The organism is Staphylococcus sp. GDY8P119P (assembly GCF_017892075.1).
GTDB classification, from domain to species: domain Bacteria; phylum Bacillota; class Bacilli; order Staphylococcales; family Staphylococcaceae; genus Staphylococcus; species Staphylococcus ureilyticus.
Genome location: NZ_JAESKJ010000001.1, coordinates 230,685 through 288,355, shown reverse-complemented (window position 1 = coordinate 288,355; position 57,671 = coordinate 230,685). Strand labels below are relative to the sequence as shown.

Sequence of the window (57,671 nt, the reverse complement as noted above, 5' to 3'; positions counted from 1 at the left end):
ATGACATTTCCCAGTTGCTAAATCATGGTGCTGACAAGGTATCTCTAAACTCTAGCGCATTAAAGCACCCTGCTTTTATCCAAGAAGCCAGTGAAAAATTTGGAAGCCAATGTATTTGTATCGCTATAGATAGTAACTTTGATACAGAGTTAAATGATTATTTTTGCTATACACATGGCGGAAAGAAACGTACAGATAAACGTGTCTATGACTGGGTTCAAGAAGTGGAGGCGCTTGGCGCTGGCGAATTATTAATAACAAGCATGACACACGATGGGATGAAACAAGGCTTTGATGTTAACCATTTACATGAGATTGAACAACTTGTGCACATCCCTATTATTGCTTCTGGTGGTGGCGGCAATCCAGAGCATTTTGTAGATTTATTCAAACAAACAAATGTCTCGGCAGGATTAGCTGCTAGCATACTGCATGACAAAGAAACCACAGTAAATGAAATTAAACAATCAATGGCTCAAGGAGGTATTCCAATAAGATGACACAACAACCTGATTTTAGTAAAGGGCTTATTCCTGCCATACTACAAGATGTTCAGACAAAACAAGTGCTTATGCTTGGTTATATGAATGAAGATGCATACAACAAAACGTTAGCTGAGGGGAAGGTTTGTTTTTATTCACGTTCTAAAGACCGCTTATGGACCAAAGGAGAAACTTCTGGTCACACCCAAGTCGTTCAAAATGTACACCTAGACTGTGATCAAGACACCTTATTGATAGATGTAATTCCCAATGGACCAACTTGTCATACTGGGAGCCAGAGTTGTTTCAATACAACGGTTCCTTTCTATGTACAACAGCTCGAAGACACTGTATCTTCAAGCGCTAACTCTAATAAAGAAAATTCATACACACAATATTTATTGAATGAAGGTTTAGAAAAAATCACGAAGAAGTTTGGTGAAGAAGCTTTTGAAGTCGTAATCGGTGCTATGAAATCTAATCAAGAAGAAGTAACAAATGAAACTGCTGATTTAATGTATCATCTTTTTGTACTTTTACATGCATTGAACATCAAATTTGAAGATATTGAGAAAACTTTGTCAAAACGTCATCAAGTTTCCAATAACTTTAAAGGAGAAAGATCAGATATAAAAAATTGGTAAATTCGATTTACTGATTGCTTCATGATTTTTCATAATCAGTTAATTTCACTAATATATACTCATATATCAAACTATAGGCTAAAACAGATCATAACTGTTTTAGCCTATAGTTTTGAATTTATTAATTTTTTATACAAATAACACCATCAAATCTTCATCATAATACCGTTTGCCATCATAAAGTGCCTTTGGTTCAATGCCATATTTCTGAAATCCTAATTTTTCATATAATTTAATAGCACTTTGGTTTTCCGTAAGAACCGATAAACCTATAGTTTTAACCACACCTTGTTCAGTGACAATATCTATCATTTTTTGAATTAGTTGTTGAGTAAATCCTTGTTTTCTATATTGTGGATCACAATATACACCGACTAAATTACCTCTGTGCATCACTTTTTCTAATATTTCTCGATAAAAAGTTGCATAACCGATTAATTTTCCATCGTCAAATACACCCATTGTAAAATGTCTTTCGTTCGACCCTATCCTCTCTTCAAAACGTTCAATTGGTAAATGAAGCTCACGTTGATAAGTTGAAGCAAAACCTGTAGGATCAGTTTGTAGAGACTGTAAGCGCAATGAGCGATATGCTTCTACATCGCTTTTCTTAAGACATCTAAACTCCATGCCCTACCTACTTTCACATTATATTATCACTTTACTATTAACTGACTCAACGTCGTAACATTAAAAATATATATTAGACTGGTCTGACAGTAATTTCATTTACATTTACATGTGAAGGTTGTTGTAATGCATAAACTACCGCTTCAGCAATATCTTTGGGTTCTAGCTTTTTACGTTCTCCCCAATCTGTCTGGCCACTTAAAGGCGTATCTACCATACCTGGCGATATGCTTGTCACTCGAACGCCAGTTTTAGCCAGCTCTTTTTCCAATCCTTGCGTAATCGTGTGCACTGCAGCTTTCGTTGCACTATATATTGTACTCATTTTCGTCACTTCAAAACCTGAGATAGAAGCAATGTTAATAATATGGCCACTAGATTGAGCTAAAAATGTTGGTATAACTGCATTAATGCCATATAGTGTCCCTTTCACATTTGTATCAATCATTGATTCCCAAGCCTTTACATTACCGTCCGTTACAGCAGAAGACATCATTTGACCCGCACTATTTACAAGTATATCCAAGCGACCGAATTGTTCTTTTGCATATGCTATTAAACGTTCAACTTCTTGTTGCTGTGTCACATCCACTATTAAATATTCAACCTGTGCATGATGTTCGTTTGAACGAATACGATTCACAACATCTTTCAGCTTTGTTTCATTACGACCAGTTAATAGTAATTGTATACCGTGACTTGATAGCACCTCTGCTATGCTAGCACCAATGCCACTACTAGCACCAGTGATGATTGCAACCTTGTTCTCTAATTTAACCATCGAATCTTCCTTTCATCAAACGTATTTTATATTTTATACCCTGTCCTCAAAGATTGTACCATGTGCCCTCCCCCTTGAAACAATGAGTTAGCTCATAAGCATGTGTACTTGTCATATACACTAAATCATTATAAAGTGGGTATATCATACATAACTCACTTATCTTTAAATAAATTAGGAGGATGATCCATGAACTTCACTGAAAGAATAAAAGAACTAAGAAATAATATTGATAGTACAAGTTTCGACTTTCGTTTTGAACAATTGTTTAATGAAGAAGAGTGGCTTGGACTATCGCTTAACCAGCGCCAGCAATATGAACGTGAATTCAGAAAATATGTCACCCAAAGTAATGTATTGCGTATTTCATATGCTTCACAAGATCACATTCGCATGCGTATGTATAATTCTATTTATAACTATAATGAAATCAAACATAACTTTAAATCTTATGTTTAATCATGATGAGAAAAGCCTACGTTACTGGATGAACAGTAACATAGGCTTTTCCACTTTGTAAGGGCTCTAAATAAATCATGAAAGGTGATACTAGGGAGAATAATATTCATGAAGTTTTACACACAAGATACGATGAAGTATATGTGTATAAACTTCAATGCTACTAGATGAATACAGTGTATTAATTACTTACTAGTAGCTTTTTTTCTAATCCATAGTTGTATAATTTTTCTGCATCAATATAAGCTATATAATCAATACTTCTGTATCCATCTTTAATGTCATTAATAATGCCTTGATTCACACCAGTATGTGTGTATATATCATAACTGCTTTCATTTGAAAAAATGACTTCTTCAATTACTTTTCTCATTTAATAATCACTCCGTATTTTTTCTTTCGTTAGGCATTGTTATCTTCTACACCCTTATCATAATCGATAACGTTAAGAATTTAAAGTGTTTTGTGATTAATTTCACAAAATAATCACTTTTAGTCCTTTTTAATATATTTCACACATTTTTAAATTGACAAATTGTTTAATTTTAAAAATGATTGATTTTAAAAATACGCATCATAGGTTAACGATAAAATTCCATTTATAGTACCTATTTCGTTAATATTGCGCTTAATCACGAAGCGTTAGTTATACCATTAGATAAATTGCTGTCATATTTTAGCTAATCATTTAGCTCAAACGCACTGAATTTAATTTTTCTACAAATGCATGTGTTTGATGAATAATCATATCTAAGTGGTTTTTTTGTGTCCCTTTAGTTAATGCATTACCAATACCGATAGCATAGGCACCACTTTTGTACCACTGCTCCATATTTTCTAATGACATGCCGCCATAAGGTATCATATGTATATTGGGGAAGATTTCACGAATATTTTTCAAAAAAGGTACACCTAATATATTTGCAGGATACAACTTAATCACTGGTACTTCATACTGTATCGCTTTAGTTACTTCATCTTTCGAACCACATCTTGGCATGTAAGGTATTTGGTATACATTACAAATATGCGCTATTTGAACGTCTAAATGCGACGTTGCTATATAGCGAGCACCATTTATAATCGCTACACGTGCGGTTACAACATTTTGAACTGAACCTGCACCAATGATAATTGATTTACCAAATTTTTGGGTTAACGCTTTTATGGCCAATTCTGCATAGGGCGTGTTAGATGTTATTTCAATATTTTTCATACCACCCTCAATCATTTTTTCACTTTTCAATATAGCATCATCACAAGTAGATCCCTTAACTACTCCTACCAAGTAGTTTCGGTGTAATTGTTCCAAAGTCAGCAATTTATCCATTAGCGTCTGTCCTTTCCAATCCATTTTATTTCATTGTAATTTTTATCTACTTTTCGTCAATCGATGACTACGTAACCCTTTCATAGTAAGATTCATTATATTTTGTTAACAATTTGAGCAATCATTAGTATCTATGTAGCATATTGATGTTTTATTTACAAAATGGATGCCATAGATGAGATAGATCAAAAATAAAATGTACGCACCTTTGATCACGTACTTCTCTCAAATAGCCAATATTTTTATTAATAAAATAACTATTTTAGTAATAAAATGACATAAAACATCTACTTTGTGATTATACTCACAAAGTTACACGAAATGCGCTAGTTTTTTTCTATTATGAATGCTAACTTTAATATTATAAAGAAAGCGCTTTATTATATCCTTGAGTTTTGCTTCCAATAGTATTTTAAAAGTAAGGCAATGGTATATGATAAAGCACATATTTTAACTTGAGAGGAACAGATTAAATGATTGATTCTTTATCACATTACAAACCTAGGTTTAAAAAATTAATTTGTGTTGATTCTGACGGATGTGCCATCGATTCTATGACTATCAAGCATGAGCGGGCATTTGGACCAGCTATTGTTGAAGAATGGGATTTAGAAAATATAGAGTCCAAACTATTAAAGCGCTGGAATGATATAAATTTATATGAAATCACTAGAGGTATTAATCGCTTTAAAGGATTAGAACGCATGTTAAGTGAACTTGTTGAACAAGGGATTCATATTGAGGGATACGAGCATATTAAGCAGTGGGTGCAAACAACAGATGCTTTCTCTAATCCAGCACTCGAAAAAGCTATATCAAACAATCCGCAACAAAATGGATTACAAAAAGCATTATCATGGTCCCACCGTGTTAATGCAATTATCAAAACCTTACCAAGTATTGGACCATTTAAAAACGTACAAACGTCTCTACAAAATGCTTCAACTTTTGCCGATATCGCAATTGTGTCATCAGCAAATTTAGCGGCAGTAGAATATGAGTGGGAAACATACAAATTAACAGACTATTTAAGTGGCATGTTTGCACAAGAAGCAGGTACAAAAGAGCACTGTTTAGCGCACTTAAAACAATATTACAACTTAGAAGACATCATCATGTTAGGAGATGCCAAAGGAGACTTAGAAGCAGCAGAATCTCATGGTATGTACTTTTATCCAATACTAGCAGGTCATGAAGATCAATCGTGGCTAGACTTTAACAATAAATATTTAAAATTGTTTAAAGATGGTCATTTCAACCAATACACACATGACACTTTAAAACAAATATTTTTTAATAATTTTGAAGGAGAGAACTAACACTATGGTTAAAGTAGATTTGACAGCATCACCCTATCATTTAAATGACAATCAAATAGCATGGGTAGAAGAAACACTTGGTACATTAACAGACGAAGAAAAAATTGGTCAATTATTTTTTAACTTATTTTCTTTAGAAGGTGGCAAAAAATTTTTTGACGCAGACTTAACTAATAAAGATATACTTGAACGTTATCACATTGGTGGCGCTCGATATGAAGGTGGAAACAAAGAAGAAGTTCAAAACTTACTCAATGATTTACAAAGGCATACGAAAGTTCCAGTACTTGTAGCAGCAAACTGTGATTCAGGAGGAAATGGTGCATGTAAAGATGGTACATATATCGCAAGTGCTGCTCAATGTGAAGCTGCCCAAGATACAAAAGTTTCATATAATGCTGGTCTCGTTTCAGCACGTGAATCCTCAGCACTTGGTGTACACATTAATTTCGATCCCTGTGTAGACATACTTAAGAATTGGCGCAATACAATCGTTAATACACGTGCATATGGCACAGATGCTGAAACAGTTATTAAATATTCAAGTGCATTTATTGACGGCTTTAATGCTGAACGCGATATGATTACATGTATCAAACACTTCCCTGGAGACGGTACGGAAGAGCGTGACCAGCACTTGGTGCTTGGAGTAAATGAACTATCTACCGATGAATGGGACGACAGCTTCCGAAAAGTTTATCAACATCACATTGATCGCGGTGTACAGATGATAATGGCAGGACATATTGCACAACCTGCTTATTCAAAAAAATTAAATCCAAGTCTCGAAGATAAAGACATTTTACCTGCAACTCTTTCTTCTGAACTAATTACTGATTTACTAAAAGATGATATGAAATTTAATGGTTTAGTCGTTACTGATGCTAGCCATATGTTAGGTATGACTGCTTCTATGCGTCGCGAAGATTATGTTCCATTAGCCATTGCAGCTGGTTGTGATATGTTCTTGTTCTTCAATGATTTGGAAGAAGATTACCAATTTATGCTCAATGGTTATAAAAACGGGGTCATCACAGAAGAGAGATTAAATGATGCCGTAAGACGTATCTTAGGTTTAAAAGCACAACTCAATCTTCACATGAAACAAGAAGACGGTTCAATCATTCAACCTCAAGAAGCATTAGATATTATCGGTTGTACAGAACATTTAGAAATGCGCGCAGAAGCAGCTGATTTAGGCATAACACTTGTAAAAAACACTTTAAATCAATTACCTATCCGACCTGAAACACATAAAAATATTATGCTTTATGTGATCGAAGGCGAAAAAGATGGCATCTATAAATCAGCGAATAACGTCACAGATGATATTATAAAAGAACTCGAATCTCGTGGATTTAATGTGACATTAAATGATGGTTCAACACGTATTAAAGGTAAAACATTAGAATATCGTGAAAAAGTAGACGCTGCGTTAGTATTTGCAAATATTATCGGCTATGCTGCTGAAAATAACTATCGCATTAAATGGGGTACAGCCATGAGCAATGAAATACCGTGGTATGTACATGAAGTACCAACCGTGTTTATTTCTACCAATTTCACGACTCACCTGCATGATGCAACAATGGTTAAAGCTTATATAAACGCTTATCATTCCAACAGAGAAAATATTAAACAAACCATTGATAAGATCATGGGAGAAAGTGAATTTAAAGGTCAATATAATGACTTAGTATGGACAGAAAAATGGCAAGCAAAATTATAAAAAAGCGAGTTATAATATCATGCTTAGGATATAATACCTATGCTTAAATTAAGGACTAATCTCTCACATTAAAATGAGATTAGTCCTTTTTATATCGAAATACTTTCGTATGGGTATAGCTAGAGTATGTTTGTTCGAACTGTACACATTCACGTATTTCATTATCTACAGCGTCAACACAGTACTCTTTTGTCTCCTTTTATAACGATCATAAAGCTAAACAAACTAATTTATACTAGAACTTACTAAACATACAAAATACATTTTATTATATATAATGCCGCTAAATCATATTATTCAATTTGATACCCCTTTTTCTATAAAACCAAAATAACCCTAAAGCTTGTTATAGGCTTCAGGGTGAATATACTTATAATTGTATTTAGTTGTTTATGATTTATAGCCAAAGTTAGGTATGTTTTCCCAACGTTTCTTGAAATAATGTGCAACTGCTTTAGGGCGACGTTCACGCGTGAATATTCCTTTTTTGTTTCCTTGGACACGGATAATATCTGCAGATGTTTCAAAATCTGCAAAATTCCATGTATGTTCACCAATAAATTGTGGATATTGATCAATGACTTCATGATTTGCTTCATAATAACGAATTTGGTACTCTTCCGTAAATAATTCATCATTTAGTGAATGTAATCCTGCTACTGTGTCCGCACCATATTCTGTAAACATAATTGGCTTATGCGGTTGTTTTTCACTCCAACCATCTAACTCAGTTCTTAAAGCTTCTTTAGCAGCTTCCAAATCGCCTGTTTGTGTATACCATCCGTAATATCTGTTCAGACATAATACATCTACTAAATCTTGAACTTGGCAATTATCCGGCTGTGACATTAAAATGGTTACGATTGTTACAGGTCTGTTTTGTGGATCGCAAGAACGTGCTAAGTTGACCAAGGGCTCAAAATATTCTTTTGCGCCTTCTTCAGTTGAAGCTGGTTCATTAGCTATTGACCACATTACTACACATGCATGGTTTTTATCTCTATCAATCAAATCTTTGATAACAGATTCGTGTGCTTTTTTCGTTCCAATTTCTTTAAATGTATCTCTTGTAGACACACCATATAATACAGTGCTAAAGTTTAAATGCACGCCGACAGCAGTTGTTTCATCTATGACAACAATACCTTGTTCATCTGCCAATCGCATCATTTCTTCAGAATAAGGATAGTGTGACGTTCTAAATGAGTTACCGCCAATCCATTTAATCAGATTGAAATCCATAACGTTTGTTACTTCATTTAATCCTCGGCCATTATAATAGGTATCTTCATGCTTACCAAATCCTTTAAAATAAAACGGTTGATCATTGATTAAAAATTGCCCCTGTTTTACTTCCACAGATCGTATACCAAAACGCTCAGTATAACTATCTACAGCTTGGTTATTATCTACTAACGTTACTTCTAAATGATATAAGTAAGCATTCAAAGGTTGCCATAAATGCGGCTGTTCAACCTTGATAGAACCCTGTGCACCAGTCGTTTCTGCTACAACCTTTCCCGCTTCATCTATCAATTTAATTAAGATATCATCCACTGGTTCATTGATGGAAACATTATAATTTATATCTGCCACATTATTTTTAACTTCTGGAACAATTTCAATATCTTTTATAAATGTTTGTGGTGTTGTATAAATTTTAACGGGTCTATGCAAACCAGCATAATTGAAAAAGTCAAAATTAGGTTTATTTCTTTTAATCAAATTACCATCTTTGTCTGTGGTTTCGCTATAATTACCAACAGGTAAAGTCGTTTCGTCTAATATATTATTTACACAAACCGTTAAACGATGTTTTCCTGTAGAGAATTTTTGATTTAATTCCACTTCAAATGGTAGAAATCCTCCTTGATGTGATGTGACTTCTTGACCATCGATATAAACAGTTGCTTTATGTGTAGCTGAACCAAATCTCAACACAATACGTTCATCTGATAGTACGTTAGGTATCGTAAACATTCTTTCATACCAAACGTTTCCTACATGATTACGTATGTTTGCAGTCACGCCTTGATCATTATATGAACCAGGTACTGCCATAACTAAATCAGTGTCCAAAGGTTTCGTTACATCTATTTGATCATAGTTCTCTTCTAATTTAAACTGCCAAACACCATTTAAGTCTATGATACTTCTCTGTTCATTTGTTACTGGATATAGCATATAAATGCTCCTCTCATAAAATTAAATACAAAATAGTTATAATTCCTCTCTAAGTGCTAGTTCTTTAACAATTTGTTTATGTTTCTGATCTGTTAATGGGTATGCAATGAAGAAAAGTATCACTGCAACTAAACAAATGACCGCGGGTACCACAAAGAATAATATTTTTAAACCGAATATTGTATCAGGCGTTTGTGCCGTATTAGGTACATAACCAATAATTGTTAATGCCATACCTGGTATAAAACCTGCTAAGCCTTGTGAAATTTTTCTAGTAAAACTATAACTTGCATAAATAATACCTTCAGATCTAAGTCCTGATTGCCATTGTCCGTATTCTACAACATCAGCTATAAACGCCCATGTCACCGTATTTGGAATAACTAAGAATAATTGTGCAATCGTGTTAAATATTAAGAAAAGTACAATTTGCTCTGAAAATAACGAAAAGTTCACAATTTGGAAAATAATAAAACCACTTACGCCTATGACTGCTGTCATTTTTTTACCTACTTTTTTACTTAAGAAAGTAGTTAGGAATAATGCTGGTATTAAAACAATAAAATTCAATGTACTTACAATTCCTATTAAATTATCAAAACCAAGTACATTTTTGTAATAATATAGTTGCGCACCTTGTTGTAAAAATAAAGCAGTAATCGTTAACAATGTATAAATTGCTAGAATTATAAATGGTCTATTTTTCAGTAAATTAAAAAACGCTTTACGCCCTAAACCTTTTACTTGCGGACGTTCAATTGTATGACGCTCTTTAACCCCCTTATAACACAACATATGTAGTGTGACACCTGCAATTGCAAGTATTCCTACTGCAATCGGATAACCAATCGCATGATTCGGAAATAGACTTACTAACGGAATAATAACAATGCCTGAAATAAACATGGCACCTTGTGACCCTAAATTACGAAACACTGATAATTGTGTTCGATCATCCGCATTAATCGTCATTGAGGCAGACAATGAACCATAAGGTATATTCACGACAGAATAAGCAGCATTGAATAGTAAATATGTTCCAAATGCCCATATAATTTTACCTGTTTCACTGATATCAGGAGAAATAAAAGTTAAAACAGTCAATATTGCTAATGGAACGCTCCCATATAAAATAAATGGTCTAAATTTTCCTCGCTTTGAAAAATTCTTCTGATTATCGACAAGAGTTCCTACACCCGTGTCTACAAATGCATCGAAAAATTTAGCAACTAAAAATACGAGACCACCAACGGCAGACGGAATTCCCAAAATATCTGTATAAAAAAGCAGTAAATAAATTTGCCCCATATCAAACATTAATCCGTTACCTAAATCCCCAAATCCATAAGCTAGTTTTTCTTTGAATTTTAATTTCGGTGATTCAATTTCGTTAAATTTTTTCAATTTCTTATTTGCCGGTTTTAATCTGGCTGTAACCATAAGGATTACCTCTTTCCACTATCGAAACAACATTTGTGCACCTCATCTTTGCAGTTTCATAGTCTGTTTTATTGAATGTGGCCATCAATCATAACTTTCCCCATAGAATTGAAAGCGTTTTCTTACGTACATAAAAAATTTTTAACCCTCTAGAATAGATACGCTTATTATTTTCACGTGCATACACCCTTAACACTTTTTGATAGAGCTCTTACTTTTATTATATTTTTATAATGACAACAGTCAATAAAAAATAACAACGTTGTTAAAATTGTGTCTTACTTATCCATCTATGCTATTTTTTTTCAACTATTGCTAAAGTCTGTAATAACGCCAATCCAAATTGATACTATACTTTATTACATACAATTGCGCGGAAAATATTAAATTAGCTCTAAGTTTAATGTGAATTGGTGCTATTTTAATTATTTTCAGAGATAATTATGATTTTTTTGATATTTTCCTAATTTTTTTTACAATTTTTTTATTGAATATTTAATTTTCTGATTTTTCATTATATCTACTAATAAAATTCTTTATGTTCCGTCCGATATTTCAATGGTGTCTTGCCATATTGCTTTTTAAAACATTGTGCGAAATAACTTTGTTCCTTAAAACCAACATATTTTGCCACTTCGGCAACAGTCATTTTTGTCCGCGCTATTAAGTCACGCCCTTTTTTTATTCTTAGTGCTGTAATAAATTGTGATAAAGATTGATGACATTCCTGATTAAAAATTCTTGATAGATAACTAGGTGCCAAATTTACATAATTCGCTAATTCTTCTAAAGTTAAATTACTATCTAAGTTTCTTTCAATATATTGAATCACTTTACTTACTTTAGGGCTAAAGGCATTCGCTTTAATTTTCATAGCCCTTTCTGCATATTCCTTTACAATTGCATACGTTAATTCTTCCAATACTTCTACATCCAATGTCCGATCAATCATTGCAGCATATCGAGCGGATATTTCATCGATATGTATAAGACTTACACCCGCTTTTTCACCAGCTTTACGGCATAAAGTATTGATCAAATATGCTTTATATTGTTCATTTGATAGATCATCCTTCACTCGTCGTAAACCAGTCACAGACAAACTCATCTTTTTTAAAATCGTTAATGCTTCTTCGACATTTCCGTTTTCTACTGCAGTCAACAATTGATTTTCTAAATTATATCTATATTCTATTTCTTGTAATGTGTAATCACTTTGAAGCTTAGAATCAGCTAAAAATGTTTCATTTGCATGAAAACTGAAGTCAATTTCTACCGTTTCATAGACAATATTTCTTTTCTTCAAAAAACGAATTGCTAAACGACACATTTTTTGTGCTTTAACATGATGACATATTGGTATTTTAAGTAGATATTGTTTCAGTGTAGGAAGCTTAGAAATTTTAATATTTAAATTAAGTAACATTTCATTACATTGGCGCTCATTGGGTCGTTTATCCATATAAGGTCCAATAATATATATTTTTCTATATTTTTTAAATTTAAAAATCAAAAAGCTAACATTAAAACTATTTTTATAGTGATAAATTTTATTACTTTGCATATGCACAATAAAATGTTTCAACTCATTTCTATATTGTTTTTTGGTAGTATTCATAAAAGGTGTCTTAATATGGTTACTAATTGCATTTATGTTGTCCATATCATAACCTTCTAACTGAATACCCAACAATTGTATAGCATGCATTTGCAATATTTCTAGCGTTTCATTTTTCATAAAAAAACACCCCATTCCTTATATTTTTATTATATCTAAATATTAAGGAATAGAGTATCAAATGAATAAAAAATATTTAATTTATTTTTAGTATTTTATATATTTAGTCATGTAAGGCTATTGATCACTCTGTGTCTATTGTTTCTTACCAAATTTTAATTTAAACGGCGCATAGAATAAGACAAAGATAAGCACCAAACCTAAATAACCGATTAATGGATAGAAGATTGCTACTAGATCCGTAAATCCGACAAAACTTAAGCAAAGTCCTACAAGGATTGTAATAGTATAAAATATCTTAAAACGTATAGAATCTACAACAGTGAAACGTGTTGCAAATGCATAAAACATACCTAGTCCTGTATTGAAAATCATACCAAATATCACGATTGCCATAATGATACCTAGAATTGGTGATATATGGTTCACAATACCTAACATAGGCATTTCCATATTACCGACAATATTGATTTGTGTAAAAATTGCTAAATGACTTAAGACAATCATAGCACCCAATATCAAGCCACCTACTAAGCCTCCAATTGCTGCTACTTTTGAATTTTTTTCTGCTCCACCCATTACAATAGCCATTGAAGCACCTACTGCTGTATTAAATGAAGCATAATTAATACCTGCAACAAACCAATTAGGTAATGTCGAAGGTTTCGCATCTGAAATTGTATTTAATTCAGAAAATGGTACATTTGTAGTTAAGAAACTATAAATCGAAATAATTAATATAAAAATAATTAAAAACGGCGTAATATTGCCAATAACTTTAACTACACCTTCTACCTTTAACATTCCTGCAAGAATGATTAATACAGTCATTAATAATGTACCAACGAGCGATGGTACCCCAAATTGTTGATTTAAGTTTGACCCAGCACCTGCAATCATCACTACACCGACACCAAACAAAGTAAAGATAATGACTAAATCAATAATCCATCCCAATAATTTTCCAAATAATGATTTTCCAGTAATATTATGTATAACGACTTTATGTGAATCTGTATCAAACTTACTCCCTAACCAAACAAGCATCATCCCAACATAAGCAAACAACGCTGTGGTAATGATAGCACCCAAAGTGCCCAAAATACCAAAACTAGTAAAATATTGCAGCACTTCTTGTCCAGAAGCAAATCCAGCACCAACGATGACACCGATAAAAGCACTAGCAATCAGTAATATTCTTTTCATCATGTTACCCCCTTATTGAGTCTACTATATACAACTTAAATAAAATTTCAATTATAATAACTATGATTATTGTATATTTGGCATCTAAACTACTTAAAATTTCTACGATTACTCAATTTTATCATTTTATCCATAATTTATGTTGAAATACTTAAAAGACTAAGCAATTCATGCAATATAGCATTTGGAACATAAACCCTAGAAAAATAACATGAAGATGATTTAATTCAGTCCATCTGTGTGATTCATTGTTACTCATCAATACTACGACTTATTTATGTCTAAATTCACATTAAAATATTTTTAAAAATAAGGACCTATATTAACCCAAGTAGTAAATCAATGACCTAACTATAATTAAAATAATATTGAAAAAGGCAATTTCTATATGATTTCAATAGAAATTGCCTTTTTTCACTTGTTCAAGAACTTTATGTTCCAGACTCTATTTCGTAACACACACCCATTTATATGTGTTTTTATGTGATTTTATTATACAAAGATACTTAATATAAAAATAAAAACTAGTCCTGAAACAGAAATAACCGTTTCAAGTAATGACCAAGTTAGAAACGTTTCTTTAACAGTTAAACCAAAATATTCTTTAAACATCCAAAAGCCTGCGTCATTCACATGAGATAAGATAACACTACCTGCGCCAATTGCTAATACTACTAATGCAACATTCACGTCCGATGATTGTAGTAATGGCAATACAATGCCTGTTGATGAAATTGCGGCTACTGTAGATGAGCCTAAAGCAATTCTTAAAACGGCTGCAACTACCCATGCTAGTAATATAGGAGACATTTCAGTACCTTCAAACATTTTAGCTATTGTGTCACCAACACCACCATCTATCAGTACCTGTTTGAAAGTACCACCGCCGCCTATAATTAAAATCATCATTCCAATAGGATAGATTGCGTTTGATACAGAATCCATGATTTCAGCATTTTTTCTACCTTGTCTGACACCCATTGTTATAATTGCAAACAAAACGGCAATTAACATCGCTGTACCAGCAGTACCTATAAAGTAAATGAAGGATTCAAAGCCATTTGTCGCTTCTTCATTACCCGTCACTAACTGAACAATTGTAGAAAGTAACATAAGAATAACTGGTGAAATTGCTGTTAGTAAACTGATACCAAATCCAGGCATTTCAGACTCTGAAAATTCTTTTTGCGCACCTAAAGCTGAGATATCACCTTCGCGTTGATAAGCAGTTGGCGTAATTTTTTGTGCCACTTTATTAAATAATGGCCCTGCAATAATGGTAACAGGTATTGCTATAATTATACCGTAAAGTAACACATGACCTAAATTAGCTTGTAGTTCTTTAGCAATTACAACTGGTCCCGGATGTGGTGGTAAGAATCCATGTGTCACAGATAGTGCTACAACCATAGGAAGTCCAAGTTTTAATTGTGATACATTCGCGCGTTTTGCAATTGTAAATACTAATGGTATTAATAGTACTAATCCTACTTCAAAGAATAGCGCTATACCTACAATAAAGGCTGCAATCAACATTGCCCATTGTACGTGTTTGTGTCCAAACTTTTTAATCAATGTATCGGCAATACGTGTAGCACCACCACCATCAGCCAATAGTTTACCTAAAATCGCACCTAAACCAAAAATTAGAGCAATATGACCTAAAGTACTTCCCATACCATTTTCAATGGTTTCTATAATTTTATCTAACGGCATTCCGAGTAAAATAGCAGTGATAATAGATGTAATAATTAATGATATAAATGTATTTAACTTCAAGAAAATGATTAATGATAATAATACAACGATACCTATAACCACTGTAATTAATGGCCAAATTGTTTCAAACATAATTGTTCTCCCCTTTAACACTTAACATAATCGTTCATAATATCAAAAGGGCTTGCCCTCTCAATGATAACGCTTACTTAAATGTTTAAAATTTTAAATTTTTTAAACTGAATGAAATGATAGCCTTAAATGGAATTTACATATTTTTATTTATAGCTTATCATTCACTCAGTTTGTACCAATAAATCGTATCTACGATTTATCTTCAACCACATGTTCACGCTGAAACGTAGCGATTTCAGCATAGCGTTCTTCTAATGAGCGACTTAAATTGATGAAAATTGAAATAAGTTTTTGATAAACATTCACATTATCTTGATTTGGACGATGATGATTTGTTGTACCCACCATTTCTTCAATAATAGAAAAATCTTCAATTTCACCAAGTGCCTTCATGCCAAGTACACAAGCGCCTAAACATGAGCTTTCATAACTCTCTGGGACGATTAAATTCGTATCAAAGATATCTGCCATCATTTGACGCCACACTTCACTTTTAGCAAACCCTCCCGTTGCTTTTATCGTGGACGGTGTTTCATTCATTACTTCGACTAATGCTAAATAAACTGTATAAAGGTTATAAAGAACGCCTTCTAACGCTGCTCGAATCATATGTTCTTTCTTGTGAGCTAGCGTTAAGCCAAAGAATGAACCTCGTGCATCTGCATTCCACAATGGTGCACGTTCACCTGCTAAATATGGATGGAATATCAACCCATCTGCGCCCGGTTTAACACGATTAGCAATTTTAGTCAGTACATCATATGGGTCAACGCCTAAACGTTTTGCTGTTTCCACTTCACTCGCCAATAATTCGTCACGTAGCCATCGTAATACCACGCCTCCATTATTCACTGGTCCTCCAATGACATAATGATCTTCCGTCAAAACATAACAGAAAATTCTACCTTTATAATCTGTTCGTGGTTTATCTATTACTGTTCTTATGGCGCCAGAAGTTCCAATGGTTACAGCAACTTCACCTTTTTTAAACGCATTTACGCCTAAATTTGACAATACGCCATCACTAGCACCTACAACAATTGGCGTATTTTCGTCAATACCCATTAATGTTGCGTAACGACGTTTCATTCCTTTTAATATATGTGTTGTCGGTACTATTTCAGGCAATTGAGATTTACGAATGCCTAACAACGCTAATGCTTCTTGATCCCAATCTAAATTCTCTAAGTTAAACATGCCAGTAGATGAAGCCATCGATTGATCAATCACATAGGTTTCAAATAACTGATAAAAAATATATGTCTTAATGTCTGCAAACATCGCTGTTTGATTATATATTTCTTGTTGTTCGTGTTTCATCCAAAATATTTTAGATAGAGGTGACATTGGATGGATAGGCGTACCTGTTCTACTGTATATCGCGTCACCGTCATATTTGTCTTTAATCATTTCTGCATATTTTGTCGCACGATTATCTGCCCAAGTCAAATTCTCAGTTAATCGTTGATGACTTGCATTCATTGCAATCAAACTATGCATTTGAGCACTAAATGAAATTAATTTCAAATCATTTTTATGAACATTGGCTTCCCTCATAACATATTTAATCGTCATCAATACTGCATCAAATAACTCATCAGGATTTTCTTCTGACACCTCCACATTTGGTGTATGCAAAGGATAGCCAATATTATGTTTCATAATAAACTGCCCTTTTTCATCATAAAGCACTGCTTTTGTACTTGTCGTACCTATATCAACACCTATCATGTATTTCATAGTTTTTCCTCCTATTGTACCTCTTGTTTCACAATTACTCTTTCATCCAAAAACTATCTATATCTTCGCCAACATCATCAAAATTCAAATGAAATGCTTCTCTTAGTTTTGTTGCACTTTGCTTTGCAACCGCATCGATAAACACTTCATGATTATGATGAATTCGTTCAAAATCAACCGGATTTTCAGTCATACGTTTGCGCATGGATAACAAGATAAGCGCTTCCATCACTGGCTTCAAATTGTTCCAAAATGTTTTTAGATACTGATGTTTAGAAGCTAATATCGTCACTTCATGAAATTTCATATCGTGTTCTGTAAATGCCTCTGCGTCTTCAAATTTCACAGCAACTCTCATCATTTCTAGTTGTTTCCGCATTTCTTTAACAATTTGCTCATGATTATCTTTTTTTATCTTATTAAAAGCAAATGATTCTAGCATAATTCTTAAATCATACAGTTCTTTTTTTTCATTATCATTAAAAGGTAAAACGTAGGCACCCATTCGTTCTAAATGAATTAACTGATCTTGCTTTAATAATTTAAATGCATCTCTTACTGGAGAACGACTCACATTAAATTCATTGGCAATTTGGTTTTCAGTTAACAATGTGTCTGGTGTAATCATGCCATCAACAATTCTTAAACGTATTTCCGAAGCAATCATTTCACCTTTAGAAACACCTTCAAGCCATTGTTCTGGATAAATATATTCCAAGCGACTTCACCTCTCCACTCAATCGATATACTTGTATACAAGTATAGTAATATACATTCCGTATAATTGCAAGCGCTTGCAATTATACGGAGCATCTCCAAATTCCATAAAAAATCGGCATATCAAGTTTTCACTCGACATACCGATTTTTTCATTTTAATGACTTCCTGTTTTTAACGTTGTTACACAATGATGTGTTTGGTAACAATGCGGGCATTGTAATTTTCTAGTTTTAGGTGTATGTGCAGCAAACATCCACGTCGACAATTTAGGTTTAAATATTTGTTGACAATTCGGACATAAATAACTCACACGTTGATATATCGCTTTTGTCATAATGCCAGCATAAATTACTAGAATAGGTAATGTTGATAAAAAAGGCATCCATTTTTTTAATAATACGCTAGCGATGATAGATGTATATTGTATTATGATCGCGGGACTCAGCTTATATAGCAGTGGCATGTATAACGTCATGCCACGCTGATTTTGAATGACATATTTATGTGTGTTAATCAATTTTTCAATAGGTGCTTGCGCATCTTCACTGATACTGCTTTCCAGTTGTTTCATTTGATAAGCAGTAAGTTTCAATTTTTCAATTTCTTCATTAATTTCAGTTTTCTTTTGATGTAACATAACTTTTACTGCTTGTAACTTTTTGTCGTCTGTTAGTAATATTTTTATGTCTTTCAATGAAAAACCTATCGATTTCAATATTAAGATAATTTCTAAATTTACTTTGCTTTGTTCGTCAAATAATCGTCTACCATTACTTGATGATGGCATCGATTGTAAGAGTCCTTTTTTATCATAATACTGAATCGTTCTTACTGTTACATTGCATTGCTTTGCTAGTTCTCCTGTTTGATATAGTGTCATAAAATAACCTCCTTGACGTTAATCATACATGGTGACCTAACGTAACGAGCAAGTGTAACATTCGTTTTTAGTGCATAATATTTGTTTAAGACTCTAATTCTCAAAAATTTCGGAATGAATATTTTGCATTTTACTTTCAACAGTTGTAATTTCATTGGCACATTGTTTTAAAATTTCTCTATAATCCTCTGTATTTTTATTATTTTTGTAACGTATTTTATGTTCTAAACTCGCCCACATATCCATACCTATTGTTCTAATTTGAATTTCTACTGGTACTTTTTCTACAGAATTCGCTAAAAACACCGGTATTGACACTACAATATGCAAACTTCTATAACCGTTATCTTTTGGATTCATAATATAATCTTTTCGTTTTAATAACTGAACATCCGCCTGTTTTAACAATAATTCTTCAATAACATAAATATCATCTATATAATTACAAACAACTCTTATACCTGCAATATCATAAATATATGCTTTCGCTGACGCTGTGTTGATTTGATATCCTTTTCGATCTAATTTTTTAATCAGACTTCTCATTTCCTTAACACGACGTTCCATGTGATGGATCGGATTATGTTTATACAATTGTTGAAAATGATCGTCTAAAATATCAAGTTTAGTGCTAATTTCTTTTAGTGCGGATGAATATAATTGCTCTAAAGCAACAAAATCAATGACCATTTCAAATGCTTCTTCATAATTATTTATATATGATAAACTCTCTTTAAATTCTTCTTTCAAATCATCCATATTCAACGTTGGTTTACGTTCAATGTACATAAATCGTACCTCCAATAATTCATCTCTTTCCAAACATTATAGCTAAATTTAAAGACTACTTGAAACAATACAGTGAATATTTATCAATGAATGGTTCGAGTCAGAGATTACTTGATATGTGAAAGGGCATTTTTCAGTTTCGGCTGTTTGAGCTCATAAAAATCCATAGCTGCCTATTGTTTGTTCTAAAGCCAACTACTTCAATTGACATGTTTTGTTTTTTTCACTTATACATACAAAAGTCTCTATTCTACTAAATCAAATACATTTTCAGCTTCGCCTTCACGTTTTTTCACACTATTCGTTCATTTTATGTTCAATAATCTGAGTCCTTCTATTATCTGCAATGTTACGTGCTCGCTTCATAGCATCTGCCTTTTTATCGAAGCTATCCGTAGCTTGTTTCGCACCATCAGACTTTATTTTCCACTCACTATTCTCATAATAGACATGAACATCTTTATGATTTAATTGTGGATTTACAGATTGATCACGTTCATGCACAGTGATTTTTTTATTTTTCAACGCTTTCAATTCATCTTCAGTCGCATTTTTGTACCAATCTTCAGCTTGTTTCGTAGCGATTGGAATCGCATTGTCCTCTTGATATCCATCTTTAAGCATTGCATTTCCAATGTCTATTGCTTTTTTTCTTTCCAAGTTTTCCATATTTTTCCAACTTTGTGGATAATCTTCCATCGTCCAAGGCATGTGATAAAACCTCCATATTCAAACTTATATTAATTCTCTTTTACCTCTTTTTTCCTTTAACAAACTAAATAAATGCATTAAAAGTGATATAAATATTTAAGACAACTATGATTTGTTCATTAATTGAAAGGGAATGATGAGTAAGAATCAGTGTTAAATAAAAGGAGGTTTAACTAACATGAATCTATCCATTGGCTTAATCCCTTCTCCTGACATGCCTCATAAATTAATCAACAAAATTTATTCAGAGCTCCCAAAAGATTTCACAAAACATGTAGATAATGGCGTGGAATGGCAATTTGAAATACACGTTGCATCTATGATTGGGACTGCGGAACATATGGATAAAGTTTTGGATATTGCATCCAATATGAAACAACAAAAAAATTGGGATTATACAATTTGTATTACGGATTTACCTAATTTTTCTAAAAATAAAAGTGCATTATGTGATATTGATTTCGATACTAAAACAGCACTTTTATCATTACCAGCGTTGGGAAACTTTAAGTTAAAAGAGAAATTAAGACAGTGCTTAATATTTATTATTGAATATTTACATTCTTCTGGTAGAAACAAAAACACTTTAAACTTTAAGCATTTTAAATTGACTCAATTTAAAGAAGTCATACCTAAGGATAATAATGAAAATTATAGATCCCGTATCATTGCCAAATCTACATTTTTAGGTTGGCTTCATTTGATTTGTGGCATGACTTTTGCCAATGAACCTTGGTCTGCCATTTTTGATTTTAAAAAAATCATATCTGTTTCATTTGCCACAGGAACTTATATAGCAATATTTTCTACACCTTGGGATATCAGTCTTGATTATAGTTATTGGCGGTATATTTTACTGATGTTACTATCTGTATTAGGCATGGTTGGTTGGCTAATTTATTCTTATAAATTATGGGAAAGACCTAGCGCTAATACACAAAAACTTTATCGCTTTATTTATAACATCACGACCTTCACAACCTTATTGACCATCACCTTTTTAAATTTTATAGTACTATATATCTTGTTATCTCTAAGTACAGTATTATTTGTACCTCCCGAGTTGTTTTCAAATTGGACATCATTAAACAGTGAGCATCCAACTATTTTAAATTATATTAACTTAATTTGGTTTATTACGTCATTAGGTATACTCGCTGGCGCTATGGGATCCACTGTTGAAAATGCTGAAAAAATTAAACGTGTGACGTATTCTTTTAGACAATACTATAGATCTAAATCACTGGAACAAGAAGATGAAGATAGCTCTAGCGCATATGCAAAAGCTGATTACTACAAGGGCGAAAAACAATCACATCATGAGGAGGGATTAAATGAACACAACAACGGCTAAAATAGGTATTATTGCTGCACCGGGCGTCACTGAAAAAGTAGCGCGTAATCTTGAAATTGATTTGCCCCACATCCTTAGTGAGCAATATGAGCATTCAGTTAAATGGGAAATCGATACAATTATTGATCCTTTGACTGGTTCAGCAGAAAGCGTCCAACAAATTTTCAGTAAAATTGCTGATTATCAAGAGCATAATCAATGGCATTTTACAATTGGACTCACTGACCTACCGATGATTGAACAACAAAAAGTAGTTGCCATTGATATCAATAGACAAAATGGTGCTAGTTTAATTTCTATCCCTGCTTATGGATGGCGTCCAATCAAAAAAAGAATTCAAAACTCTATATTGGCTATTCTAAAGGCAATAAATGAATTTAAGCATTCTGAAAAAATTAACAATAATCATGACGCTATGTCATTGATGAATGCGCAGTTTCCTTTATCAAATTTACAATCACGAACTGTTTACTTTGAAAATACTACCTCACAACATACGCAATATTACGTATCGTCCAAGTCTAAAGGTATTTTTCGTCTTGTTAGTGGTATGACATTTGCAAACAACCCATTTAACATGTTAAAAAGCTTAAGTAATGTTGTGGCAATCGCCTTCACTACAGGTGCCTTTGGAATCATTTTTACGACAATGTGGAATTTAAGCTTTGTATATTCTGAGTGGCGCTTGTTATTAATGATGCTTGTAGCAATTTTCGGTATGATGATTTGGATGATCATTGCACATAATTTATGGGAATCAAAAAAAGAGAGCACGAATAAGCAAATCACTACCTTATACAACTTAACTACAACGATGACTTTAACTGTTTCAGTTATTATTTATTACTTTATTTTGTTCTCACTCTTTTTGATTGCAAGTTTAATTGTGCTCCCCTCAGATTATTTAGGTCAAGCATTACAATTAAAAACATCTGCAGGTTTAACAACTTACATAAACTTAGCTTGGTTTGCTGCATCAATTTCGACTGTAGCTGGTGCAATAGGTGTTGGTCTAAATAATGAAGCACTCATACTTGAAAGTACTTACGGATATAGACAAAAACAGCGATACAAGCAATTGCATAAAGAACAACAACAACAAGAACAACAACAAAGAAAAGCACAAGAAGATATAAAGGAAAAAAGACAAGAAGAAGAAGAAAAAGCTAGAAAACAACAAGATTCCAACTAGATATCGGAAAGTAGCAATGCTTATTAGAGCATTGTTATTTTTCCATATTTGTAAAGACTTCACAAAACACTTCATTAAATTTTAAATATAAAACAAGCCAATGTCATCGGATATTAACTACCGTAACATTGGCTTGTTTTGCATTATTCATGAGGTGATTTATTTGCTTGTCTTGCATTTTGACAATTATGTTGAATACTCATTAAAGAAGTTCTAATGTGCATGTATTGTGGTAAAGTTGCCATTTCTTGAACATTGATATTAGAACCGATTTCAAAATGTTTAGCAATGTTTTCAAATACTAACAAATACTCTCCCATGGTTTCATCATTAATATGGTAACGTTTTTCATTACTTAATGCCCTCGTCAGCATAAAACTGATTTCTTCTAGTGCATATATACTAGGATAATAGTATTGTATAACCCTTTTATTACTAAATACTTCACCATTCGCACTATTATATATTTGTTTCATATTGTTTAGTTGAACACTTAAATGCAACATTTCTTTTTTATCTCGCTCTCTCGATGAGTATTTGTTGCTTGAAAATAAATAATGGAATAACACTGCTTCATTACGAGCTACTGTAGCAAGCGTGCCTGGTAACATTGAAGAAGCAGTCTTTCTACCTATGATCAGTAAAGAAACAACAGCAATAATAATACCAACAATCACATCAATAATTCGTGGAAGTGCTATTAAAATCGAGAGATGGTTCGATGCTAAACCATTTAATAATATAACTTGGATTGTGATAAATATAACTGCAAATGAATAATTTGCTCCAACGAATATTTCTGTTATGCCTGCTGCAACCGCAAGGAGTAATATAGCGATAGGTACAGGTGGTGTAGACAATAGTATTAATGACAGTACAAGTACACCTATAATCGTACCGATACCTCTTGATCCAGCACGTTCAAAACTGTGTAATGTAGTTGAACCTAATAATACTGTATGCGTACTAAGTGGAATCCAATATGCTTTGTCAAAATCAAACATCAATGCGATAAAAATCGCAATTGCCATAATAACGATATAGCGTATAGTATTTCTAAAGACAAATGAATCTATTGTCAAATTCGTAACTAATCGATGACCATAAATAGGTACACGTATATCCACTTCGTGTTCCAGTTGTGCATCATTTGCATTCATTATGGCATCAACTTTGAATATATTATCTACAAGTTTTTGATAAGCTTCATCAATATCAACTTGGCGTGTCCATGTTTTATTTGTCTTACCTTGCGTATATACTAAATTGATTACGTAGTCTACCATCAATTTAATATCTTGAGGTAAAGGCCGTACATTTTTTTCATTTAATTCCAGTAATTCTGAATGTATACCTTGTGCAATATTATGTAGCAATATTAAACGTTGGAATTGTGGTGACTTTTGAGATTTGGCAGAACTTGCAGTGATGAGTTGGTTATCAGTATTTCTAAAAGCAGTCACTGCAAATCGGGATGCTTTTGAAAATGCTTTTGGATCATCAAAATTATAAACTAATTGTTTTATAATATTATAATCATTTTTAATTGATTTAACTTCAGCTGATTCTTTTGACAGTAAAATCACCACGATTACTACAAATGTTGCTAATAAACCTCCGATAAATACTGAAACACCTCTTATTAATGCTTCATCTGGAGCAACTGGTAAATTAATTGGCAAACTGAATGCCACAATAAAAAAAGTTGATGATGGTCCAGGAATGTTTAATGAACTAAATACATAATACGGTATTACTGCTACAATCAATAATAAAATACCAAATATGATGGGTTGATTGACGGTCAACGTGCCTAACATCATTGATAATGCAAATACTATTGAAGTAAAAAATACTGTACGAAGTTTAGACTTTGCCGTACCGCCAAACACATAAATGTGTGCTAACGTACCTGTTGAAATTAATAGACCGATTGAAAAATAATCGACTAAATAACCAATCATTAATGGTAAAAACATTAGTATCGCTTGTCTAATACCTTTAGCAACATCGATTTTCATAGCATTAAATTTTGTGAGTGACTTTAAATATTTAATCAATGGCGATTCACCTCTCCTTTTTATTTTATTTTAACAATGATATTTCATCTGATTTGATGGAAAACATAAAAAAGACGGGTTAGAAATCTAAAATTTATATTTCGATCTCATAGTCCCGTCCCCGTTAAGGTCATTTTGTTTTGTGAAAAACTTGTTATACATAGCTTTAAATATAAATACTTTGCTTTTATACAATATTAAAGATATTTAATTTATCCTTCAGCTCACTTTATCAAATACATAAATCTACAACTGGGGAAGTACATTGTAAAATAGTTCATTTCACAAATTTTGGTTGAGAAATCAGATACATTTTAATTAACGATTACTAAACTATTTTAACACTTTTATTGGTTTCTGCTAGGGCATTTCCTACAAATCGTTATAATGAATATGTTTAATCATTACTATATTCTACTTTAACGAGTAATTTTATTCTGATTGTTTGATGTCTTCGTGCACTGTTGAATAATCAATATCAGATTCTAAAAATGTCGCGTTATTTACTGGGAAATGTTGTTCAAGTGTTTCAATATTACTTATTTCTACATCGCCATGATTCATTTCAAAATCCAATACATGTCCACCTATTGTTTTATCTCTATCTACAAAATGTAAATGGAAACCTCCGGCAGCTATGCCATGAAAAAGTGTTGGTGCATAAAAACCAACGATCGTACCTTCAATTTGATCATAATGAAACTCTGGTTGTTGTTTAGCCGATTCAATTAGTTTAGTATACGGTTTTTCTTGTTTTGGCATCATTCTAACATGTACATTTTCAAATTTCCCAGATATTTTAACCGCAAAAAATAAGTTTTCACTGGCAGCGTAGCTTTTAGTTTGATTTAATACATATTCAGAATCAGTAATATGTCTCACTTCAAAACTAACATCCGGTTGAAATGGTGTGACCGTAGAAAAAGGTGTCATTTCACTACCCTCTAGCTGTTTGAAATTACCATGTGCATCAGCATGATAAGCGATGCCGTCTAATATAATAACTTCACCGTCTGATCCTGTTAACGTACCGATACCTAAATCACCATGTTTTAAAATTTCATTCATTTCCATAGTGCCATCTAATAATCCAGCCATCAATGTACCGAGCGTGCCATGTTGATATAGCATGATATTTTCTCTCCTTATATCAGTATCTTTTTTAAAGAATTTCACTATTCACAATAATTCACAACATATTATTATACAATATAATTGTGTTTTCCAATAACTTTGTGCTCACAAAACATTAATGAAACATGAATATTTCTCGATATCAACCTTATATGCTTTACTTTAAAACTATGATAAAACACACTTTGATTTCATTTATAAATATCGATTCAAGCTATAAATATCGATTCAAGCTATAAATATCGATTCAAGCTATAAATATCGATTCAAGCTATAAATAAACGTCAACTTCGTTTTACCAAGATGGCATCCATCATAGGAAAATGTTCAGTTAATACGCTTCAATATTTCAAAAAAATGAAAGCGCCCGTTTCTATTCAATTGAATTTGAAACGGGCGCTTATGCGATAATCATAGATGTTTATCTTCTATACGCTTATGTTATTAATTATTTAATTGTAGCAACTTCTATTTTAGGCGCTTCAAGTAAATAAGTTTCTATTTCTTTAAAAAATGTTTGAAAATGTTCAGATTGATTATGTGCTTCTAATGCAGCTTGATCTTTATATTTTTCTATAAAAGCAAAAGTTTGAGGTTCATTTGTATTTTCAAAGTGCGCATAATATAATGCACCTGCTTCTTGATTTGCTGCAATGACTAAGCGTTCAACCTCTGCTAAATAATTTTCTCTATGTTCTGATTTAATCTTCATTACTGCAGTTACTAAAATCATATATAACCTCCTGAGATAATCGCTCTTGCAAAGTTTGTTTAAAAGAGTATTAAAGTTCTTCTTTTTCAATGATTAACGGTTGATCCGGTTTAACAAAAAACCACATAATTATTGCAAACACGACTGGGATAATAACTAATTCTAATGTCACTGTCCAACCAACAATATCAACCATCATACCTGCTAATAAAGGACTCAGCAATGCACCGATATTGCCCCATAAATTCATCCAGCCAGATACTGAACCAGAAAAATTACGTCCTAAATCTGTAGCTGCCGCCCAACTCATTCCTGTAGCAATTCCTATTCCGCCTAAACATAATGACAACCACAGCACATTTGCTACTAAATTGTTTGTTTGAATTGACATGAATAATGAGATACAAAATACCACAAAACCGATGATTGCAATGGACGCTCTCGCAACAAATCTTGATTTTCCATTTTGTAATAGCTTATCAGAGATTGCACCGCCACATAATATTAATAAGAACATAGCAATCCATGGTGCACCTGCTGCCCAAGCCATATCAGGGTCGGTTAATTTGACATTATATTGTTCCGTTAGATATGTAGGTAACCATATTAAGAATAGTGACACAACAAATTGTACAACAAAATATTGTGCAGCCAATGCATAAAAGCTAAATCTTCTTAAGAAGATATTCCACGGCGCGTTACTTTTTTCAGTTTTTATGATATCACGGTTTTCCATAATATATTTTTTTTCTGCTTCATTTACCATTTTATGTTGTTCCGGTAAATCTTTTGAAATAATAATCCATAATAATGCAATGACAATACCAATAGCACCAAAAATATAAAATACAGCTTGCCATCCAAACATATTAACGATAGCAATCGTAACTACAGGTGCAATCACTGGTCCAAAATATGAACCCGCTAACAATGCACTCGAAGCACGTCCTTTTTCACCTTTAGCAAACCAAAATGAGTTAAACACTGCATTCGAAGGATACATAGGTGCCTCACCTATACCAAATAAAAAACGTACAGCATATAATAAACCATGATTTTTAACAACACCAGTTAAAATCGTGAAAGCACTCCACCATACGAGCGCAATTGTTAACATTTTTTTAGAGCCAAATTTTTCTGCCAAAAAACCTGAAGGTACTTGCATCAACGCATACCCTAACGAGAAAAATGATGCTAATAAACCAAACTGTGTTTTCGTCAAATGTAAATCTTCCATCATAGGTCCTGCAATAATGGAAATATTTGATCTATCCATATAAGCAATTACACCTATAATGAAAAACGCAATAGCAAAATACCATCTTATATTTGTTCTTTTTTGTTCCATTTTTTTACCCACACTCTCTCCCTATTTCACTAGTCATCATATGACCTATTGTGTGCCTAGATATTACCACAATATGAAATCGCTTACAACTACTTTTTTCATTTTATGATAATACCTTATTCATTCTTATGAACAGCGTACACAGTTTATGTGACAGGTATTAACACCAGTTCTTTAAAAACCTAAATCTTCACTATAATATTAGTTGAAATAAGTTTTTCTTAAATCCCTCAGTGCATTGAAATTTCAAGGCAACAAATTTATTAATTATCTTTATATCACCTTAAATATGCATTACACATTAATTTAGATTATAATACAGAAGTAATTAAAAAATACCATCATGTTTGATTAAGAAAAGGAGCGACACTTATCGCCATGGAACAAATACTGACAAACTTTATAAATTCATGGGGTTATACTGCTATTGCAATATTAATCCTATTAGAAAATATATTACCTTTTATTCCATCTGAAATTATTTTGACATTTGCAGGACTGATGACAGTTAAATCTGATTTATCCATACCTTTACTTTTTATCATATCTACCATTTCATCGTTAATCGGTTTAATCATACTTTATTACATCAGTAGTATCGTCTCTGAAGCACGTTTATATCGTTTTGTTGATAAATATGGAAAATGGATCAAACTCAAAGGAAAAGATATTGCTCGCGCTAATGAATGGTTTAAAAAATACGGTGCTATTGCAGTCTTTCTTTGTCGCTTTATTCCTGTTTTACGCGTATTAATCACCATACCAGCAGGCATTAATAGAATGAATATTGTATTATTTACTATTCTTTCGTTAATAGGTACTACAATTTGGAACATTGCACTCATCTTCTTAGGTAGCATGTTGAGCAACAGTTTTGATACGTTAATGAATGGCTTACACACTTATTCATATATTATGTATGTCATCATCGCTATAGCTGTCGTATATCTCTTTATTCGTATCTACAAAAAGAATCGCACACATCAATAAGTGCACGCTTTGCTTTAGTTTAAAACTTGTTACGTCATTTGCTCGTATAACTGATATCTATCTTAGCAATCAGACAAAATCCGTAGGGTTTTTGTCTGATTTTTTTATAAAAAAAGACTAACTTCCCCCTTTGAAGTTAGTCTTTCACGATTTTTAATTTCTCCCTAAAATTTTGAGCAGAAAATTTTCTATTACTTATGTGCGCTTTTAATATTTATATAATCAAAATACTACCCCTTTATCAAACTACTATGATAATGATTACTTATTACCTTTTACTATTTGACGAACTTCTTCTAAATCGCCTTCTACATCAATTTGAGGTTTCTTCGTCATTTTACTAACTAAAATGGTAACAATTAAACTTGTTAAAAATCCTGGAACAATCTCATACAAATTAAAGAAATCATTAATTTCACCTAATGGTTTAACAAAAGCAATCCAAACAATTACAACAATTGCACCTGAAATCATTCCGCTGACTGCACCAGTACGACTTAAACCTTTCCAATATAAACTCATTAATACAAGTGGTCCAAATGCAGCACCAAAACCTGCCCAAGCGTTACCTACAAGATTTAAAATTGTATCATTAGGTGACCATGCAATGATAATTGAAACAATTGCAACTAAAACAACTGACATACGTCCCACAAAAACAAATTCCTTTTCATGTTTTTTTGCTGCTTCCTCACCACGGAACAATTTATAAAAATCTTCAGTTAATGAACTTGATGTCACCAATAGTTGTGACGAAATCGTACTCATAATCGCTGCTAAAATAGCTGCAAGTAAGAAACCGCCCACAAGTGGATGGAACAATATTTGACCCATTAATATAAACAGTGTTTCTGGATCCTCAAGTGTTACACCACCACGATTGACAAATGTAATACCTACAAGACCTACACCAACTGCCCCCAGTAAGCTAATTGCCATCCAACCTATACCAAAACGTCTTGCTGTCGGTAATTGTTTCACTGATTTAATAGACATAAAACGCACAATAATATGTGGTTGTCCAAAATAACCTAAGCCCCAAGCAAAGAATGATATGATACCAATAACCGTTGTACCTTTAAATAAATCAAGGTTTGTCGGTTTCAAATCTGCCGCTTGCGATAAAGTATCCAATCCACTTAATTGCATCATCGCTACTATTGGTACCATGACCATAGCAATTAACATGATTACCCCTTGGAAAAAGTCCGTTAACGACACGGCTAAATATCCGCCGAAGAAAGTATACGCAATTACAATAATAGCAACTAATAATAATCCAAAATGGTAGTTTAAACCAAAAGCACTATCAAATAATTTACCACCTGCAACCATTCCAGAATGAGTATACAGTGTAAAGAACACGACAATAATACCACCTGATATAATTTTAATCACATTTGATTGATCATCTAAACGATTTCTAAAGAAATCAGGTAATGTTATTGCATCTCCAGCTTTTTCTGTATACACACGTAATCGTGGGGCTACAACGAGATAATTTATGTATGCACCAATAGTCAGACCGATTGCCAACCATGCAGCTGATAACCCTGTCGTATAAACTTCACCGGGCAATCCCATAATCATCCAACCACTCATATCTGATGCTCCAGCAGATAATGCTGTAACATAAGGTCCTATGTTTCTACCACCTAACATATACTCACTGATATTACCTGTCGCTTGCTTATAGCCGTAATATCCAATGACTAATAGCACAACAAAATACGCACCAAGCATAATATATGTCTGCCAGTTTGGATTTACTTGACTCGATAACGATGCTCCCAAAGTAAACATAAAATAAACTCCCTTTGTATAATTTTGTTACATGCACTTATTATACAAAAGTTTAAAAATTTTTAAACCGCTATTTAAAAAATATTTTTTGCAAATACATTCCAAATCACCTTCAATACGCTCAAAACAATTGTTATAAAGCTATTTTTATCGTTTTAAATAATATGTGTATATTTACAATTATAGGGTTAAATACTTATTTTTCTAATTCAAAAAAATGTATGTTTCCTACAATATTTACATTTATATGAGAATTTGCTTATTTGAGTAACATCGTTATTTTTAACAATTTTACCGCTTTTTTGACAAAAAAATGAAGCCATTCCCATTAATTAAAAGATAGTATAAATAATGTAATCAATACTAGACACTCACCCCAAAAATAATGCTACAATATTACACATACAATGGAAACGTTTTATTAAATAGAATGAGTAACAAAACTACCTAATTGGAGTGACATAAATAATGCATGATGCAACAGAAAAAAGTGTAAAAGAAAAATATTTAGATTTATTATCTCAACAATTTAATAACAGAGAGGAATTAGCAACTGAAATTATAAATCTTGAGTCTATTTTAGAACTTCCAAAAGGTACGGAACATTTCGTCAGTGACCTACATGGAGAATTCCATGCATTTCAACATGTATTAAGAAACGGTTCAGGAAATGTTCGTTCTAAAATCAGTGATATATTTCAAGATACTTTGACACGCCAAGAAATAAATGAATTTTCGGCACTTGTATATTATCCAGAAGAAAAATTAAAATTAATTAAAAATAGTTTCACCTCAAAAGAGCGCTTAGATGAATGGTATATCACAACGATTAATCGTCTTATCAAATTAGTCACTTATGCTTCTTCTAAATATACACGAACAAAATTACGCAAAACTTTACCTAAAAATTATATTTTTATAATAGAAGAGCTGTTATATAAAAGTAATAAATATAATAATAAACATTCATATTATCAGACACTAATGAATCAAATTATTGAACTCGAACAATCAGATGATCTGATTATCGGTCTGTCCTTTACAATTCAACATCTCGTGGTGAACCATTTACACGTTGTAGGTGATATTTATGATCGTGGTCCAGAACCTGATAAAATCATGGACACCTTAATTGACTATCCTTCTGTTGATGTACAATGGGGAAATCATGATGTCTTGTGGATTGGTGCCTATGCTGGTTCTAAAGTGTGCTTAGCAAATTTACTCAGAATTTGTGCGCGTTATGATAACTTAGACATTATTGAAGATGCTTATGGTATTAATTTACGTCCATTATTAACACTTGCTGAAAAATACTATTCAGGTGACAATCCTGCTTTCAAACCTAAAAATGCTGAAGGACTGTCTCAATCCGAAATAGAACAAATCACTAAAATTCACCAAGCAATCGCAATCATCCAATTTAAACTAGAAGCACCTATCATTAAGCGTAGACCTAACTTTGAAATGGAAGAACGATTAGTGTTGGAAAGCATCGACTATGAAAATCATACAGCCACACTTTATGGTAAAACTTATGCTTTAGAACATACTTGTTTCCAAACAATTGATCCAAGCAACCCTAACGCATTAACTGAAGATGAACACGAAGTAATAGAAAAATTATTATTATCAGTGCAACAATCTGAAAAATTAAAACGTCACATGACATTTTTAATGCAAAAAGGGAAACTTTACCTTCCTTATAATGGCAATCTGCTAATTCATGGTTGTATACCTGTGGATGAAAATGGAGAAATGGAATCTATGGTTATTGATGGTGAAAAATGCTATGGTAGAGATTTGCTTGACCATTTCGAATACTTTGTAAGAGAGGCATTTGACCATAAAGACATACATGATGATTTAGCAACTGATCTCGTTTGGTATCTATGGACAGGTAAGTATTCGTCCTTATTTGGAAAAAGAGCAATGACAACATTTGAACGTTATTTTATTAATGATAAATCAGCACATAAAGAAACTAAAAACCCTTATTATTATTTACGTGAAGACGTAAATATGTGCAAAAAAATGTTAAAAGATTTCGGTTTAGATCCAGAAGAAGGACATATAATCAATGGCCATACACCAGTTAAAGAAATTGACGGCGAAAACCCAATCAAAGCAAATGGTAAAATGATTGTCATCGACGGTGGATTTTCAAAAGCCTACCAATCTACAACTGGTATTGCTGGCTATACTTTACTCTATAATTCTTTTGGAATGCAGCTTGTAGCACACCAACACTTTAATTCTAAAAAACATGTCTTGCTCAATGGGGCTGACGAGCTTTCTATAAGACGCGTGGTAGACAAAGAGTTAAAACGTAAAAAAATACGTGATACTAATACTGGTAAAGATATACAAGAAAAAATTGATGTGTTAAAAGTATTGATGCATGACCGATTTGTCAACTAATTTTATCCATGACTTCTTTATAAAATGATAATGAAATGATGCCGTATTCAGTGACTAAAAGTTCAAAAAAACAACGCGGCGAATGCTACGTTGTTTCATAAAAATATAGAAAACGACAATATTTATAAACGCCGTTCTCTTAAATTGTAAACTTAATCAAAGTACCATTTTCTAGGCTGTTAATCCCTAAATTCCATGGGTATGCAGCCTAGTTTTTTTAGGTTCTGCCTTTATGAATATTTTCAATTTGTTTACTCAACCTTAGAGCTGTTCCGTTCTCTCAAAAAATACAAATGTATATATGATATGAACTTTATGATTTATTTCTCGTTTCGTTTAAGATAAAATAAATCATTGTGATGTTTATTAAATAAGTATGATTACCATATGTATGGCAAGAAAGGATTCCAATTATATGTCTAGTTTAAAAGAAAGTATCATCGTTGCTTTTGCGTTTGTAGGTGTTGTTGTGGGTGCCGGCTTTGCGACGGGCCAAGAAATTTTCCAATTTTTTACTAGCAATGGTAAATTTAGTGTTTTAGGCGTTATTATCACCGGATTTATCATTACCATAGCTGGTGTATTTGTATTAAATACAGGCTACCGGTTGCGTTCACACAGCCATACTGAGCCCATAAAGTTTTACCTACCTCGAACAATTGCGACAATTTTTGATATGATTTTAACACTGTTTTTACTTGCATTAGCTATGATAATGACAGCTGGTGGCGTTTCAACGATTCATGAAAATTTTGGTATACCTTATGTCATTAGCGCTTTGATTTTAGTCATTATTATCTTGGCTACTTTATGCTTAAAATTTGATCGTTTAATCACTGTTTTAGGTATGGTTACACCATTTTTAATTATTATTGTATCAATAATTGCTATTTATTATTTCACTACTGGAAGTTTTGACTTTGATTCAGCGTCGCAATATGCCAATAGTGGCACACGTACAGATAAATGGTGGTGGTTTGATGCAATTAATTATGGCAGTTTGCAAATTGCAGCTGCGTTTAGTTTTCTTTCTGTAATGGGGGGACGTATAAAATCTGAAAAGGCAACATATTTAGGTGGTATTTTAGGTGGCATGGTCATAACGTTTTTATTATTAATGTTAAATCTTGGTATGGTCACAGAATTTACAAAAATAACAAATGTAGCGTTACCGTCACTATTATTGGCAAAACAAATTTCACCTGTGATTGGTCATTTTATGGCCATTATCATGGTATTAGTGATTTATAATACAGTTGTGGGATTAATGTATGCATTTGCCTCTCGTTTCACAGAACCATATAAACAAAATTATTATATTTTAATTATAATTATTGCAATTATTACATTTGCTACTACGTTTGTCGGTTTTATTGAGTTAATTGGAAAAGTATTTCCATTGATGGGACTCTTTGGTTTTATTTTGCTAATTCCTATATTAATGAAAGGTATCTTTAATAAATCACATTCATCATAACAAAAACCTCTAGACGAGAGTTTCAATATTATCATCATTCAATCATAATATTGAGTTGGTCTAGAGGTTTTTTATTTTGCTATCGCAGCACTTACATATCATTATTCTAATTAAATTGTTATTTATTCATCTTCTAATAATGATTGGCCCGCAATAATGCCTTCACGTGTCAACTCGTGACTATTCACCCATATTTGTTTAACTGTTGCGCCAGCTTGATTAAAGATATCAATCACATGTTGACTATCCTGAACAGAAACGATAGGGTCATTTTCACCCATTGATAATAATACCTTGGAATTGGATAAATCTTTGTCATTTACTGACTCTAAAGGATATAAAGGTGCGTAAAGTAGTGCTTTGTTAAATGAAATATCTGGGTGTAACATCATGCTTATCGCAATATTAGAACCATTAGAGAATCCTACTGGTATAGCTTGGGTCAAATCAAAATGATACGTTTTAGCCGCTTCTTTTAAAAATCGTATTAAATTGTTTGTTCTATATTTCAAATCTTCAACATCATATTGTCCTTCACCATATCTCTTGAAGAAACGATTCATACCATTTTCCGAAACTTCTCCTCTTACACTTAGTACATTATAACTTGCATTTAATGCTTGTGCTAAAGGTAAAAGATCATGTTCATCTCCACCTGTGCCGTGTAATAAAATAAAAGTTGGACCGTTTAAATCACCTTGTTTAAAAATGTGTTCCATTATTTATCATCTCCTTTTTAATATACTTATATTCGAATAGGTGGTAATAATTTCAATAATGCTTCTCTTTGTTCCTCATATTGTGGCGGTAACATAAGATGTGTACCCAAGTCTTCAAATCGTTCATCTATCGTAAATCCTGGTCCTTCAGTAGCAAACTCAAAAATAATGCCACCACGTTCTTTCATGTAAATAGCATTAAAATAATTGCGATCTTTCACTTCCGTTACATGATAGCCCTTGTCTTTCATTTTCATTTGCCAAGCTTTGTGTTCCTCATCATTAGGTACTGACCAGGCAATATGATGCACGACACCAACACCCCATCGTACACGCACATCGGCAACTTCTTTTTGAACTATCACATGGTGTCGCCATTCTCCTTTAGTTTCAAGGTGAATATGACTCTTATTTTCATCTATTAGCTCTAACCCCATATCCTCATTTAATGTTCGTACTGTTTGATATGGCTCAATTGATAGCATGCTAACACCATGAAAACCTATAATATTTTCTCCACTATCGTACGTATGCGCTTCATCAGCTTCCACAAGTGCTAATGGTAACGCATGTGTATCTGAAAATTCGACCGTAGCTTTATTAAATAATTGTGTTCTCGCAGTTTCTATCCCATGTGATTGCAAATGTTTTTCCCAATCTTCTAATGATCCTTTAGGCACTCGAAATGCTATACGTTGAACCTGACCAGAACCGATACGTCCTTTATAATTGTTGGGCCAATTAAAAAATGTCAATATTGTTCCATTATCCACATTGCCATTCGCAAAATATAGATGGTACGTGGAAGGATCATCAAAATTCACTGTTTTCTTAATTAATTTTAAATTGAGTATATCTCTATAAAATTGAATATTCTCTTCTGGATTACCTACAATCGCCGAAATATGATGAATATGACTAATATCTTCCATAAAATAACTACCCTCTCACTTTTTAATATTAAGATTTAAGCAATCTCACAATTTAATGTGAACGTCTTGTATCAAATGGACGCACTTCTGATTCTATATAATCACGTTTTTCTTCTAAAAATGGTGGTAATGCAAGGCTTTCGCCCAATGTTTCATATGGTTCATCTCCCATAAATCCAGGTCCATCTGTAGAAACTTCAATCAAAATATGACCAATACGTGCATATAATGCTTCAAAATAAAATCTATCTACTAAGCCTGAGTTACCAATACCATACTGTTCATATTTTTCTAACCATTTAGATATTGCCTCATGATCTTTTAATCTGAATGAAACATGATGCACTTCACCATAACCTTGTCTTGCTTCTGGTCCAGTTGCATCTTTTCTTAAAAAGACTTGGCCACCATTACCACCTTCACCTACTTCTAATACTGCAACGTTTTCTTCTTCTATAATTGTTGTCATACCAAATATATCTTCTAAAATCTTTTTAAAGTCTTCAAAATAACTAACAGTTATTTCAATCGGACCTAGACCATAAATCGCTTTATCTGTTGGTACTGGGCCTTCTTTCCATGGTTGACCAGCTGCCACACCTTTATTGTTTTCATCTGAGATTAATTGATAACTTTGTCCATCTGCTTCTTCAAAAGGCAATACCTTTTTACCAAATAATGTTTGAATGCCTTCATGTTTAATATTATATTCATTAAATCTTTGTTCATAATATGCTAACGCTGCATTATCAGGCACACGAAATGACGGACGTGTAATTGAATTTGTGCCAGAATGCCCTTGAGGAACATTAGGAAAATCAAAAAATGTCATATCTGTACCTGGAGAACCAACATCATCTGCAAAGAATGTATGATAAGTATATATATCATCTTGGTTTACAGTCTTTTTCACAAGTCTCATTCCTAATACTTCAGTAAAAAATTTATAGTTTCGTTCAGCATCATCTGTGATTGCTGTTACATGGTGTATTCCTAATAATTGAGTGTTTGTCATAATAAAACTCCTTTTTCCATTATATTTATCTCAATTTCGAAGTAATTTTGAATAAAATTTTTAAGTGCTACGACTTATTGATAGGTTGAGCACTTAATTTTTTTAAAGCTTGTTGCAATGTTGCTAATTCTTCGTTTGACAATACTGAGAAAGTTGATTCTAACGTAGCTGCATGTTCTGGAAATATATCATTCATCAATGCATGTCCTTCTTCTGTAATTGAAGCATTCGTTACGCGCTTATCTTGTATATTTCGAATTCTTACTACATATCCTTTTGCTTCTAACTTATCAACGACATAAGTGATACTGCTACTCGCAATTAAAACTCTGTCACCAATACGTTGTATCGGCTGATCACCTTTATTATATAATAACTCTAAAACTGCAAACTCCGTTATATTCAAACCATAACGTTGAATATCATTTCTAACGATTTGTTCTAAATGATCTACGGTTCGATTTAAACCAATAAAGGTATTCAATGACTCTTTAGTACGATTCATTGCATCACCAACTTTCAATTTATTTCGATTTCGAGATAAATTATAATACCCTTTTGAACATAAGTCAACACATTAAGTATAAAAAATATACTAACATCCGATTACTTAACAAAACCAAAGTTTTATGATTATTTCTCAAACCGTTTCTTCTGCTCAAATAAGTGGTATATATCATAGTGTGGAGGTGTCGTAATGAATAAATTATTTATAAACAACCAATTTGTAGAAAGTGAGTCTAATGACACAATGAATGTCATTAATCCTGCGACAGAAGAAATCATAGACACAATTACATTTGCGACTAAAGACGAAGTAAATTCAGCTGTGGAAAAATCTAAACATGCACAATTAGAATGGGAAAAGGTCCCTCAACCAACACGTGCTGACCATGTAAAAATGCTAATTCCGTTATTAGAAGAACATAAAGAAACAATTGCAAAATTATATGTTCAAGAACAAGGTAAAACACTCAATTCAGCAATCGGTGAAATAAACAAGGCAATACACTTTATAGATTATATGACAAGTCAAAGTATGAATAGCAAAGGTGAAGTGATTCAAAATAGTCGTGAAAATGAGACGATACAATTAACTAAAAAACCTATTGGTGTGACAGCAGGTATCGTACCATGGAATGCACCCATCATGGTATTAATGAGAAAGGTCATTCCTGCTGTAATCTCAGGTTGTTCTGTAATAATAAAACCTAGTGAAGAAACATCATTAGTAACTTTAAAAATTGCAGAATTGTTCCGACAATCAACGATTCCTGCGGGTCTTATTCAAATTGTTCCTGGTAAAGGAGAAACTGTAGGTACGCAATTAGCAGAACATCCAGATATACAATTAATATCAATCACAGGTAGTATGCGCGCGGGTAAATCCGTTTATGCCAAAAGTGCCCAAACGGTTAAAAAAGTTAACCTTGAACTTGGCGGTAATGCGCCTGTAATAGTGACACCAAATGCCAATTTAAATAAGGCAGTTGATTACATTGTGGCTGCTAGAATTAATAACGCAGGACAAGTATGTACTTGTCCTGAACGCATCTTTGTTCATCATGATATTCACGAAACTTTCATTAATAAACTAAAAGATAAAATGGAGACTCTAAATGTAGGCGATCCATTCGATGATCAAACTGATTTCGGTGCAATTATCAATCAAAAACAATTAGCAAGCATAGATGAAAAAGTTCAAAAGGCAATTCAAAATGGGGCTCAATTAATTACAGGTGGCAGCATCATAAATCGTTCTGGTTATTTTTATGAACCAACGATTTTAGACCAAGTTAGTCCAGACGACGAAGCTTTTAAAGAAGAAATTTTCGGCCCTGTACTACCTATAATTAAATATTCTGATTTTGAAGCAGCTATTGAACACGCCAATCACACAAATGCCGGTTTATCATCTTATATATTTTCAGAAGATTTAAAAGAAGTAATGACAGCAACTGAACGTCTTAAATTTGGTGAGGTTTATGCAAATTGTGAAGCAGAAGAAGTTGTGAATGGATATCATGCTGGTTGGAGAGAGTCAGGTATTGGAGGCGCTGATGGTATTCGTGGGCTTGAAGAATATTATAATACAACAGTATCTTACATCAGATATGATTAAAAATGTTAATTATTGAAAAATACAAAACATGTTGAAATGACTAAATGTATATTAAAAAACGATGATGGTACTTTCTATCACAAAATCAAAAGAGGTTGAGACAAATTTTTTGTCTCAACCTCTTATCTTTATATTAAAATTACTCATTAAGTGCTTTATTTAATGACTTCATATTTTCTTTCATTAAAGATTGATAAGATATTTGCTTATCCTCTATATCTTCTTTTGATAAGGTTGCCATATTATGAAATTTTAGTGGGGTTGTATTAGATTCTTTTTGAATAACATTTGTAACTTTAGATGTTATATTTTGTTCATATAATACATAAGGTTGTTTAGTTTTATTTATATTTTGAACGATATTCATGAGTTCACGTTGACTAGGTTCTTCATTATTCATGCCACTAACACCTTGCTGTTTAAAATGATAGCGATTTGCAAGATAACCTATAGAGTCATGAGAAATTATGGCTGTATCACGTTTAGGATGTTGTGTGATTCGCTTCATCTCATGATCAATTTCATTCATATCCTTTATCAAATGATTATAATTACGCGTGTAATACGTTTTGTGCTTAGGATCCTTCTCGATCAAATCATTTTTAATCACCTTAGCAAATTTTTTATTTAACACCGGATCTAGCCATACATGTGGATCTTCCCCCCCATGATTATGACTTTCATGTGTTTCATGATGTTCATGTTCGTCATGATCGTCATGTGCTTCATGATTTGAAATTAAATCATGGTGATCAAGGTGTGCAGCAACAGGTAACTTCAAATTATTATTTTTAATTGAACTTGCAATTTTCTTGGCAACGGGATCCATTTCTTCATTCGAATAGATAAACAAGTCACTTTTAGCGATATTAATCATTTCTTTTTGTGTCGGTTCAAAAGAGTGCATATCTGCACCAGGTGGATAAATCGAATCAACTTCTACATATTTGCCTCCAATCTGATTAGTGAAACTTTGGAATGCAAAGGCTGTCGTATATATTTTTAATCTATTGTTCGAACTGACGTCTTTTTTCTCAGAATTTATATTTCCGCATGCACTTAACAATACGATGAATATACAGGTCAGAATAAGTAACATAATTTTTTTCAAAAACGCCCCTCCAAATCGAAATTATTCCGTTAAAACTATAAACTTATTTTCACATTTTTTCAATGGTTTTTTATTATTCTTCAATTTTTACTAATATCATTTATGCTTGAAATATATGCTTAATTTTAAAATTTGTTTAACTTAAGGCAAAATGTGATATTAAATATATATGATGTTAATAACATGGAGGTGTTAGTATGGCGGAAATCAAACAAGGTACAAATAAATTTTATGTAGGCGATAACGAAGATAATCCACAAGCGGAGATTACATTTCAATCTCAAGGTGACAACCATATAATCATTGACCATACAGGTGTACCAGATGAACTTGGTGGTCAAGGTTTAGGTTCACAACTTGTAAAATCAGTAGTTGACTATGCACGTGATAACAATTTAAAAGTCTCCGCGACATGCCCTTTTGCTAAGTCAGTTATTGAGAAAAAACCAGAATTTCAAGATGTATATGCAGATTAATTAGGTGTCTACAACCTTTTCAAAGTCCAAAATAAATTTGGATATAAAACATCTTAAACTAAATCATCATTTTGAATGAGCCTGGGATGAATCAGTAGTCCCCCAGGCTCATTTGCTTTGTTTATTCTTTAAACCTACATTCGATTCTAATACATAACGAACGCACTTCCATAATTATAAAATATAGAGCTACCTCAATAGTTCTTTGACTGCACCCCTTTTATTTTGGCTTTTGATTGTTTAGTTTCATTTAAATTTTGTAATAACGTTAATTTCCATACTTCATTGATTTTGTTTAAAAATGGGTAATTTAACCATTTTGTAATGCATACATATTATAATAAATACCATTTTTTTTAATCAGCGTTTCATGTGTACCTTGCTCTACAATTTCTCCGTGATTTAATACAAGTATTTTATCTGCATCCTGAATCGTAGAAAGTCTGTGCGCAATGGCTAAAGTGGTTCTTCCCTTTCTCATTGTATTCAAAGATTGTTGTATTTGTTCCTCTGTTTCAGAATCAATGTTTGCTGTCGCTTCATCTAAAATAAGTATTTTAGGATTTGTAGCAATTGTTCTTGCAAATGCTATCAATTGTCGTTCGCCACTTGAAAATGAGCTTCCTTTTTCAATAACTCTATGTTGATACTGACCTGACAATTTTTCAATAAAATGATGCGCATGTACAAATTCTGCTGCAGCTTTTACTTGTTCAAATGTCATCGTTGGATGATACAGTTTAATATTTGATGCAACCGTACCATAAAATATAAATGCGTCTTGAAGCACTAGCCCTATTTTCTGTTTTAATTCTTGTTTAGGGATTGTTTTTATTGAATGTCCATCCACATTAATGCTCCCTCGTTCAAATTCATAAAAACGCATAAACAAATTTATAATTGAACTCTTCCCAGAACCCGTATGACCAACAAGAGCTACCATTTCACCAGGATTAACGGTAAAATTAATATTTTTTAATACATCTGTCTTTCCGTCATAGCTAAAACTGACTTCTCTAAATTCAATCTTTCCTTCTTCAATTGTGTACGATGGTACAGGTTGTTGTTCAGGTTCGTATGTGTCATCATCAATTAAAGTAAATACCCTACTCGCTGAAACTAAAGCTTGTTGCAAAATATTTAAATTTTGACTCACTTGATTAATTGGTTCAAAAAACCGTTCCATATATTGAACAAATGCAAATACAACGCCAGCCGTAATACCTGTCGTAAAGCTAATGATACCAAAATATCCCAAAATCATAACTACCGCAAAAATAGCTAGAGAACTTATTGCAGGTCTCAATAATAAACTATCAAGTTTCACAGTTTTTAACATATATTGATAATGTTCATCATTAATACGATTGAATTCACTGTTTAATCTTTTTTCTTGGTTAAACGCCTGTATTATCTTCATGCCTTCTATAGACTCTGCTAATTTTGTATTTAAATCGGACAATTTTTGTCTAGATTTTGCAAATAAAACAGCTGAGTATTTACGATAACTCGCAAGAATAAATATAATAACTGGTAAAAATATTAAAGATATTAAAGCCAATCTCATCTCTAAAATAAACATCATTATATAACTAGAAATCATCATAAAAAAAGCTATAAGAAATGTTGAAAATACGCCTATAATCATATCAACAATTGTCTCAGTGTCATTCGTTAACCTAGAGACTATACTACCACCTGATACCTTATCAAAATATTTCATTCCCAATTTACCTAATTTATTAAAAGCGTCAATTCTTAATTGTTGGATCACTTTAAAAGCAAGATATTGAAAAAGATATTGGCTTAAATACATTGTTACTGCACCTATTATTTGAATACTAATAAAGATAATCATCAGCCATATCATTGCTTGTTGGGGAAAAACGCGTGGCGTAAGATAATCATCAATAAATACTTTCACTAAGTAAGGCGTCAACATACTTGCAATCGTTGATATTGTTAACGTTAAAAATGCTAAAGCAATAGTTCCTTTATAAGGGGTCGTATACTTAAATAACCTAATCAAAGCCTGAGCTTGATCTTTTGCAGTTAAATTAACTTTCTCAGCCATTGGTATCGTCCCCTTTCGTTAAGTCATCTAAATTACGCGTGAGCTTTTGTTGTAAAGCTTGAGCTCGATATGTTTCGTAATACCATCCTTTTTGATTCATCAAAGTAGAATGTGTGCCCTTTTCCACAATCGTTCCTTTATCCATAACAATAATTTCATCCGCTTGTTTCACAGCACTCATCCGATGCGCAGTAATAATATTAGTTTTTCCTTTTCTTAGTTTTTTTAAATTGCTTAGTATCACTTCTTCGGTTTTGGCATCTACTGCAGAAAGGGAATCATCAAGTATTAATACCTCTGGGTCTATTAATAGCGCTCTCGCAATGGAAATTCTTTGTTTTTGTCCTCCTGACAATGATACGCCTCTTTCACCTACCACTGTTTGATATTGATCAGGAAAAGATAATATATCTTCATGAATATCACTTGCTTGACTTGCTGCAAATATTTGGTTATCACCTATTTTTTCATTACTAAATGCAATATTATTACGAATTGAAGTTGAAAATAAAAAGTGTTCCTGTGGTACATATCCAAACTGATTTCTCAAAAGCTGTACATTATAATCTCGAATAGGATGCTCACCATATGTGATTTCATGCATTTCTTTTGTATCATACTCTCTAAGTAGCAATCTAATCAGCGTACTTTTCCCTGAACCAGTTCTTCCAACGATGCCCACAGTAGTACCCTCCCTAACTTCAAAATGTACATTATAGATACCTTCTTTCGAACCACCCGGGAAATTAAATTCCTTAATATTAAACTCAATATTTCCAACGGGTCTAGTGTTAAGTTTATAATCTGTATCTATATCATTAGGGGTATTTTCTATTTCTTCAATTCGTTCATATGATGCCTTTGCCCTTTGAACGATATTAAAAAATAGTCCTAGTGCTAATAATGGCCAAACGAGCATCCCTAAATATGTCGTGAACGTAATCAGTTGACCAAGTGTGATTGTATTATTAAAAACCAATTTTGCACCAAATACGATTGATAAAAAGTAACTCATTCCTATCACTAATGTGATTGTTGGATCAAATAATGCATCAATTTTCGAAACTTTTAAATTTTTATCAACTACATCATCACTTAAATCTTTAAAATCTTGTTGGTCACTCGCTTCATAACCGAATGTCTTAGTTACTTTGATACCAGCAACACTTTCTTGAGTCTTATCGTTCAATCTACTAAACGCTGCTTGTGCTTTTTTAAATCCTTTACTAAGTAACGATCCATAAAAACTTGTTAACAATACCATAAAAGGTAGTGGTATCATTGCAATCAATGTTAATTTCCAGCTTACTGTTACAGCCATTGTGATCACCACTGTTCCACCAGTTATCAAAGAATCTGCAATCATCAATATTCCAGCACCCGCGGCATTTTGCACTGCTCTTATATCATTAGTTGCATGTGCCATTAAATCACCAGTTCTTCGATTTTGATAAAAGATAGCACTCATAACTGTATACTTTTTATATAAATATGTTCTTAATATTTGCCCCAACTTTTGACTAGTTCCAAATATTGATAATCTCCATATATACCTTAATACATAAGTTAAAATTGCTACCAATACTAATACCAAAAGATAAATCATTAATAGTTTAGGCGTTAATTTGTTTCCCACCATATCGTCAATAGTCTTACCTATAATCTGTGGAGGTAAAATTTCAATTAAAGCAATTAAAAATAATGTACTCAATCCAATAAGATAACTGCCTTTATGTTGTTTGAAAAACCATCCCAATTTCCAAAAAACTTGCATACGCTCACCCCACTCCATCCTCCAAATTGTCCATGTTCACATATTACCATATGTTGTTAAATGTAAATATAGAAGTGATATTAAACTTTATGTAATTCTACGTCATGAGACACTTAAATTGACTTGGTATACTTTTTATATTAATTTGTATCTATAACTCATAACCGAATATAAAGGAGCAAGGCGATGACTTTTCACGATAAATCAGCAATTCAAGTAACAAATATCACCTTAAACATTAAAAATTTACAAACGATGTTGAATTTTTATTCACATATTCTAGGACTTAAAGTGGTATCAACAAATGATACTTCTGCAGTTTTGCAAGTAGGTTTGAGCGGCCATACAATTACGTTATGTGAAATACCAGAGGGACGTCAGCCTTCTTTAAGTGAAGCAGGACTATTTCACGTAGCATTTCTACTGCCCGACCGCAAAGACTTAGCTAATTTCTTATTTCATATTTCGCAATCAAACATTCCGGTTGGTGGTGGAGATCATCTAGTAAGTGAAGCTTTATACCTTAATGATCCAGAAGGGAATGGCATTGAAGTTTATTTCGACAGACCTAAGTCTGTATGGTTGTGGGAAAATGATAAAGTGAAAATGGATACGTTACAAGTAGATACGAATGATTTACTTAATCAAAGAACAAAGATGGGCTGGGATGAAATGCCAAATAATGCGAAGATTGGACATTTGCATTTGAAAACATCCGACTTAACCATCGCTCAACATTTTTACATTGAGCAACTAGGTCTCCAGCATATTTCTAACTTCCCGCAAGCTCTTTTTATGTCATCTAAATATTATCATCACCATATTGCAGTAAATACTTGGCAATCACGCTTACCTAGAGTTGAAAATGATACAAGCTATGGATTAGCCCATATCGATATTTATAAACCAAGTATCGATACTGAAGAAACTTTTTTTATAGATGGTTTAAGTATTAGATTACACAATAATATATCATTAATTGCTGATAAAACTTAAAAACAGTGACATCATACGCCATCAGTATAATAATCCAACTCACTTTTAAAGTTCATAAAACAAAGAAAACGTCAATTTCTGTAATGACAACAGAAATTGACGTTTATAATTCAATACATTGTATGAATGAATTGGCTTTCTTTTTTATGAATTTTAAATATTTGAGTCCTCGTAACGCTTATTATTCAACCCACTCTACTACATGTGATTGAGGTTGACGTACTTTTTCTTTTGCTGCGTTTTCTCTATAACCAAATGCAACCATTACAGATGGTGCAAAATGCGCTTCATCCATCAAACCTTCATCACTTAAAAATTGCGTAACAGCATCTAAATCAAATCCTTCCATAGGGCAAGAATCAATATTTAATAATGCTGCACTCGTCATCATATTACCTAGTGCAATATATGTTTGTTTTTTAGCCCACTCCAACAATGTCTGCGCACTATCATTAATATGGAAACTTGTTTGGAAATTATCAAATTTTTCTTCTGTAGCAGGTATACTGTCTTCGCTATATTGTTTAATGTCTCGAATCATATGTTGTACAAATGGTGATTTAGAAGTTACGTTTTTTCGCGCTAATAAAATTACAAAGTGGCTTGCTGTCTCTAACTGCCCTTTTGCACCCCAACTTATTTCTTTTAACTTATTTCTAATTTCAGCATTTTGTACTACGATAAATTTCCACGGTTCTAATCCTAGAGAACTTGGAGACAATCTACCCGCTTCTAAGATTGTGTTAAATTCACTTTCACTTATCTTTTTATCTGAATCAAACCTTTTTGTTGCATGTCTAAAATTAAACGCATTTACAATTGTCTGTTGCATATCATTCATTTCTTGTTTGCCTTCCTTTCCATTTGTAGCTTATATTTTTTAGTATAAGATAGGTTGTTAGACGGATGAAAGTAATATGTTTAAGCGTAATACTGCCAAAATTTTAAATATTAATTTTTCATTTTAGTACTTTATCTTCAATAATTGATAAAACACCTTGTTTATCATTTGACGGTGCTACATACTTTGCAATTTCGAATAAGGTTTCATCTTCACAATTTTCCATTACATAACTATGTGTTGCTAATTGCAGCATATCTAAGTCATTATTTGCATCTCCAAAAGCCATGAGTTCATCTTCCGTTAGTCCCCATTTTTTTAATAATCTTGCTAACGCATTGCCTTTGGTCATACCAGGTAGAATGATATCGATACTATCTCGACCACTCGATACAAGTGATAAATCTTGTGAAAAGCGATTTGACAAATCTTCATCAAGTGTTGGATGTGTTGTTCTATCTATATTTAAGGCTATTTTTACATATTCGTCTTCTGGTAAATTTTGCAAGGATGCTATTTCTTTTAATTGTCGGTAATAAAAATGTGCATCTTTTTTAAATGATTGTCCATTATTCTTTAATATGTAAGCACTTTTTACGCCACAAACAATTATTTCATTGATACCACGCGTGATGTTTAAGTAATTAACAATATTATGGAAAACATCTTTTTCAAATGCTTGATAATCATACAACGTATTGTCTTCATAAATAACCGCACCGTTTTCCGCAACAAAAAACATAGCTTTATCTCCAAAAATAGATTTTAATTTTGCGTATTGATTACCACTTGCTGCTATAAATTTAATATTTTCATTTTTTAATTGTTGAAAGATACGATTAAACCTTTCTTGATCATATTGTTTTTTTGAATCCAAAAATGTACCATCCATATCTACTGCGATTGCTTTTATCATACTTATCATCCCCTCGAATACTCTGCTTATATCTGTAATTTATTATATCCATAATTTTCAAGAAATTAAAATGAATCACATATTTTATGCTGTAAATAACATGATTTTCAAAGATTAAAAAAAGAGGCAGAATAGAACGCATATACACAATATGCTTCATTCTACCTGCCTTTAATAACTTATTCATTTTCTCAAAAATAGTTTGAGATAAACAGAAGTAAATCGTTTTATAACTATTCAACGCATCATTTATTATACCTAACTACATAAAGCTTTAGACTTCTTGATTGTCTTCTTTCATACGGACAATAGAGACATAATTAGATTTTTCTTTAATATCATAGATGGTTAAACCAGTAATGTCTTTTTGTTTGCCTGGCACAATAATACTTATGATATAAGAGAAAACAAAGGCTACTATAAACGAAATAATTGATACATAGAATGGTGAATTACCGCCACCCATACCATTAAAGATATAAGCAAAAATAATTCCAAAAATTAATCCCATCAGCACACCGAATGTATTCGTACGCCGTGTGAATATACCAACCGCAAACACACCAGCCAATGGCACACCAACTAATCCAGTAATTAACAAGAAAAGATCCCAAAGGTCATTAGAATCTGCTGCAATTAGATAAATAGACATGCCGAATCCAAATAAACCTGAAAGAATAATCATCCATCTCGCAAATCCTACTTCGCTTTTTTCATTTTTCTTGCCGAAGAATCTGTGCTTAATATCAACAGAAATACAAGCTGAAATTGAATTTAAACTTGAAGAAATGGTTGATTGTGCCGCTGCAAATATTGCCGCTATCAATAATCCAGCAACAAATGGTGGCATTTCAGTAAGTATAAAGTATGGTACTACAGATGAAGTATTAAAATCTTTAGGCAATGCACTTTCATGACTATAAAATGAGTACATCATTGTTCCCATACCATAGAATAAGGGCGCTGATATTAAAGCTAATAACCCGTTCGTCCATAAAGACTTTTTTGTTTCTGATATAGAATCTGACGCTTGATAACGTTGTACCACATCTTGACTTGCTGTGTATTGATGCAAGTTATTAAAAATGTTTCCTAAAAAGATGATAGGAATTGCTGCCGCGGCAGTATTAAATTTCCAGTTATCAGCACTAATGATTTTATTATGTTCCAGTGCATCACTGACAACGGTGCCCATTCCCCCTTGAATGTGGACGACACCTAAAATAATAATTGCTGCTGCCCCACCTAATAGAATGACACCTTGAATGAAATCACTCCATACTACACCTTCGAAACCTCCAAGAAATGTATAAAGAATACATAAGATACCAACCAAACTTGCCACAACATACGGGTTCATATCTGACACAGATGTAATCGCTAATGTAGGTAAATAAATGACAATGGCTACTCTCCCAATATGGAATAATACAAATAGTAATGAACCAATAACACGAATACTAGGTCCAAAACGTGCCTCTAAATATTCATACGCAGATGTCACTTTTAATTTTTTAAAAAATGGTACATAAAAGTAAATAAGTAAAGGAATAATTGCTACAATCGCAATATTACCTGCAATATATGACCAGTCTGTTAAAAATGCTTTTTCTGGCGTAGACATAAAAGTAATCGCACTCAAAGTCGTTGCATAGATAGAGAAACCCACTGCCCATGAAGGCAAACGACCACTAGCCGTAAAGAAACTATCTGTACTTTGGCTTGCGCGTTTGGTAAAATATGCTCCGACTAAAAGCATAACTAAAAGGTAAATAACTACTGCTATCCAGTTCCATGTACCAAAACCAACTTGTTCCATTTAATTCATCCCCTTATACGGTAACCTACAAATCGTATTTGTTAATTAATGTTTCTAATTTAGCTCTGTTATTTTCATTGAATGGTTTAAATGGGCGTTTCGGTAAACCTCCGTCAATGCCACGTGTCGCTAAAATTTCTTTTAATGTAGAATAAATGCCCATAGACAACACATTTTCAATTATGTCGTTAGTATCATGCTGAATTTGATATGCTTCATCAATTTGACCGCTTTTAGCTTTTTCAAAAATTTGTCTTGCGCGTCTACCATTCACGTTATAAGTAGACCCAATTGCGCCATCCACACCAGAAATAGCTGCTTGCACTAACATTTCATCAAAACCTGAAAGTATTAATTTATCTGGATACGCTTTTCGAATACGTTCTAATAGGAAAAAATTAGGAGCTGTATATTTTACGCCAACCACTTTTTCATGATTAAATAATTCACCAAATTGTTCTATAGAAATGTTAACGCCAGTTAAGTCTGGAATTGCATAAATAATTAAATTATTTTGTGTCGCTTCAATTAATTCAAAATAGTAATCTTTGATTTCTTCAAATGAAAATGGATAATAGAACGGTGTAACTGCTGAAATCGCATCATATCCTAATTCAGTTGCATATTTACCTAACTCTATTGCTTCGTTTAAATCTAACGACCCAACTTGAGCAATCAATTTTACATTTTCATTAACCGCCTCTTTCGCAACTTTAAAAACTTGTTTCTTTTGTTCTTTATTTAATAAGAAGTTTTCACCTGAACTGCCGTTAACATAAAGTCCATCTAAGCCTTCAGTTTCAATGGCATTTTGAGCAATTTGCGCCAATCCTTTCTCTTTAACCTGACCATCTTCATCAAATGGTACTAATAATGCTGCATATAAACCTTTTAAATTCTCTTCCATCGTATAACCCTCCATCTATATATTTAAGTTATTATTCAAAATCATTTATATAACTGTATAATGCTTTAAAAAATATCTTTTATTTATTCTATTTACAGTTCAAATTGTAAACGCTATCATAGAGTGTGGCAATAGAATTTTGAAAAAATACATCATTTTGAAACAATATAAGTGAAAATTTTTTCAATATCGATTTTCTTTTAAAAATTAAGGAGGATTTGTATATGCATCCATATAAGATTGCTATTGATATTGGAGGGACAGAAATTAAAGCAGCTGTAGTTGATCAATCATTAAATTTTATAGAATATATCAAAACACCTACCCCTAACAACATAGATACATTTATTAAGGATAAAATTTATAACATTGTAATGACGTTTCAAAAATCTTATCAAATATCCCCACTTTATGTCGGCATTTCTAGCGCAGGCGTTATAGACGAACGCCGTGGCATAGTTGAATACGCTGGTCCAACCATACCCAATTACGTAAATACTGACTTCAAGTGTTTGCTTAAACCATTAAATGCTCAGGTGAACGTATTTAACGATGTCAATGCAGCTTTGTTAGGGGAATTGGTTTTCCATGATTACAGCGCACAAAATATTTTTTGCTTAACACTAGGTACAGGAATTGGGGGCGCTTTTTATAATAAATATTCCCAACTATACAACGGGGAACGAAATCGTGCTAATGAAATTGGTTATTTACTTTTTGATAGACAAACAAACAAAACATTTGAACAACGTGCCTCAACAACTGCCTTAAAAACACTCATGTTAGAAAAAGGATTTATTTATCAAGACAATGTACCAAAATTATTTGAACTCGCAGATCAACAAGATAATCTTGCATTATCTATACTCAATCAATGGAGTGATTCAATCGCAGAAGGTATCGCTCAAATACAGATTATTTATGATCCCGGTTTAATTCTGATCGGTGGCGGTGTTTCTTCACAAGGACAAAATTTATTAAAATACATCGTACCTAAAGTCGAACATTACTTACCTGAGCAATACGGTCATGCTCATATACAAACAACGCGTACACAGAATCATGCTGCACTTTATGGCGCAGTCTCTAAATTTTAAAACAGCTATTGACGACGTTATGCTGTTATAGCCATGAAAATTACGTCCTTTATGTACCAAAATCATCAAAAATCCTACTATCAAAGAAATATTGATATTAAGCCAATTTTTCGTTTATGCAGGTATTTACTGTTGCACACGAAGAAAGCGGTCATAAATAAACACAATTAAGCGAGCACAGCACTTACTTGTTTCTTCATACTTTGAAATATATCCACCATATTAATGTCCATGGACTACAAAAGCGCCAAATTCTATATAATCTCAATAGAATTTGGCGCTTTTGTTTTAATCAAGGATACTTATATGCCTAACGAACCTCGTAACATTTATTTACGTGTTTACGTTCACAATGACTCTATTCATTTAACACTACTTTTTTCGTATGTTGATATACATTATGCATATATGTATCATCTAATAATAAGTAACTGACAATATCTATTAAAAACAATGTTGCTATTTGAGTATTAATAAATTGTGTGTCTTTATTTCTAGATTGATCAGTTGTTATGAGCACTAAATCTGCACACTCAGTAATTGGACTTCCTTCATAATTCGTTATAACTACGACATAAGCCCCACGTTCATGTGCTACTTTGGCTGCAGCTATAAGCTCTGTAGTTTCACCACTATTTGAAATCGCTACAAATGTATCTGATGCTGATAACAAAGAAGCAAATATTTTCATTTGATGAGCATCTGTAGACACATTCCCTTTCAAACCCATTCTCATCATACGATAGTAAAATTCTGTAGCTGATAATCCAGAACTACCAAGACCTGCATAAATGATTTGTCTACTTCGAATAATTTGGTTAACAAAGCTTTGAATTTTTTCATCAGAAATAAATTCTCCTGTTTGCTGAATAATATTTTGATGATATTTATGAATACGTTGAATTAAAGGACTATTTTCTATTACTCTTTCCGACATTTCTTGCTGTAAATTAAATTTCAAATCTTGAAAGTTCTCATAATCTAATTTATTACTAAATCTTGTAATCGTTGCAGGCGAAGTACCAATCGCATATGCTAATGAATTAATTGTTGAAAATGTGTCGTCAAAGTCATTGTTTTGAATATACGCTACGATTTGTTTATCTGTTTTAGTAAATAAATGATGGTAACGTTGCACGCGATTTTCAAATTTCATATTATCTATCCTCCCATCCCGATCATAGCTATAGTATAAATGAAAATATTTTTCATAACAACGAAATATATTGATTATTATTTTCTTGGTGTTATATTAAAAATATAAATCTATTAGATAATAAAGTATTTTATTAAATCTACTAAAGTTACGGAGTGTATTATTATGTTACCACAAGGATTAATTGTCTCATGTCAAGCCTTGGAAAATGAGCCGTTACATTCATCTTTTATCATGTCAAAAATGGCTTTAGCTGCATATGAAGGTGGTGCTGTTGGCATTAGAGCAAACTCTAAAGAAGACATTATAGCGATAAAACAAGAGGTGAATTTACCTATCATCGGTATTGTCAAAAGAGACTATGCAAATTCCGATGTTTTTATAACCGCAACACGTAAAGAAGTCGATGAATTACTAGAAAGTAAATGTGAAGTTATTGCCTTAGATGCTACAAAGCAGGAACGTCCTGAAGAATCATTACAAGAACTTGTTTCTTATATACGTCAGCAAGCACCAAATATAGAAATTATGGCTGATATCTCTACACTTGAAGAAGCACAATATGCTGATAAATTAGGTTTTGATTACATAGGAACGACCCTTCGAGGCTATACTGCTTATACTAAAGGACATATATTGTATGAAGATAACTTCAAATTTTTAAAAGATGTGATTTCACATGTTCATGCAAAAGTTATAGCTGAAGGAAATGTCATCACACCTGAAATGTTTAAACAAGTTACAGCCTTAAATGTTCATTGTACAGTCGTCGGAGGTGCGATTACACGTCCTAAAGAAATCACCAAAAGATTTATTCAAGCAATTGAAAATTAACATTTAAAAAAGCCCGTATTCAAACTCATGTTTTACTTGGTTAATGAATACGGACTTTTTATATGACTTTTATTTAGCGGTGCATGTTATAGTGCTTCGGCAATAAATATTTTTCTATCTTCCCACTCACCTGTTTGTTCATTGTAATTATCACATGTAATTAATGTTAGTTGCTTCTTATTCGATGCTTGTTCGTCCAACACTTCAACTTCATCTGGTTTTACATCATAAATTTTAGTAATCTGATACGTTCTTCGATCATCTCCAACTTTAAAATAAACTTTGCTTCCCTTTTTCGTTTCAGGTAACCTAGAAAATTGATAATCCGAATGACCCGTTAATGTATGACCTGCAATTGCGATATTTTGATCCTCTAATGATTCGTTTGATTCCACAAAACTTACGCCTCTATCTAATTGTTTCGGCGTGGCCGGACCGGGATAAACAGGTGTTTTAATATCTGCATCAGGAATTGATAAATAACCTGCCATCTTTGTCTTATCTTTAGGTATTTCTACTTTCTTTTTTTCAGAAGTTTTAGATTGTTGGTCATAATGTTCTATTTTATTTTCATTGTCTTTTTGAGTAAAATAATTATCAATCTTTGGTTTCATAAATAAATAAATTGCTATTATAATGAGTGCCACACCAATTAATGTTACAAGTCTACTTCCCCATTTTTTCATGTCACGCATGCTCCTTTGTCCAAATCAAAACATTCATTATAAGTATAGCACAACTCATTATCTAACAAAGCATATTTTTTTTGCATTAATCCTTTTATAGTTTTAAAAATTAATAATGTGGTAGATACTAAAGTATTCAATATATATAAAGGAAGTGTTTGTATGTCAGTATTTTCTAATGATGAGCGTGTAAAGATATTGTCTGACATTGTTGAAATTCAATCTGTGAACGAAAAAGAACTTGATGTCGCACATTATTTACAAGATTTATTTAATAAATTCGGAATTCAAACCAAAATCGAAAAACTGGAAGGCGAAAACACAAGAGCTAACTTAGTTGCAGAAATTGGTAACGGAAAACCTGTGGTTGGTATTTCAGGGCATATGGACGTTGTCACTACAGGTGATGAAAATTTATGGAATTATGATCCATTTAAGCTTACAGAAGATAATCAAGGAAGATTACACGGACGTGGTTCTGCAGATATGAAATCAGGACTAGCCGCTTTAGCAATTAGTTTAATAGAAATTAAAGAAGCAGGTACATTAAATCAAAGTACTATCAGATTTATGGCGACTGCAGGAGAAGAAGTAACGAGTGACGGCGCTGCATTATTACATGAAAAAGGCTATATGGATGACGTCGAAGCCCTATTAATCGCAGAGCCTTCACAAGATGGCATTGTTTATACACATAAAGGTACCATGGATATTCAAGTGATATCCAAAGGTAAATCTTCACACAGCTCAATGCCTGAATTAGGTTATAATGCGATTAATCCATTGGTCGATTTTATTCATTATTTAAATAAAGCGTATAACAAAGTTGATATTAAAAGTGAGTTGCTCGGTACGCCAACAATGAATTCAACAATCATATCCGGTGGTGACCAAGTCAATTCTATACCAGCGTATGCTGAGTCACTGTTTAACATGCGTACCATACCAGATTATGATAATAATAAATTTGAGGCGTTATTTAACAGTATAAAAGATCAAGTTAACCAAGAAAGTGACGCTGATATAACTGTTAACCCTTATGTAAACCGCGATCCTGTATATACTAAGGGAGATAATACATTCTTAAAATTAGCTAAATCTTTAGGTGATTCCTATTTTGATAGAAATCTGGATGTGACTTCTTCTACTGCAACTACAGATGCATCATATTTAATGAAAGATAAAGATGAAAGTTTCTCATTTGTAATGTATGGCCCAGGTGAGACTGGACAAGCACATCAAGTTGATGAATATGTTTATAAAGATGCTTATCTAACTTTTATAGATTTATATAGCCAGTTATTACCACAATATTTAAATACGGCTAAATAAAATCACTAAGCACGTGATATAACACGCTTACAATCACTAAACAAAGCTTAATACAGAAACTGCGTACTCTATAAATGGCTAATCCATACGAAGTGGATTAGCCATTTTGTATTTAACATTTTCAATTTTACCATCACATATTTAACTAGAGTAAATAGTATAAACATTCAAAACTGACATCCATTTTTTTCATTCAAATTACTATGATGATTTTTCACTTTTAATGACTGTAAATACTCTCTGGACAATCTTAAATGTTTATTTATTCATCTCTAACCAATTAATTAATTCATTTAAATTGTTAACTGTTATTGTAGGATTTTGTCCATTATAATCAAAATGTCCATTTTGTCTATTCACCCAAGCTGTATCAAAACCGAAATTGGTTGCTCCCGTTACATCCCAAGAATTAGAAGAAACAAATAATATCTCTTCTCTTTTCAGATGATGATATTTCAAAATCAATGCATAACTTGCAGGGCTGGGTTTATATTGTTTAATTTCATTAACGCTCATAACTGTATTAATATTTTCCCCTAACTCAGAATTATCAATCAATGGTCTAAGCATGTTATCATTTCCATTAGATAGTATACCAACATCGATATTCATATTATTAAGTTGCGCGAGTATTTTAGGTACTTCGTAAAAATACTCTAAATTTAAAAAAGCATCAAACAACCTGTTTATATCTTCACGATCATATTGTATTTTGTGTTCATCCATTGTATAACGTAAAGCTTCTTTCGTTAACTCATCAAAGGAAATATATCTTTGCATAATTTGTTTTAAAAACATGTGATTTAATTGCGTTTTTCTCCACAGCTTTGAAATTGATGTTGCTTGTTCATCATCAAATTGCGTCATACCTTTTTTTAAAGAGGACATGTCAAAAAGTGTTCCATAAACATCAAAAATAATTGCTTTATACATTTTAAACCTCCTATTCAAAACACACATTTACTTATTCTTTATCACATTTCAACAAAGTCAAACAGTTTATTATCATTTTTATTTTTATGTAAATTGATAAGGACAATTGAAAAGATATTCACTCTATCGTTTATTAATTTTTTGTAAATTTCTTTAAATATAGCTTTATTATACTACAAATCGGTTATAGAACAGTAAGAAGGGAGGCTGGTTGTTATGAGAAGGATGTTTCTATTAGATTTACTAAACCTCTTTTTTATCGCCGCAGGTTACATGTTGATGATTACTTTGATTTTACTTTCTTTTGACTTCTTACAAATAAAAACAACCGGTTCAGTATTTTTAGAATCATTAAGTTCAGTTACTATTTTCCAATTTTTCAGCAATCCTATTTTTAACGGATTATTCACTTTATTTTTAATTGTATCTTCCCTAATATTTCTGTACAAAGCATTTGAACTTTATCAAAAAAATAAGTAATTATCATTGCTCTTCAATTAATTCAAAGCTTAATTTTATATAACTACAAATAAGCACCTATTTTTTATTTATAACGCATATCATTTATTTATTTTAAATTTTTTGTATTTTATATTGTAACAATACATTTTAAGATATATAATATTCTAAGAGAATGTTTCGTGCTATATCTCTAGGCTTTTATTGCCATCTATCATCATAGTTATATTCCATTCCCAGAATTAAACTTTATGCACCCATTAACACTAATGGTATCGCACTGCATTCTCAACAAATGTGCTAAAGTTGCTCATTTGAAAAGAGATCTAAAATCACTTTCAGGCA

Annotated in this window: 50 protein-coding genes (1 of these 50 only partly in view); 17 read left to right on the top strand and 33 right to left on the bottom strand. The window is 32.4% G+C overall.

All coding sequences use genetic code 11. From position 1 onward, the window contains the following. Both hisF and hisIE read left to right on the top strand, forming a co-directional pair. Nucleotides 1-500: the 3' portion of an imidazole glycerol phosphate synthase subunit HisF gene (gene hisF, locus KA830_RS01265; RefSeq protein WP_046206799.1), read on the top strand. It extends 259 nt beyond the left edge of the window; only the last 500 of its 759 coding nucleotides appear in the window; its start codon lies beyond the left edge, outside the window; it ends in the stop codon at nucleotides 498-500. Further along, nucleotides 497-1,126: a bifunctional phosphoribosyl-AMP cyclohydrolase/phosphoribosyl-ATP diphosphatase HisIE gene (gene hisIE, locus KA830_RS01260; RefSeq protein ID WP_019470087.1), complete on the top strand. Its 630-nt coding sequence runs from the start codon at nucleotides 497-499 to the stop codon at nucleotides 1,124-1,126. The genes hisF and hisIE overlap by 4 nt, the downstream gene beginning before the upstream one ends. 129 nt (nucleotides 1,127-1,255) lie before the next feature. Here the strand turns inward: hisIE and KA830_RS01255 are convergent, their stop codons facing one another. Then, nucleotides 1,256-1,756: a GNAT family N-acetyltransferase gene (locus KA830_RS01255; RefSeq protein ID WP_204180001.1), complete on the bottom strand. Its 501-nt coding sequence runs from the start codon at nucleotides 1,754-1,756 to the stop codon at nucleotides 1,256-1,258. Between the two features lie 73 nt (nucleotides 1,757-1,829). Next, on the bottom strand, nucleotides 1,830-2,537 hold the full coding sequence (locus tag KA830_RS01250; protein ID WP_019470085.1) for an SDR family oxidoreductase: 708 nt from the start codon (nucleotides 2,535-2,537) through the stop codon (nucleotides 1,830-1,832). A 189-nt stretch (nucleotides 2,538-2,726) separates the two neighbouring features. Here KA830_RS01250 and KA830_RS01245 point away from each other — a divergent pair, with 189 nt between their 5' ends. Continuing rightward, a complete protein-coding gene (locus KA830_RS01245; RefSeq protein ID WP_019470084.1) occupies nucleotides 2,727-2,996 on the top strand; it encodes a DUF1413 domain-containing protein in 270 nt (89 codons plus the stop codon). Between the two features lie 181 nt (nucleotides 2,997-3,177). On the opposite strand, the gene KA830_RS01240 is transcribed toward KA830_RS01245, so the two are convergent. Next, the gene (locus KA830_RS01240; RefSeq protein WP_019470083.1) at nucleotides 3,178-3,369 is read right to left on the bottom strand and encodes a hypothetical protein; all 192 of its coding nucleotides are present in this window, start codon (nucleotides 3,367-3,369) and stop codon (nucleotides 3,178-3,180) included. 315 nt (nucleotides 3,370-3,684) lie between these two features. Then, nucleotides 3,685-4,350: a beta/alpha barrel domain-containing protein gene (locus KA830_RS01235; RefSeq protein WP_080760389.1), complete on the bottom strand. Its 666-nt coding sequence runs from the start codon at nucleotides 4,348-4,350 to the stop codon at nucleotides 3,685-3,687. A gap of 449 nt (nucleotides 4,351-4,799) precedes the next feature. On the opposite strand from KA830_RS01235, the gene KA830_RS01230 reads away from it, so the two are divergent. Further along, complete coding sequence (locus KA830_RS01230) at nucleotides 4,800-5,645, top strand: HAD hydrolase-like protein (RefSeq protein WP_064209288.1); 846 nt, start codon at nucleotides 4,800-4,802, stop codon at nucleotides 5,643-5,645. A gap of 4 nt (nucleotides 5,646-5,649) precedes the next feature. Beyond that, nucleotides 5,650-7,374 (top strand): glycoside hydrolase family 3 protein, encoded by a 1,725-nt coding sequence (locus KA830_RS01225; protein ID WP_192946488.1) that lies wholly within the window; start codon nucleotides 5,650-5,652, stop codon nucleotides 7,372-7,374. Nucleotides 7,375-7,764: 390 nt separating this feature from the next. On the opposite strand, the gene uidA is transcribed toward KA830_RS01225, so the two are convergent. The 10 genes from uidA to KA830_RS01175 all read right to left on the bottom strand — a co-directional run bounded on the left by uidA (nucleotide 7,765) and on the right by KA830_RS01175 (nucleotide 20,636). Then, nucleotides 7,765-9,558 carry a beta-glucuronidase gene (gene uidA / locus KA830_RS01220; RefSeq protein WP_046206795.1) on the bottom strand — a complete coding sequence of 598 codons (1,794 nt, stop codon included), beginning with the start codon at nucleotides 9,556-9,558 and terminating at the stop codon, nucleotides 7,765-7,767. 36 nt (nucleotides 9,559-9,594) lie between these two features. After that, entirely contained in the window at nucleotides 9,595-10,998 is a 1,404-nt protein-coding gene (locus KA830_RS01215) for an MFS transporter (RefSeq protein WP_204180000.1), read from the bottom strand. A gap of 523 nt (nucleotides 10,999-11,521) precedes the next feature. Then, nucleotides 11,522-12,736: a helix-turn-helix domain-containing protein gene (locus tag KA830_RS01210; protein ID WP_070657969.1), complete on the bottom strand. Its 1,215-nt coding sequence runs from the start codon at nucleotides 12,734-12,736 to the stop codon at nucleotides 11,522-11,524. 135 nt (nucleotides 12,737-12,871) lie between these two features. Next, a complete protein-coding gene (locus KA830_RS01205) occupies nucleotides 12,872-13,942 on the bottom strand; it encodes a YkvI family membrane protein (RefSeq protein WP_073344150.1) in 1,071 nt (356 codons plus the stop codon). Nucleotides 13,943-14,434: 492 nt separating this feature from the next. After that, nucleotides 14,435-15,793 (bottom strand): gluconate:H+ symporter, encoded by a 1,359-nt coding sequence (locus KA830_RS01200; protein ID WP_019470075.1) that lies wholly within the window; start codon nucleotides 15,791-15,793, stop codon nucleotides 14,435-14,437. Between the two features lie 192 nt (nucleotides 15,794-15,985). Then, on the bottom strand, nucleotides 15,986-17,536 hold the full coding sequence (gntK, locus tag KA830_RS01195) for a gluconokinase (RefSeq protein WP_210123074.1): 1,551 nt from the start codon (nucleotides 17,534-17,536) through the stop codon (nucleotides 15,986-15,988). 34 nt (nucleotides 17,537-17,570) lie between these two features. Further along, nucleotides 17,571-18,254, bottom strand: coding sequence for a GntR family transcriptional regulator (locus KA830_RS01190; RefSeq protein ID WP_019470073.1), 684 nt, complete (start codon nucleotides 18,252-18,254; stop codon nucleotides 17,571-17,573). A 156-nt stretch (nucleotides 18,255-18,410) separates the two neighbouring features. Further along, entirely contained in the window at nucleotides 18,411-19,136 is a 726-nt protein-coding gene (locus KA830_RS01185; RefSeq protein ID WP_046206791.1) for a helix-turn-helix domain-containing protein, read from the bottom strand. A 93-nt stretch (nucleotides 19,137-19,229) separates the two neighbouring features. Continuing rightward, nucleotides 19,230-19,925 (bottom strand): GTP pyrophosphokinase, encoded by a 696-nt coding sequence (locus KA830_RS01180; RefSeq protein ID WP_064209284.1) that lies wholly within the window; start codon nucleotides 19,923-19,925, stop codon nucleotides 19,230-19,232. A gap of 297 nt (nucleotides 19,926-20,222) precedes the next feature. Continuing rightward, nucleotides 20,223-20,636 (bottom strand): DUF2188 domain-containing protein, encoded by a 414-nt coding sequence (locus KA830_RS01175; RefSeq protein WP_019470070.1) that lies wholly within the window; start codon nucleotides 20,634-20,636, stop codon nucleotides 20,223-20,225. A gap of 178 nt (nucleotides 20,637-20,814) precedes the next feature. Here KA830_RS01175 and KA830_RS01170 point away from each other — a divergent pair, with 178 nt between their 5' ends. Beyond that, nucleotides 20,815-21,990 carry a hypothetical protein gene (locus tag KA830_RS01170; RefSeq protein ID WP_210123076.1) on the top strand — a complete coding sequence of 392 codons (1,176 nt, stop codon included), beginning with the start codon at nucleotides 20,815-20,817 and terminating at the stop codon, nucleotides 21,988-21,990. Next, complete coding sequence (locus KA830_RS01165; RefSeq protein ID WP_210128214.1) at nucleotides 21,971-23,182, top strand: 5,10-methylene-tetrahydrofolate dehydrogenase; 1,212 nt, start codon at nucleotides 21,971-21,973, stop codon at nucleotides 23,180-23,182. Before KA830_RS01170 ends, KA830_RS01165 begins: the two co-directional genes overlap by 20 nt. Nucleotides 23,183-23,325: 143 nt before the next feature. Here the strand turns inward: KA830_RS01165 and KA830_RS01160 are convergent, their stop codons facing one another. The 4 genes from KA830_RS01160 to KA830_RS01145 all read right to left on the bottom strand — a co-directional run bounded on the left by KA830_RS01160 (nucleotide 23,326) and on the right by KA830_RS01145 (nucleotide 28,436). Next, entirely contained in the window at nucleotides 23,326-25,242 is a 1,917-nt protein-coding gene (locus KA830_RS01160; protein WP_019470067.1) for an FUSC family protein, read from the bottom strand. Nucleotides 25,243-25,674: 432 nt separating this feature from the next. Beyond that, nucleotides 25,675-26,373: an acetolactate decarboxylase gene (budA, locus tag KA830_RS01155; protein WP_070037393.1), complete on the bottom strand. Its 699-nt coding sequence runs from the start codon at nucleotides 26,371-26,373 to the stop codon at nucleotides 25,675-25,677. A gap of 451 nt (nucleotides 26,374-26,824) precedes the next feature. After that, on the bottom strand, nucleotides 26,825-27,109 hold the full coding sequence (locus KA830_RS01150; RefSeq protein ID WP_046206786.1) for a putative quinol monooxygenase: 285 nt from the start codon (nucleotides 27,107-27,109) through the stop codon (nucleotides 26,825-26,827). A gap of 49 nt (nucleotides 27,110-27,158) precedes the next feature. After that, entirely contained in the window at nucleotides 27,159-28,436 is a 1,278-nt protein-coding gene (locus KA830_RS01145; protein ID WP_046206974.1) for a pyruvate MFS transporter, read from the bottom strand. A gap of 378 nt (nucleotides 28,437-28,814) precedes the next feature. Between KA830_RS01145 and uptA the strand changes: the two genes are divergently transcribed. After that, nucleotides 28,815-29,426 (top strand): undecaprenyl phosphate transporter UptA, encoded by a 612-nt coding sequence (uptA, locus tag KA830_RS01140; protein ID WP_046206785.1) that lies wholly within the window; start codon nucleotides 28,815-28,817, stop codon nucleotides 29,424-29,426. Between the two features lie 261 nt (nucleotides 29,427-29,687). On the opposite strand, the gene putP is transcribed toward uptA, so the two are convergent. Further along, on the bottom strand, nucleotides 29,688-31,229 hold the full coding sequence (gene putP / locus KA830_RS01135; protein WP_046206784.1) for a sodium/proline symporter PutP: 1,542 nt from the start codon (nucleotides 31,227-31,229) through the stop codon (nucleotides 29,688-29,690). Nucleotides 31,230-31,697: 468 nt separating this feature from the next. Between putP and KA830_RS01130 the strand changes: the two genes are divergently transcribed. Both KA830_RS01130 and KA830_RS01125 read left to right on the top strand, forming a co-directional pair. After that, nucleotides 31,698-33,650 (top strand): fructose-bisphosphatase class III, encoded by a 1,953-nt coding sequence (locus KA830_RS01130; protein ID WP_040029774.1) that lies wholly within the window; start codon nucleotides 31,698-31,700, stop codon nucleotides 33,648-33,650. A gap of 415 nt (nucleotides 33,651-34,065) precedes the next feature. Further along, nucleotides 34,066-35,127, top strand: coding sequence for a YkvI family membrane protein (locus KA830_RS01125; RefSeq protein ID WP_204180008.1), 1,062 nt, complete (start codon nucleotides 34,066-34,068; stop codon nucleotides 35,125-35,127). Nucleotides 35,128-35,249: 122 nt separating this feature from the next. Here KA830_RS01125 and mhqD read toward each other — a convergent pair whose 3' ends face one another. From mhqD to KA830_RS01105, 4 genes are all read right to left on the bottom strand, one after another. After that, nucleotides 35,250-35,846 carry a methylhydroquinone degradation carboxylesterase MhqD gene (gene mhqD / locus KA830_RS01120; protein WP_019470061.1) on the bottom strand — a complete coding sequence of 199 codons (597 nt, stop codon included), beginning with the start codon at nucleotides 35,844-35,846 and terminating at the stop codon, nucleotides 35,250-35,252. Between the two features lie 26 nt (nucleotides 35,847-35,872). Then, nucleotides 35,873-36,778, bottom strand: coding sequence for a VOC family protein (locus tag KA830_RS01115; protein ID WP_107365219.1), 906 nt, complete (start codon nucleotides 36,776-36,778; stop codon nucleotides 35,873-35,875). 52 nt (nucleotides 36,779-36,830) lie between these two features. Further along, the gene (gene mhqE, locus KA830_RS01110; RefSeq protein WP_210134056.1) at nucleotides 36,831-37,793 is read right to left on the bottom strand and encodes a ring-cleaving dioxygenase MhqE; all 963 of its coding nucleotides are present in this window, start codon (nucleotides 37,791-37,793) and stop codon (nucleotides 36,831-36,833) included. 67 nt (nucleotides 37,794-37,860) lie between these two features. Next, the gene (locus KA830_RS01105) at nucleotides 37,861-38,298 is read right to left on the bottom strand and encodes a MarR family winged helix-turn-helix transcriptional regulator (RefSeq protein ID WP_046206973.1); all 438 of its coding nucleotides are present in this window, start codon (nucleotides 38,296-38,298) and stop codon (nucleotides 37,861-37,863) included. A 192-nt stretch (nucleotides 38,299-38,490) separates the two neighbouring features. Between KA830_RS01105 and aldA the strand changes: the two genes are divergently transcribed. Further along, nucleotides 38,491-39,915, top strand: a complete 1,425-nt coding sequence (gene aldA / locus KA830_RS01100) for an aldehyde dehydrogenase (RefSeq protein WP_204179995.1) — start codon at nucleotides 38,491-38,493, stop codon at nucleotides 39,913-39,915. Nucleotides 39,916-40,054: 139 nt separating this feature from the next. On the opposite strand, the gene KA830_RS01095 is transcribed toward aldA, so the two are convergent. After that, nucleotides 40,055-41,026, bottom strand: coding sequence for a metal ABC transporter solute-binding protein, Zn/Mn family (locus tag KA830_RS01095; protein WP_070037377.1), 972 nt, complete (start codon nucleotides 41,024-41,026; stop codon nucleotides 40,055-40,057). A 197-nt stretch (nucleotides 41,027-41,223) separates the two neighbouring features. On the opposite strand from KA830_RS01095, the gene KA830_RS01090 reads away from it, so the two are divergent. Then, nucleotides 41,224-41,502: a GNAT family N-acetyltransferase gene (locus KA830_RS01090; RefSeq protein WP_019470056.1), complete on the top strand. Its 279-nt coding sequence runs from the start codon at nucleotides 41,224-41,226 to the stop codon at nucleotides 41,500-41,502. A 310-nt stretch (nucleotides 41,503-41,812) separates the two neighbouring features. On the opposite strand, the gene KA830_RS01085 is transcribed toward KA830_RS01090, so the two are convergent. Together KA830_RS01085 and KA830_RS01080 are read right to left on the bottom strand one after the other, a co-directional pair. Beyond that, nucleotides 41,813-43,576 (bottom strand): ABC transporter ATP-binding protein, encoded by a 1,764-nt coding sequence (locus KA830_RS01085; protein WP_192946496.1) that lies wholly within the window; start codon nucleotides 43,574-43,576, stop codon nucleotides 41,813-41,815. Then, complete coding sequence (locus tag KA830_RS01080) at nucleotides 43,569-45,350, bottom strand: ABC transporter ATP-binding protein (protein ID WP_204179994.1); 1,782 nt, start codon at nucleotides 45,348-45,350, stop codon at nucleotides 43,569-43,571. Before KA830_RS01080 ends, KA830_RS01085 begins: the two co-directional genes overlap by 8 nt. 186 nt (nucleotides 45,351-45,536) lie before the next feature. On the opposite strand from KA830_RS01080, the gene KA830_RS01075 reads away from it, so the two are divergent. Further along, the gene (locus KA830_RS01075) at nucleotides 45,537-46,346 is read left to right on the top strand and encodes a VOC family protein (protein WP_204179993.1); all 810 of its coding nucleotides are present in this window, start codon (nucleotides 45,537-45,539) and stop codon (nucleotides 46,344-46,346) included. A 181-nt stretch (nucleotides 46,347-46,527) separates the two neighbouring features. Here KA830_RS01075 and KA830_RS01070 read toward each other — a convergent pair whose 3' ends face one another. From KA830_RS01070 to KA830_RS01055, 4 genes are all read right to left on the bottom strand, one after another. Next, nucleotides 46,528-47,187 (bottom strand): NAD(P)H-dependent oxidoreductase, encoded by a 660-nt coding sequence (locus KA830_RS01070; protein ID WP_204179992.1) that lies wholly within the window; start codon nucleotides 47,185-47,187, stop codon nucleotides 46,528-46,530. A 118-nt stretch (nucleotides 47,188-47,305) separates the two neighbouring features. Beyond that, entirely contained in the window at nucleotides 47,306-48,103 is a 798-nt protein-coding gene (locus tag KA830_RS01065) for a Cof-type HAD-IIB family hydrolase (RefSeq protein ID WP_204179991.1), read from the bottom strand. Between the two features lie 274 nt (nucleotides 48,104-48,377). After that, the gene (locus KA830_RS01060) at nucleotides 48,378-49,922 is read right to left on the bottom strand and encodes a sodium:solute symporter family protein (protein WP_064209270.1); all 1,545 of its coding nucleotides are present in this window, start codon (nucleotides 49,920-49,922) and stop codon (nucleotides 48,378-48,380) included. Between the two features lie 25 nt (nucleotides 49,923-49,947). Next, nucleotides 49,948-50,829 (bottom strand): N-acetylneuraminate lyase, encoded by an 882-nt coding sequence (locus KA830_RS01055; protein ID WP_064209269.1) that lies wholly within the window; start codon nucleotides 50,827-50,829, stop codon nucleotides 49,948-49,950. 224 nt (nucleotides 50,830-51,053) lie between these two features. Here KA830_RS01055 and KA830_RS01050 point away from each other — a divergent pair, with 224 nt between their 5' ends. Continuing rightward, nucleotides 51,054-51,926, top strand: a complete 873-nt coding sequence (locus KA830_RS01050) for an ROK family protein (RefSeq protein WP_204179990.1) — start codon at nucleotides 51,054-51,056, stop codon at nucleotides 51,924-51,926. Nucleotides 51,927-52,284: 358 nt separating this feature from the next. Here KA830_RS01050 and KA830_RS01045 read toward each other — a convergent pair whose 3' ends face one another. Then, complete coding sequence (locus tag KA830_RS01045; protein WP_019470049.1) at nucleotides 52,285-53,082, bottom strand: MurR/RpiR family transcriptional regulator; 798 nt, start codon at nucleotides 53,080-53,082, stop codon at nucleotides 52,285-52,287. A 165-nt stretch (nucleotides 53,083-53,247) separates the two neighbouring features. Between KA830_RS01045 and KA830_RS01040 the strand changes: the two genes are divergently transcribed. After that, nucleotides 53,248-53,916, top strand: a complete 669-nt coding sequence (locus tag KA830_RS01040) for an N-acetylmannosamine-6-phosphate 2-epimerase (RefSeq protein ID WP_019470048.1) — start codon at nucleotides 53,248-53,250, stop codon at nucleotides 53,914-53,916. 86 nt (nucleotides 53,917-54,002) lie between these two features. Here KA830_RS01040 and srtA read toward each other — a convergent pair whose 3' ends face one another. Beyond that, entirely contained in the window at nucleotides 54,003-54,602 is a 600-nt protein-coding gene (gene srtA, locus KA830_RS01035) for a class A sortase SrtA (protein WP_070657983.1), read from the bottom strand. 162 nt (nucleotides 54,603-54,764) lie between these two features. Here srtA and KA830_RS01030 point away from each other — a divergent pair, with 162 nt between their 5' ends. Next, the gene (locus tag KA830_RS01030; RefSeq protein ID WP_204179989.1) at nucleotides 54,765-55,934 is read left to right on the top strand and encodes an ArgE/DapE family deacylase; all 1,170 of its coding nucleotides are present in this window, start codon (nucleotides 54,765-54,767) and stop codon (nucleotides 55,932-55,934) included. A gap of 258 nt (nucleotides 55,935-56,192) precedes the next feature. On the opposite strand, the gene KA830_RS01025 is transcribed toward KA830_RS01030, so the two are convergent. Then, complete coding sequence (locus tag KA830_RS01025) at nucleotides 56,193-56,867, bottom strand: haloacid dehalogenase type II (protein ID WP_070657985.1); 675 nt, start codon at nucleotides 56,865-56,867, stop codon at nucleotides 56,193-56,195. A gap of 216 nt (nucleotides 56,868-57,083) precedes the next feature. Between KA830_RS01025 and KA830_RS01020 the strand changes: the two genes are divergently transcribed. After that, nucleotides 57,084-57,347, top strand: coding sequence for a hypothetical protein (locus KA830_RS01020; protein ID WP_204179988.1), 264 nt, complete (start codon nucleotides 57,084-57,086; stop codon nucleotides 57,345-57,347). The last annotated feature ends 324 nt before the right edge of the window (nucleotides 57,348-57,671 follow it).

Bases quoted from the DNA above. Each gene is read 5' to 3' on its own strand.
- hisIE (WP_019470087.1), top strand. From the start codon at position 497: ATGACACAACAACCTGATTTTAGTAAAGGGCTTATTCCTGCCATACTA.
- KA830_RS01255 (WP_204180001.1), bottom strand. From the start codon at position 1,756: ATGGAGTTTAGATGTCTTAAGAAAAGCGATGTAGAAGCATATCGCTCA.
- KA830_RS01250 (WP_019470085.1), bottom strand. From the start codon at position 2,537: ATGGTTAAATTAGAGAACAAGGTTGCAATCATCACTGGTGCTAGTAGT.
- KA830_RS01245 (WP_019470084.1), top strand. From the start codon at position 2,727: ATGAACTTCACTGAAAGAATAAAAGAACTAAGAAATAATATTGATAGT.
- KA830_RS01240 (WP_019470083.1), bottom strand. From the start codon at position 3,369: ATGAGAAAAGTAATTGAAGAAGTCATTTTTTCAAATGAAAGCAGTTAT.
- KA830_RS01235 (WP_080760389.1), bottom strand. From the start codon at position 4,350: ATGGATTGGAAAGGACAGACGCTAATGGATAAATTGCTGACTTTGGAA.
- KA830_RS01230 (WP_064209288.1), top strand. From the start codon at position 4,800: ATGATTGATTCTTTATCACATTACAAACCTAGGTTTAAAAAATTAATT.
- KA830_RS01225 (WP_192946488.1), top strand. From the start codon at position 5,650: ATGGTTAAAGTAGATTTGACAGCATCACCCTATCATTTAAATGACAAT.
- uidA (WP_046206795.1), bottom strand. From the start codon at position 9,558: ATGCTATATCCAGTAACAAATGAACAGAGAAGTATCATAGACTTAAAT.
- KA830_RS01215 (WP_204180000.1), bottom strand. From the start codon at position 10,998: ATGGTTACAGCCAGATTAAAACCGGCAAATAAGAAATTGAAAAAATTT.
- KA830_RS01210 (WP_070657969.1), bottom strand. From the start codon at position 12,736: ATGAAAAATGAAACGCTAGAAATATTGCAAATGCATGCTATACAATTG.
- KA830_RS01205 (WP_073344150.1), bottom strand. From the start codon at position 13,942: ATGAAAAGAATATTACTGATTGCTAGTGCTTTTATCGGTGTCATCGTT.
- KA830_RS01200 (WP_019470075.1), bottom strand. From the start codon at position 15,793: ATGTTTGAAACAATTTGGCCATTAATTACAGTGGTTATAGGTATCGTT.
- gntK (WP_210123074.1), bottom strand. From the start codon at position 17,536: ATGAAATACATGATAGGTGTTGATATAGGTACGACAAGTACAAAAGCA.
- KA830_RS01185 (WP_046206791.1), bottom strand. From the start codon at position 19,136: ATGACACTATATCAAACAGGAGAACTAGCAAAGCAATGCAATGTAACA.
- KA830_RS01180 (WP_064209284.1), bottom strand. From the start codon at position 19,925: ATGTACATTGAACGTAAACCAACGTTGAATATGGATGATTTGAAAGAA.
- KA830_RS01175 (WP_019470070.1), bottom strand. From the start codon at position 20,636: ATGCCTTGGACGATGGAAGATTATCCACAAAGTTGGAAAAATATGGAA.
- KA830_RS01170 (WP_210123076.1), top strand. From the start codon at position 20,815: ATGAATCTATCCATTGGCTTAATCCCTTCTCCTGACATGCCTCATAAA.
- KA830_RS01165 (WP_210128214.1), top strand. From the start codon at position 21,971: ATGAACACAACAACGGCTAAAATAGGTATTATTGCTGCACCGGGCGTC.
- budA (WP_070037393.1), bottom strand. From the start codon at position 26,373: ATGCTATATCAACATGGCACGCTCGGTACATTGATGGCTGGATTATTA.
- KA830_RS01150 (WP_046206786.1), bottom strand. From the start codon at position 27,109: ATGATTTTAGTAACTGCAGTAATGAAGATTAAATCAGAACATAGAGAA.
- KA830_RS01145 (WP_046206974.1), bottom strand. From the start codon at position 28,436: ATGGAACAAAAAAGAACAAATATAAGATGGTATTTTGCTATTGCGTTT.
- uptA (WP_046206785.1), top strand. From the start codon at position 28,815: ATGGAACAAATACTGACAAACTTTATAAATTCATGGGGTTATACTGCT.
- putP (WP_046206784.1), bottom strand. From the start codon at position 31,229: ATGTTTACTTTGGGAGCATCGTTATCGAGTCAAGTAAATCCAAACTGG.
- KA830_RS01130 (WP_040029774.1), top strand. From the start codon at position 31,698: ATGCATGATGCAACAGAAAAAAGTGTAAAAGAAAAATATTTAGATTTA.
- KA830_RS01125 (WP_204180008.1), top strand. From the start codon at position 34,066: ATGTCTAGTTTAAAAGAAAGTATCATCGTTGCTTTTGCGTTTGTAGGT.
- mhqD (WP_019470061.1), bottom strand. From the start codon at position 35,846: ATGGAACACATTTTTAAACAAGGTGATTTAAACGGTCCAACTTTTATT.
- KA830_RS01115 (WP_107365219.1), bottom strand. From the start codon at position 36,778: ATGGAAGATATTAGTCATATTCATCATATTTCGGCGATTGTAGGTAAT.
- mhqE (WP_210134056.1), bottom strand. From the start codon at position 37,793: ATGACAAACACTCAATTATTAGGAATACACCATGTAACAGCAATCACA.
- KA830_RS01105 (WP_046206973.1), bottom strand. From the start codon at position 38,298: ATGAATCGTACTAAAGAGTCATTGAATACCTTTATTGGTTTAAATCGA.
- aldA (WP_204179995.1), top strand. From the start codon at position 38,491: ATGAATAAATTATTTATAAACAACCAATTTGTAGAAAGTGAGTCTAAT.
- KA830_RS01090 (WP_019470056.1), top strand. From the start codon at position 41,224: ATGGCGGAAATCAAACAAGGTACAAATAAATTTTATGTAGGCGATAAC.
- KA830_RS01085 (WP_192946496.1), bottom strand. From the start codon at position 43,576: ATGGCTGAGAAAGTTAATTTAACTGCAAAAGATCAAGCTCAGGCTTTG.
- KA830_RS01080 (WP_204179994.1), bottom strand. From the start codon at position 45,350: ATGCAAGTTTTTTGGAAATTGGGATGGTTTTTCAAACAACATAAAGGC.
- KA830_RS01075 (WP_204179993.1), top strand. From the start codon at position 45,537: ATGACTTTTCACGATAAATCAGCAATTCAAGTAACAAATATCACCTTA.
- KA830_RS01070 (WP_204179992.1), bottom strand. From the start codon at position 47,187: ATGAATGATATGCAACAGACAATTGTAAATGCGTTTAATTTTAGACAT.
- KA830_RS01065 (WP_204179991.1), bottom strand. From the start codon at position 48,103: ATGATAAAAGCAATCGCAGTAGATATGGATGGTACATTTTTGGATTCA.
- KA830_RS01060 (WP_064209270.1), bottom strand. From the start codon at position 49,922: ATGGAACAAGTTGGTTTTGGTACATGGAACTGGATAGCAGTAGTTATT.
- KA830_RS01055 (WP_064209269.1), bottom strand. From the start codon at position 50,829: ATGGAAGAGAATTTAAAAGGTTTATATGCAGCATTATTAGTACCATTT.
- KA830_RS01050 (WP_204179990.1), top strand. From the start codon at position 51,054: ATGCATCCATATAAGATTGCTATTGATATTGGAGGGACAGAAATTAAA.
- KA830_RS01045 (WP_019470049.1), bottom strand. From the start codon at position 53,082: ATGAAATTTGAAAATCGCGTGCAACGTTACCATCATTTATTTACTAAA.
- KA830_RS01040 (WP_019470048.1), top strand. From the start codon at position 53,248: ATGTTACCACAAGGATTAATTGTCTCATGTCAAGCCTTGGAAAATGAG.
- srtA (WP_070657983.1), bottom strand. From the start codon at position 54,602: ATGAAAAAATGGGGAAGTAGACTTGTAACATTAATTGGTGTGGCACTC.
- KA830_RS01030 (WP_204179989.1), top strand. From the start codon at position 54,765: ATGTCAGTATTTTCTAATGATGAGCGTGTAAAGATATTGTCTGACATT.
- KA830_RS01025 (WP_070657985.1), bottom strand. From the start codon at position 56,867: ATGTATAAAGCAATTATTTTTGATGTTTATGGAACACTTTTTGACATG.
- KA830_RS01020 (WP_204179988.1), top strand. From the start codon at position 57,084: ATGAGAAGGATGTTTCTATTAGATTTACTAAACCTCTTTTTTATCGCC.